Origin of the sequence: Akkermansia sp. KLE1798, from assembly GCF_001580195.1 — a bacterium.
Classification (GTDB): Bacteria; Verrucomicrobiota; Verrucomicrobiia; order Verrucomicrobiales; family Akkermansiaceae; genus Akkermansia; species Akkermansia biwaensis.
Window position 1 is genome coordinate 1 of the sequence record NZ_KQ971094.1, and the last position, 57,671, is coordinate 57,671.

Consider the following 57,671-nt stretch of genomic DNA (forward strand, 5'->3'; position numbering starts at 1 on the left):
ATTATCCTGATGCCGGGAATGACATGGTGACGGCGCACTGGTGCACACCTGCCATTATGAATGCCCTGTATACTTTCAGCCACAGGGTCCCCTCAGTTGTCTGCGATGTAGAACATCTCCATTGGAAAGGTGAGATGTTGTTTTATTCCAATGGGGTGTTCCGCCGCCGTGATACTTCCTGTTATGGCTGGTGGAGTATTGGGCAGAAAGAGGAGCTGACGCTGAAATGGCAGATGTGGCCGATGGAGCAGCTTCTTTTAGAAGAAGGTGTCTATGTCGGGTCGGAAATGGAAATTCATCAGCGCCGCGGCATGCCTTCTCTGTACCGATTATGGTCTGAAAGCAAGCTCTCTGCCAGGAGTGCCGAGATCATGGATCAATCTCCTCTGTTGTACATCCACCTGGGCTGTGGCAACCGGAGATTGAATGGCTGGCTGAATTTGGACGCTCCCAACTATGACATTACCCGCCCGCTTCCGTGGAAGGATGATTCCGTGGATGCGTTTTATCTGGAACAGGTGATCGACAAGGTAACTCCCATAGAGGCCTGCCGCTTTTTTGCGGAGGCGTTCCGCTGCCTGAAACCGGGAGGATTTTTACGTTTGAGTTTCCGCGATATTCGTTTGATGCACGGTGTAGTGACCCCAGCGTTCAGGCAATACATGAAAAAACGGCTCCGGGAAAAGCCGGCTTCGGAACATGACTTGTGTACGCTTATGGAAGCGTATCAGCATCAATCCCTGTGGAATACCGATTTTTTAAGCTACTTGCTGGAGGAATTCGGATTCCGGGTTTCACAGCATACTCCGGGGGCTTCCCGGCATCTGCATCTTCAGTGTCTTGAAAGACGCATTGACAGGGATGAACATCCCTTCGACCTGCTGGGTGTCGTTTGTCTGGATGCAGGGAAATCGAAGAAGAGAAGACCCCGTGGATTCCTGTCCCTGCCTTCTGATTCAGACCAGATTTCTCCCGAGTACGTGACGCTGCAATTCATGCCAGGTGCTCGAACAGGCAACTATTTGTTCCAAATAGCCGCCACTTACGCTCATGCGCTCAGAACGGATGTGGGATGCCGCATTCCCTGGCGGCACGATTTGAACACCTGGAAGCTGATGTCTTATTTGGGGGGTGCGTGTTCCCCGTGTCCGGATGGCGGTTATTCCGATCCCGTAACGTACAGGGAATCCAGATTTTCTTACAGGTCCATCCCGGATACGGTCCGTCGCGGCGCGTTGAGCGGCTACTTTCAAAGTGAACGATATTTTAAGGATTTTGCTGAAGAAATACGTTCACTGTTCCAGCCTCTCATCGCACCCGTGCGGGAAAGTACAGCCGGCGTTCATCTGAGAATGGGAGATTACCTTCAGAGAACAGATATGTACCATACACCGGATGCCGCCTTTCTTAATGAAGCGTTTAAAAATCTTTCCGACAATATCAAAACACTGGTTGTTTTTTCCGACTCTCCGGATCTGGCCCGGAAGCTGGTGGAGGGTGTTCCGGAAGCCAGGCGTTTTGAAATAGTCATGGATGAGCATGAAACACTGGACGCCCTGCGGGAATTGACGGCCATGCAGGAACTTGTTCTTTCCTGTTCCTCCTTTTCCTGGTGGGGGGCGTGGCTGGGCTCCCAGCAACGGGTTTTCATTCAAAAACAGTGGTTTACCGGAAATATTGAAGATGAACAGGATATTTTCTGCCCAACCTGGATTAAACTTTAACATTGAAATTTTATGAAATGCGTCTTGATTGTGTCTTCCGGCGAGATGGCGGAAGGAGCTTCCGAACTGCACCGGATGGGATATGAATTGGAACTCTATCCTTCCACCCGGGATCTTTCATCCTTGAAGGATACACGGGAGAAGGAAAGCGCCGCATTTATCGGACGGGATCCTTGTTCCGCGGAACGCTCCCATGTCCGTTCCCTGAGGGCATCCTTCATCCAGGTATTGGAAGACAGGAGATATGCCGGAAATGACTTGATTATCTTTGGAGAAAGCGATGCCGTTCCCATGGTGGCTTCATCACGTTTGGAGACGGCTTTGAGGAAAGAGATGGAGGAGCACCCGGAAACGGATATTTTCAGACTCTTTCACCATGCCGTCTGGTCGCCTCAGGGAAATCCGTTTGAGTCTGATGAACTTTTGTTTGAAGATTTCAAAACGGGAGGGACCGACTCCAACACGGCCTATGTATGGGGAACGCATGCCATGGTAATTCCCTCTTGCAAGCGGAAAAAAGTCATTCAGGTTTTTGCCGATTATCGGCTACCAACAGATGTTGCGTTGGAGGCGGCCAACAGCAGTGGCGAACTCAATATTCGGGTTGCCCGTCACAATTTGTTCTACCAGCATGAACGGACAAAAAAAAGACCGGCCTGCCGTATTGCGGCCTGCCTTGCTTCCTACAGGCGTTTGGCGGATTTACAGAGGCAAATCTGGTGCATGATGGACCAGAGCTATGAGAATTTCCATGTTTTTGCCGCTGTTAAAGGCATCCCGGAAACAACATACCGCAAGACCGTTCTTCCTCTTTTTGAGCATTTCATCCAGGAAGGACGGCTGACGATGAGACTGTTCCCGAACAAAAACCAGCTTTCCAACTTTTTAGATACAGTACGGGGTCTGGATATCTCCAACTACGACCTTTTTGCCAAAATTGACGACGATGATTTGTACGGAAGGGACTATTTTAAATCCGTCAATGACTTTCATCAGCATCTTCCTCCGGAATTCAGCAGTTATTACTGTGGCTTTGGCCAATATCTGAACAACCGTGGGGGATATCCACTTTGCGGGAATGGCTTTTTCAGCTGTTTCGGTCCCACCATGGTATTCAGCAAAGATGTCCTTGAAAAATTAATCACCTGTGAACAGGAGCCCGGAAGAATCTCCGAGATTTTTCCAAGGCTGGGACATTCCGGATACGGGTTTACGGAAGATAATCTCATGCATAAGCTCATGATTGACACCGGGAGTTGCAACCGTATCCGTTACGTACAGGAAATGTCTCTTCCGATGCATTTGGTTATTCAGACCAACAATGCTTCCGTGATACGTGGGGGCCTGGTGCCGGGAGACTTCCGGGGAAGAAATTGGCACATTTCTACCAGCCGGGCCAATGCCGAATCGCTCATAGAAATCAGTCATCCCCAATGGTACGACATTGTACGTATTTTTGGCGGCAGGGCATGCCGTTTTCAGAGGAATGACTGGGCTGACGTCCTTTCCTTAACCGATGAAGAAGTGACCCTTAAATGGGACCAATGGGGAACGGAGACATTCAGAAGGAAAGAAGACGGTTCGTTTTTCCTTTCAGAAAATGGAAATCAGCAGCATTCTCCTTCCTCACGGAAAAGGAAAGTGGCTGTACTATATATCTCTACAGGGCGCTATATAACCTTTTGGAAAGATTTTTATGCAGCCTCCAAGCAATATTTCCTGCCAGGCCACGATGTCCGCTATTTTCTGTTCACGGATCATGATGAAGTAAAAACTGCTGATGATGTAACGCTTGTCAGCAAGCCGTTCTATCCCTGGCCGATGGAAACCTTAAGGCGGTTTGAGACTTTCTTAAGTATTGAGAAAGAATTGCAGGAATATGACTACATTTATTTTATGAATGGTACGTTATTGCCGGTCTCTCCCATTGGAGAGGAAATCTTTCCGAATGATCGGCAGGGACTTGCCGTGACTCTTCATCCGGGATTTTACGAACTTCCCCTTTCCTGTTATCCCTATGAAAAAAATGGAATGTCCGAAGCGCGAATTTCTCCCGGACAGGGGGAATACTATGTCGCCGGAGGTTTCAATGGAGGAAAGGCCAAGGACTTTCTTTCCATGTGCCAGGAATTGGCCGGGGCCGTCAAACGGGACCTCGACAATGGAATTATAGCTGTCTGGCATGATGAAAGCCACATCAACAAATATGTGATTGGCAGGCATCCCCTTGTTCTGGGACCGGAATATTTGTTCCCTGAGACTCTGGTATTTAACCGCTATCATCTTATGGGGCTCAAGCATAGGGTTAAAATCCTGGTGAAGGATAAATCGCTTTCCAAATATGGGGGGCACGCGTGGTTGAGGAAGCAGTCATGAATGGCAAGAAACCGACGCGTGTGGCCTTTGCCGACTTTTGGCAGGGATTCAATCCGCATGATTCCATTTTATCAGCAGTCTTAAGGGAGAGACTGAATATGGTCATTGTGGATAGGCAGGATGAAGCCGATTTGCTGATTTACTCCGTCTTTGGAAATGCATACCGCCAGTTTAAAGGCGTCCGGGTTTTCTATACGGCTGAATCTGTAAAACCGTTGTGGGATGAATGCGACTATGCTATTTCATTCATGAGGGAGGATGTCCCCTATCCCGAATGCCATTTGCGTCTTCCCAACTGGATGGGAAGGGATTATATAAAAAGGACTGGGGTAGTGGAACAATATCCCAAGGATAAAAGATCTCTTTTGTCCAGGCACACGCGTTTTTGCAACTTTGTATATTCCAATGGGAATTCTCCGGAAAGAATTCACTTTATGCGTCTTCTTTCCCAATACAAGCCCGTAGATTGCGGAGGTACGGTGCTGAACAATATGGGAGAATGTGTGCGGGACAAGATCGCCTTTTGTTCATCCTATAAATTCACGATTGCCTTTGAAAACTATCCGGCTGCCGGTTACACTACTGAAAAACTGATTGACTCTCTGGCCGCCCTTTCCCTCCCCATTTACTGGGGTGCACCCGATGTCGGAAAGGAGGTCAATCCATCACGGTTTGTCAATGCCGGGGATTTTTCATCCCCGGAAGCCCTGGCTGAATACATTATCCGTCTTGACCAGGATGAAGAGCTCTATTTGAGTTACATGAATGGTCCCGTCTTTGCTCCCGGCAGCCCGGACATCAAGGAATACATGCGCCGCCTGGAGAATTTTTTTTCCATGGTTGCTTCCAACGGGAAAATACGCCGTGCCGGCAGGCCGTCCATCAAGGTCAAGTGCCTGCATTATGGTCATCCCATCATGCCCCGGTATGACGACGGCAAGCAATGGTCGGGAAAAATGGAACTCAAGCTGCTCCGGATGCTGAAAAAATCCGTTTCTACTGTCCTTGCGCCAGGTAAAGAAGGCTCAGCCTCGCATTTGATTCCTAAACTGGCCGTTATTCCGGCCAAAAAAGACTCGGAACGTTGTCCCGGCAAAAACTGTCGGTTATTTGCAGGGCGCCCCTTGTTTCTTTATTCCGTTTCGTATGCCATACAGGAAGGATTTACTCCGGTTGTCAGTACGGACAGTGAAGATGTCATGGAACGCTGCCGCCGGGAAGGCATCCGATATTTCCGGGAAACGGTGGATGACCGGAGAATGGAAAATTGCGTTCGCCAAGTTCTGTCCAGATTATCTTGTGAAATATTGGCCGTCCTTCAGCCGACTTCTCCTTTGCGCAGGGCAGGACTCTTGCGTCAGATGGCGGAAGACATGGAAAAAGGGGAAATTCACTCAGCCTATACGGCCCATAGAATTAAAATGATCGGCCATCTGGATGGGCAATTTCACGTGGCTCATCGCGAACAGGATGCCAGGAAATTTTTCTATTTCTTTGATGGCAATATTAATATTATCACACAGAAGCATTTTCAGGAATCCGGCACTCTGTTTGATAACGGTTCCCGCCCGTATTCAAACGATTTTCCCTGTTGTTTGCAAATTGATACGGAAGAGGAATGGAAGCTGTTGTCAAGATTGAGCGGAAATGAAGAATATCAGCGTTTTCTGGCTTCTGAAGGACACAAGAAACGAGTATGCATCATCTCCAATAAACGGAATTTGAAACGCAATTATTCAGCATTTGTTGATTCCTGTGACCAGGTCATGCGGGTTAGTAAAATGGATAACCTGAATTCCGGTTTAGCGGGAACAAGAACGGATATCCTTTTGATTTCATGCTTTCCCGGGTATCTGGCTTTTTCTCCTGCGGAAAGGCATATGGATATGCTTCCTGAAATCCCGGAAATCTATTTCAATAATGAAGAATTGGAGTATTCCAATGAATTTGCCTGCCGGGAAGGCTTGAAAAACTGGAAATTCATGCCGGGAGCAGTTCATCGGAGTACCCCTAACTTCACGACATTGAGCAAAGCTCTTTGCCTGGCGGATTATCTGTTTCCGGATGCCCAACTTTATTATTTGGGAGATACGGATATGAATTTGAGGGCTTGCGGGAGCCCCAAGCACCATGCATCTGTGGAAAATGCCTATATTCAGTCTCTCATCGCCCATGGAAGGGTAATTCCCATTCTGGAGGATGAGGCCGGGGAATTTCATTATTCCTCTCCTCTATTGCCGGGTTCCGCTTCTTTAGAGACTCCCTCAATGCCAGAGGAATCCGTGCAGGACATTGTCATCAGGCATCCCCAATGGACGGATCAATTTCGTATACAGGGGAAACGGGGACGCAGGCTCCACCGCAATGATACCGCAGCCATTCTTCACCATGATGAAGAAAAGCTCGTTCTTCAATGGGACAACTGGGGAAGGGAGGAATTTTATGAAACGGAAAAGGGAAAATACCAATACCTGAATTACCATTGTTCCTCTTCCATTAATGAAGTGAACAAATATGCGGATGAATTGCTCATTAATCTCTATGACGGCAATAATTCCGTATTCCGTAACTTGCGGAATCCCTTCATGGGCATTAAACATCATCAATGGGAAGGGCTTCTCCTGCTGGACCGCATGCAGCTTGATATCGCACATGAAATAAGGAAGATGCCCGGACTCAAATCCATTCTTCTGACAGGCATTTGCAAGGATGCCCTCATGGCCCTGATTTTGGCCTTCCGGTTGAAAAAAGATTTTCCTTATCTTCACCTGGGCGTTTGGGGATGTCCCTGGCCGCTTGATTTTAGCGGCGAATCACCTATGCATCAGGGAAAATACATCTCTCCGGCGCATGAACAGGTAAGGAAGAAAAAAACGTTTTTGTCTCTTTTCCAACGTTATGGAGATCCTCTGGCGATACTGCGGCAGGAAAAATTCTCCGGTCTGCACCTGTTTGGTTTTTACAGTTCAAATCCACATTGGGACTGTGATGCAGAAGCAACAAGAAGATTAGAGCCTTATCTGACAAAAACATATGTTCATCACGCTGAAAATGATGAGGACATTGCCCTCGTTCATGGAAAAATCACACAATTGGTAAAGCAAAAACCGGAATTGATTCATTCATGGATGAACGAAATGTTTCATAAAATAACGCAAAGCGGATGCGGAGAAAATTCAAGTGAATCTGCAACAAGCATGTCCGCCTGAAATTATAATATCATTCATATTTAAACACTGCCAGGATCAACATGAAATCTCTCATACAAACAGCAGGCTCTTCGGAAGAAAGGTTGGAACGGATAGGCTTTCTCCGTATTCTCAATGAAGAAAACACTATTATCCCCTGCCTTTTAAGTGTAGCTCCCGTTCTGGATCATGTCGTTATCCTGTGGTCGGATACGGAAGACCGCAGTATGGAACTCATGGAAAAATGGAAACAGCATATTGAAGATAAATATGAGTGTCGCCTGAGTTTTCTTTATTATCCGCATCATGTGGTTCCCCCTCATTCAGTAGATGATTTAAGGGCTCTTCCCAGGGAAAACAGAATTGACACCTACTTGAATTTCGGAATGGATTTCATTAGTGGTCTTTACGCTGGAAAATCATTCTGTGTCGGCAAAGTGGATGCTGATCAAATTTATTTTACACAGGAATTGGAAGCGGCTTATCAAATGGTAGGCAAACCGGAGGATTGCGTTTCTATCCGGGGGCATAATACTCTGGTTTTCCAGAAAAGATTCATGATTTATGGGCCACGTCCGGGAAACGGAGGAGGTGATTCATTCATTTGCGGCATGAACAATTTACCCCGTTATGGAATTGCGGCGCCTTACGAAGTGGATATTACCTGCCATCCCTGCATAAAATCCTATCCCAATACCTGCTGGATGCACTTTATGAAAAAAGCCAGATACGGAAACGTAATTCGGGACTTTCAGGAAAATGAAGTCATTCCTCTTTCTCAAAATCCTGGTTTGGTGAATCGTTTCCGGACTCATATTCTTCCGTTGCTGGAGGAAGCGGAAAGTCCGTACGTGGATCTATCCCTGGATTAAGTCCATAACGCAACATTTGGTGTCGGAATGTATCTCCCCGGAACAAGCTTCAGAGGGGAGACGTTGCCTCATACCGGGGGGACAACCTATTCTGCACATGGGAAAAACTGGCGGAGAGAGTGGGATTCGAACCCACGGTGGGTTTCCCCACGGCGGTTTTCAAGACCGCTGCATTAAACCGCTCTGCCATCTCTCCATGCAAAAAGCGTGGGCGTAAAGTATCTTGAAAATTTTTTGCTGTAAAGCCTGTTTTATGTTCCGCATGAGTTCAAAGCGGCAGGAGAAGAAGTGCCCCACTACTGTGAACGGGATGAGGACGGATTTGTGGTGGTTTCAGGGACAGGCGGCAGGTGCGGTTTTTCCGTGAAAGGTTCCAGAATCGCCGCAGGATTGAAAACGGATGATGGAAGAACGGATTCCATAAAAACGCATCATGGAGGCAAAAGGCGTCCGTTTACAGCTTGCAGGGCAGGCCGTGAATATGGGAGTATGGGACATGGCTTCGTCTCCGGATTTTGTAGAATATGTTTGTTTCCAGCTCCGGCATGCCGGGGAAATTTCCTTCAAGAAAATGTTCGGGGAGTACGGTTTGTACTGTGACCGGAAATATTTCGGGTTGATATGCGGCAACCAATTGTTTGTGAAGGTGACGGATCCCGGGCTGGAAATGCTTCCGGAACAGGAGCAGGGCAGTCCCTATCCCGGCGCCAAACCGCATTTCCTGATGACGGAACTGGACGATGACCGGGCTCTTTCCTCTTTTGTCCGGAAAACATGCTCCGTTCTTTCGGCTCCCGACGTTTTATCCGGCGGGAAAAAGAATAAAACTTCCGGAGCAAAAAGAAACAGGCGTCTGTGACGCCTGTTTGTGTCGGAAATGGGACTGTCCGGCGGAAAAGGTTATTTTTCGTCGGAGGAGGGAGCGGCCAGGGCTGAAAGGGATTTTTTCAGGTTGGCCGCCACGGTCTGTGTGGCTTCGTTGTCGGACTCCGCGAATTTGTCCACGGCCTGTGTCAGGGATTTGAGGTCCGCTTCCGTCACCTTGCGTCCTTTGGCCTTGCGTTGTTCCAGCGCGGATATCTTTTTATTGATGTCCGCCAGCCTGGGCAGGTCCTTGTTGGCTTTCAGGGTTGCCAGGGCTTCATCGAACTCCTTGACGGACGGCACGGCGGTTTTCAGGCGCGTGATGGCGGTGACCGCTTCCAGAGGGTTGGAATTGATCTGGCCCTGCACCATGTCTTTGGCGTCCCCCAGCCAGTCGTCAAAGGCGGCGCACACGGCCTGTGCTTCCTCGTCGTCCGTCTTTTTTCGCAGGGGTGTGATTTTGGACTCGATGTTGCTGCCGTTGGAGACGACCGTTTTTGCCAGTGATTTGTACTTGTTCAGCTCCACGTCTTCCAGAATGGGAAGGCCGCGTTCCGCCTTGAGCACTTCCTTTTTCACCAAGTTGTAAAGTTCGGGCGGGTAGCCCTTGGCAACGACTTTTCCATTGGCCCCGATCAGGACGGCATGGGGCAGGCCGCCCGGGCAGGAGGCCGCCGGAATATCCAGCCCCTGGTAAACGGGGAAGGAGATGTTCTTTTCTTCCAGGAACTGCTTCACCCTGGGGGAAAGCCCCTGCCTGTGGCTGCCCACGACGGTGAAGCCCTTGGACTGGTATTTATCCTGGAGTTCCTGAAGATGCGGCATGCTGGCGATGCACGGCGGGCAGTTGATGCCCCAGTATTCAAAAAAGACGACTTTCCCTTTCAGGCTGGAAGCCGTGATTTTCGGGCCGTGGATGTACTTGCTGTCGTCAAAGGCGGGGTAGGTGACCTTGGCTCCCTTGCCGGTTTCCGCCGCATGAATGCATGCCGGCGCCGTAACGGCGGCCAGGGTTCCGGCAAGAAAAAGAGTAGTCAGGGTTCTCATATGGAGGAATGATGGAACACTTTCCGTTGAGAGTCAAGCAGGGAACATGCGTCTCGCCGGAAGTGCGGGTTTCCTGGGCCGGAGCTCTCAGGCAATGTCCAGACCCATGATATAGTCCGTCATGTAGTAGCCGTGGCCGATGTGGAAGTCTCCGCGTTCCACTTCCTTCATTCCCATGCGGTTGTAAAATTCGACGGCCCTGGTGTTGTACCTGTTGACGTTCAGGCGCATCTGGCAGGGGGCTGGATGGATGCCCTTAATGTAGCTGACTGCCTGGCGGAACAGATAGCTGCCGATGTGCTTTCCCTGGAAGCCGGGCAGCACGTAAATCTTCTGCAGGTGGAAGACGCCCGGTCCCTCCAGCTGCACGGAAAGGTAGCCGCAGTATTCCCCTTCGTGGGTGGCGATGAAGTACACGTGTCCTTCCTCCATCTGCTTGAGCAGGTTGGCGGGGGAATACATCCAGTCCATCATGAATTCCATCTGGTCCCGGGAAAGGAGGTCCCGGTAGGTGGCGGGAAAAGCCTGCTGTGCCAGTTCGTGGATGAGCATGATGTCGTCTTTGGTGGCTTGGCGGAGTGTCGGCATGGCTACGGATGTTACATGGAAAGGCTTTTCATGAAAAGTGCGGCTTCCGTCCGCCGCCGGAATTTTCCGGCAATGGCTGACTTTTTTCTCCATGTTTCCGGACCGTGGCCTTACCATGAATGACACAGGCTTTTTTGACGGAAACCGTGGGGGAATCCTGTCTGTAATGTGAGCACCGTATGCACATCCGATCATGAGAGAACCCTATCCCATACAACAATGGCTCCCCGCGGGGCCGCTGAGGGACATGGGGGAAAAATATGTGAGCGGCCTTCCGGACGTGGCGCAGAACCCCATCGGGCCGGAATCCCTCATGCACCAGTCCGACCACTCCTGGACGGAATACCTGGTGGCCTACTCCCTGCTGTATCCGTGGGTGGTGATCGCGCTGGGCCTGCTGGGCGGCCTGGCCCTGGGGGCCTACTACCTCTTTTGCCGCCGCCGGGAATACGACCACCGCATTTTTTGCTCCAAATGCGGCACCATGATGTACCCGTGCGGCCTGCACTGCCCGAAATGCGGCACGCCCAACCCTTCTCCCCGCGCCCTGAACTGGATCGGTTATTCCAGGCTGCGCACCGTGATTCCGTCCACCGGATGGAAAAGGCATGAGGAAGTCCTCCGCAGCTACCGGCGGTGCTTCTACTGCGGCCAGCCGCTCCATGAGCCTACGCTGAACCAGTGCTGCCCCGCCTGCGGAAAGGCGGTGCTCCAGGGTGAACAATCCGTGGACCGGTATGATGCGTATGTGGGCCGCCGCAGGGGCTGGACCTTCGCGGCCGTGGTCGTGCTGGGGGTCATTCCCATCCTGGGGCCGCTGCTGGCCTCCTCCCTGTACAAGAGGACGCTCATCAACCCGTATTCCCTGTACATGACCGTATTCAGGGAAAGCTTCCTGATGGTGGTGCTCTTCCTGTGCCGCCACCTGTTCCGGCTCCTTCCCTTCATCGGAATTATCGGCATGCCCGTCCTCTGCGTGACGGAATACCACCTGTACCGGCGCATGTTCCTGTGGAAGACGGAGAAATATGACTTCGGGGAGAAATGAGGAAATCCTGTAAAGGCATTTTTTCCCGGTGCGGTATTTCCGGTGCATGCAGGGGGGATGATGGGCTGCGGGATTGACTTGGAATCCGGGCAACGTACCTTTCCTTCATGCAGATGCGTTACGTCCTGTTGCCCTTCCTGGGCATTTTTTGTTTGGCTCTGGCCTCCTGTTCCGTTACGTACGGCAACAAATCCGTGGCGTCTCCTGCGGTATACGGTACCCTGGTTCCGGGAAAATCCTCCAAGGCGGACGTTTACGACGCGCTGGGGCAGCCCTCCGACGTGGTAACCATGAGAAACGGCGTATTGTGGACCTTCCGCTACAGGAAGGCCAAGAATGATGTTCTGGGCAATATTCCCCTCTTTGGCGTCAACCTGATCGCCGGCGGTAAAAACGGAGACGTTTATACGGTGCTGGCCCTGTTTGACCGGCAGGGCATCCTGGCCTCCCGCTCGGAGGGGCGGCAGAAGCTGTACACCTCCAACCTGGCTTCCCTGAAACGCACTCTGGACGGCATGATTGAGGACGATTCGTCACACCGGCGCGTGGAAGCGGAGATGAAAAAAATAGGCCTCCCCTTTGATCCGGACGCCGCCAAGGAGGCAATGCTTCTGGAAAAGTCTCTTGATTAAAGCATTGCGTTCTTTTCATATCTTATTGTATTAGGTATGACAAGGAATTGTTTTTTTCTATTGGACTAAACTTACTGCTTACAGTAAGCAGGCGGCGTTCCCCACGGGGACGGAAGGGGTTCTTCCTGAACGCCCCCCGCTGCCGGAGGGAACAAACCCTAAACAAGATAGAATGAAAATGAAAAGAAAACTGGCATTGGTTCTGGCGAAGGCTTTCTCCGGAAAGTCCGTGCCGGGAAAGAAACGGGAAAAAGAGGCGAAGGCCTCCAAGAAACTGGAAGCATGGCTGAAGTCTTCCAGAATGCGGTCCTTCTAGGGAAGGCCTGCTGACGGAAATGGCGGATTCGGGCGCTGGACGCCCGGTTCGCCAAGAGGGACGGGGAGAAAAATATTAAGTCTCCCCTTTTTTCATCGTACGATGGAACGATGACGCGCTTGAATGGGACGATGGGGACGGCCGGGACATTTGGGGCGGATTGGGAAGGAAGGACGGATGGATGAAGGGCGTTTACTGCCGAAAGGAGGCGGATACAGGCGGCTTCTTTCATTCCGCAAGGCCTAAATCATTGACGATTCAACGGTAGCTTTTTGCAGGCTCTACCTGAACTGTGATGCACGTACCATTGACCAGATGGTGCAGGCGGCGCGTTCCGGCAAGCAGAATATGGCGGAGAGGAAGATGCCGTGTTTCCGGAAGTAGAAAGATTACTCCAATCTCGACGTTTTACGCAGGATGCTATTTCTGCCAAGTAGGCGGAAACTTTTAAGAAAGTGGCATTGCTCTTTGCCGTTTTGACCGACAAATGGAAATCGCTCCAAGTCCGGACAAGCCTATCATCTCACCATCAGAGAAAACGGAATATCTCCAGAATCAAGGATGAATTGATTTAAATGTGAAAGCAGTCAACGCCCGGGCTGGACGCAAGCTTTTGAGGACGAGACAGCGATGGAATTATTCAGCCACTTTACCACAAACAAAAAGCATAACCATGAATAAAATTAATACAATAAATGGAATCCTCATGACATCTCGGGATGAATTGAATGAGCACGTGGAGGACGGAATTGCGCATGTCACAACGGAAGAACGAGCGACGTGGGATGCAAAGATGAACAGCTATCACCGGGGACCGCTGACATTGTATTGGCAGGGCCAATTTGCCGATGAGCGAGCTAGTTTGACCATGTCTCCTGATAATGGCACTATTTCATGGGAAGACCCCACTACTCCGTACAAGAGCATCTATTTGCCGATGCTTATCGAACATCCCACCGATGCTTCGGCGCACGTGACTGCAGCTGAGAGAGTAACATGGAATTCAAAGGCGGACGCCTCCGCCATTTCTGACAAGGTCGATACGGTGACTTTCAATTCCCATACCGGAAATGGCATTGTGCATGTCACGGCGGAAGAACGTGCCGCCTGGAATGCAAAACAAGATGCAATCGTAGACAGTGCCGGAAACATGACGCTGTCCGGAGGCTTGACAACGGGAGCCGTTATCAACGCCAATGGCGGTGTTCGCATGCAAAACGCAACCGCATTCACATCCAATCAATCCGGCGTTAACAAATATGCCGCTATGGGGTTCGGAGCATTGCAGCAGTATGGCATGCAGACCCTCTATATTGATCCGGCACAGTCCAGGCTGGGCAATGGGTCTACTCTATTGCCGGTAGTTGTCCCTGGACAACTATACAAATTACAAACAAGTCTTAATAACCGGCAGTCAAGTCGTGCCCTTGTCAAGACTTGTGGCGGATGCATGCCCTTAGGAAGTGGTTCCGGTTATAATCAATACCGGGGAATATACCTCCCGTTCAATTGTGATAGAATTTACACCGAGAACACTGATAATCCCTACTGGATCAAGTATACTTTTGCAACCACCCGCTACGAAAGTGTTTTATCGTCAGGGTTTAGAGACGCCCTGGATGATTGGGATTGCTACATATCAGATTCTCTCCAGCCTAATTTAAACATGGCTGTTATTGAAATTGCTATGTTGGGAGGAGACAATCCTACCCAACAAAGTACTTTCCGCGTGCGGATACAATATTCAGATGGAACTAATTTTAAAGTAAAAACAACTATTTCCATATTGAATAATTTCCACATGAATGAAAAGGGCATTGCCGGATTTCTCATACAGGGTTCAAAAAATGGCAAATGGTTCGGAGAGACAGAAGAAAGCGGGAAGGTATATATGATCCGTAATGGTATCACTAGGACTGGAGCCGTGTCCTGTCTTGCAACATTCCCAATGCCGGAAGCGTTTGCAGCATATCATAATATATACGTCAACAGTTATTGCAATAATGTCATCTTCTTCCGTAACCCAATAATGAATTTCAAGATTGGGAAAGAAGAAATTTCTAATCCGTTATTTGACGCTCTGGAAAGTGAGGTAAGCATGAATTACGGAGACGGAATCATATCGGAAACAATAGAGGATTACGTAATGCCGGATTACAGCAATTAACCTGTAACCATGATAAACGATGTTAAAATATAGATACAGTTCCCCGTTCCCGGAATCTTGACGGGATCAACCTGGCCGCAGTGATGAGGTGTTCTTGATATTTCTAGAAATTTCCAGGCAGATGATGCAACTGCTATCGTCAACAAGACTGAAGTCCATGGAATGATGGTCGTTATCCGGCCCAACAGAAATCGAAAAAAACAGAAGGATTGCGAGCGCCATCTCAGCAAAGGCAGGCATTTGGCAAAGAATGCTTTCCTTAAACTTAAACGATGGAGGGCCGTGGCTAGGAGCTTTGCTGAGAACACTTCGTCCTGTTTGGTTATCGTGCAGATCAGATGTCTGATGCGGTAGCTTAATAACCCTTAACTACGCTAATAGAGGAAAAGGATGATCCGGCTGCGGAAACAAAGGAGGAAATCGGGAAGTTTGTAAAATCAATTATCTCGCCGGTCTCATTCTTCCCAGTGGGGCGCTCCGGCAATTTCCGGGCTGAATTGCGGGTCAAAAGGTATGTCTTCATGACAGTTGCGCCTTGACTACGGCGGTGGAATGTCCGTTCATCTGGGCAGACATGACCATACCCGGAATACTTGAAGAAAAGTTATCGGCCGCATTGAAGGCGGTATTGGGGGCGGACCTTCCCGCCGATTTTCGCGCCACCGTGGCTCCGTCCGCGGACTTGCGCTTCGGGGACTACCAGAGCAACGCCGCCATGGTTCTGGCCAAGCGGTGCCGAGCGAATCCCCGCGCGCTCGCCCAGCAGGTGGTCGACCAGGCGGGGGAGGACGATGTCTGCTCCCTGGAAATCGCCGGACCGGGCTTCATCAATTTCCGCATCAAGCCGGAATTTTACGCCTCGCGGCTGCTTGCCATGCTGGCGGACGAACGGCTGGGCGTGGAGCAGGTGCGGGACCCCAAAACGATCGTGATCGACTTTTCCGCGCCCAACGTCGCCAAGCCGATGCACGTGGGCCACATCCGTTCCACCATCATCGGCGACGCCCTTTCCCGCGTAGCCCGCTTTGTAGGCCACAAAGTCATTACGGACAACCACATCGGCGACTGGGGCACCCAGTTCGGCATGATCCTGTGGGGCTGGAAAAACATTCTGGATGAACAGGCCCTGGCCGCCAATCCTATTGACGAACTGCTGCGCGTGTACAAGGACGTGAACCTGATGTGCAAAGAAAAGCCGGAACTGCTGGAAACCTGCAAGGCGGAACTAGTAAAGCTCCAGGCCGGGGACGAAGAAAACCTCGCCATCTGGAAACGCTGCGTGGAAGTATCCAAATCCGGCCTTTCCAGGATTTACGACCAGCTTGACATCCACTTTGACTACTGGCTGGGGGAAAGCTTTTACAACGACGCACTGGCCCCTCTGGTGGACGGTATGATCGCCGCCGGGCTCGCCCGCGAAAGCGACGGAGCCATCTGCGTATTTTCCGACGGCTCCGTTCCGCCGAATGAAGACCCTTTCCTGGTTCAGGAAAAGGGCGAGTGGCGCGCCAATCCCTGCATTATCCGGAAGGCGGACGGCGGTTTCCTTTACGCCACGACGGACCTGGCCACGCTGGACCACCGGATCAGGACTTGGGGCGCGGACTCCATCTGGTACGTGGTAGGCGCTCCGCAGGCGCTTCATTTCCGCCAGATCTTCTCCGCCCAGCGCCGCCGCGGCATGGACGGGGATTACCGCCACATAGCGTTCGGCTCCATTCTCGGCGACGACCGCAAGCCCTTCAAGACGCGGTCCGGGGATACCGTTTCCCTTCAGGACGTGCTGGATGAAGCCATGGAACGGGCCGCCCGCGTGGTGGAGGAAAAAAGCCCGGACATGCCGGAAGAGGAAAAGAAGCGCGTTTCGGAAATCGTCGGCATCGGCGCCGTGAAATTTGCGGAACTCTCCCAGAACCGGATGACGGACTACGTATTCAACTGGGACAAAATGCTGGCCCTCCAGGGGGACACGGCCCCCTACCTTCAGAACTCCTACGTGCGCGTCCGCTCTATTTTCAGGAAGCTGGACGGCGCTCCGCTGGACTGGACCGCTCCCGTGGAGCTCTCCCGGGACGCGGAAATCCACCTGGCAAGACTTCTCGCCCGTTATGGGGAAGTCGTTCCGCAGGTGCTGGACGACTGCCGTCCGAACATCCTGGCCGCCTACCTGTTTGATCTGGCCCGCGCCTTCCATTCCTTCTATGAAGCCTGCCCGGTCCTGAAATCGGAAGGCGCCGTTCGCCATTCCCGGCTGGCTCTGTGCGAGCTGACCGCCAGAACGCTGGAACACGGGCTGGGGCTGCTTGGCATCCGCGTGCCGGACAGAATGTAACCAACACCGCCTTATCCCATGCAGTTCCCCTTCAACCGTGTTTTTCTGGCTGCCGCGTGCGGCTTGTGTGCGGCTCTTTCCGCAAATGCCGCTCCCTGGCTGGACCGTCCCGTCCTGAATACATGGAAGAAAGATGCTGCTGCCGTTCGTCCGGCTCAGGCCCCGCCGCTGCCTCCCGGCGTGGAAATGATGGCCGTCTGCACCTCTTCCCCCGCGGCCCAGCCGCTGGTGTTGGAAGGGATGACGCACCTGCTCACCTTCGGCGACATGAAGGCGTACCGGAAATTTTCCGCCGCCCTGAAGCTGGACCCCGACTGCCTGATGGCCCATTGGGGTGTATGCATGAGCCTCATGGCGGCAGGGCCGGAATTCCAGAAGGAGCGCGTGGAATCCATGAAAAGCATGAAGGAACTGGCGCTTCATCCCGCCTTCCCGGAACATGAACGGGCTTATGCGGACGCCCTGGCCGTGCTTCTCATGGATGGCCCGGAAGAAGCCCGCAAGGCGTGGAAAACTCTGTACGAAACATGGCCGCGTGACCCTTACGCCCCCCTGTTTTACGCCATGCTCCTGCGGGACGGCTTTGACGACCGGGGCAAACCCGGAGAGGGGCAGGAGGAAGCCGTCCGTATCGTGGACGAAGTGCTGAAAAAGCGTCCCGGCTCCCAGGCGGCCCTGTTCATGCGCGCTCTGCTGGATGAAGTGGCTTCCGTCATCCCTCCGGAAACGGTGGAAACCGCCCGCAGGGCCGTGGCCTCCAACCCGCAGTCTTCCTCCGCCCATCACCTGCTGGGCCATTTCCTGTTCCGCACGGGAGATTACCGGGGCGCCTGCGCCGCCTTTAAAAAATCGGAGGACCTGTGCATAGACTGGGAGAAATCGGAAAAAGCACCCCGCGCCCTCAACGATGCCTACTTTCGTTCCGCCATTTACCGCGCGGTTTCCGAATTCTGCGCGGGCCGTTACAAGGAGGCGGACAGGATAGCCTCCGCCGTCGCCTCCGTTCCTCTGGACACGAAATATCCCCTCGCCCCCGGAACGCTCCTGCAAATATGGGAGGCCAGGAACCTTCCCGTCCGCCTCATGCTGGCCAATCCGGACCTTCCCCGGCAGGAATACGTCCTCAAGGCCTCGCCGGCTCCCCTTCCCAAGGGCTTCCCGGACTTGAGCAACGGCATGATGGCCATGCTCACCCAGTACATGGGGGCCAAATACTCCTCGCAGCAGGGTGGGGCGGCCGCCGTATCCGCCCGCTTTGACAAGCTCTCCGGCATCATCCGCCTTCTGATGGACGGCGCGGCGACGGCCAGGCAGCAAATGAGCCTTTCCTACTGGGTCCGCAGCCTGCAGCTCGGCAACGCGTACGCCATGGAAATCCGCGCCATGATGTTCCCGGAATCCGCCAATATCTGGCTTTCCAACGCCATCCGGGACCAGCGCTTCGCTTCCCTTCTGCTGCCCCCCGTGCTGCCGTATCCGGAAGAATGGATTCTGGCCCGCGCCTGTCTGAAAGCCGGCAAACACAAGGAAAGCCTGGAAATGTGCGAGCAGGGGCTGAAACGCTTCCCCAACCACGCCGGAGTGCTGGAAACCATGAAAAAGGTCCGCGCCGCAGCCAAATAATCCTTTTCAATAAAACCCATTAATCGACATGAACCATCCTTATCTGGACCCCTCCTTCCTGGTCTCCTGGTCCCGGCTGACGCCGGAAGCCATCAAGCCGGACATTACGGAAGCCATCTCCCGCGCCAAGACGAACATCCAGGCCATTTGCGCCCTGCCTCTGGACTCCCTGACTTATGAAAACACATTCGGCGCCCTGGAAAAAGCCTCCGAGGACCTGAACCGCGGCTGGGGCCGCATCATGCATCTGGACTCCGTAAACGACGAACCCTCCCAGCGCGAAGCCATCGGGGAAATGCTGCCGGAGGTGGTGGCCTTCTCCTCCTCCGTTTCCCTCAACCCCATGCTGTGGAAGGTGCTCAAGGCCGCCGCGGCCTGCGACTGGGTGAAAGACCTCTCCCCCGTGAAGCAGCGCTTCATCCAGGAAACCCTGGCGGACTTCCGCGAAAGCGGAGCGGACCTGCCGGATGAAGTGAAACCGGAATATGCGGAAATAGAAGCGCAGCTCTCCCTGAAGACCAAGAAATTTGCGGAAAACGTCCTGGACTCCACCAATGCGTGGGAACTGGTGGTGACGGATGAGGCGGAGCTTTCCGGCCTGCCGGAATCCGCACGGGAAGCCGCCCGCCTGGACGCCCTGGCCAACGGCCACGGTACGGAAGAAAAACCCGAATGGCGCTTCACGCAAAAATTCACCTCCCTTCAGCCGGTTCTGCAATTTGCGGATTCCGACGACTTGCGCCGCAAGGTATGGGAAGGCTCCTGCACCATCGGCAGGGACGGGGAATACGACAACGAAACCCTCATCGCGGAAATCCTGGACCTTCGCGACCGGAAGGCCCGCCTGCTCGGCTTCGGTACCTTTGCGGACTACACCACCTCCCGCCGGATGGCGGCCAGCGGCGCGAACGCCCTGGACTTCGTCAATGACCTGCACGACAAAGTGAAGCCCTCCTTCCTGGCGGATATGGAAGCCGTGCGCCAATACAAGGAGGAAAAAACCGGAAAACCCGTGGAAAAACTCTCCCCCTGGGAAACCTCCTACTGGGCGGAAAAGCGCCGCCGGGAGCTGTACGCCTTTGATGAGGAAGACCTGCGGCCCTACTACTCCGTGGAGAAGGTCATGGACGGCCTGTTCTCCATTTACTCCGGACTGTACGGAATCACGGTAACGCCCAGAAAAACGGCGGTCGTCAAACCCGGGGAAGAAATGCCGGAAGGCGCGGTGGAAGTCTGGCATCCGGATGTGCTGTTCTATGACCTGCACGACTCGGAAACCGGGGAACACATGGGTTCCTTCTATGCAGACTGGCATCCCCGCGACTCCAAGCGCGGAGGAGCCTGGATGAACTGCCTGAGCGTCGGGGAGCCGCCATGCGGCGGCAATCCGCGGGTGCCCCACCTGGGCCTGATGGTCGGAAACATGACCAAGCCCGTAGGGAACAGGCCGGCCCTGCTGTCCCACATGGAAGTGGAAACCGTCTTCCACGAATTCGGCCACCTGCTGCACCAGCTCCTTTCCGATGTGGAAGTGAAATCCCTGGCGGGAACGAGCGTGGCCTGGGACTTCGTGGAACTGCCCTCCCAGATCAATGAAAACTGGTGCTGGGAACGGGAATCCGTGGACCTCTTTGCCGCCCATTATGAAACCGGTGAAAAAATCCCGGAAGAACTCTTCGCCAAAATGCGCGCCGCGCGCAACTACATGAGCGGCACGGCATTCATGCGCCAGCTCTGCTTCGGCAAGCTGGACTTGGAGCTGCATGCCCGCTGGCCCGAATACAAGGGGGGCGCCCTGGAGGAAACGGATGAACGCATTCTGGCGGACTACCGGGTTCCGATGACGCACCGCGGCCCGTCCGTTGCACGCCGCCTCACCCATATCTTTGCGGACCCCACGGGCTATGCCGCGGGCTACTATTCCTACAAATGGGCGGAAGTGCTGGAAGCGGACGCCTTCAGCCGCTTCCTGAAGGAAGGGGTGCTGAACCCGCGGACCGGCCGCGACTTCCGCCGCTGCATCCTGAGCAAGGGCAACAGCAAGCCCGCTGCGGAACTCTACCGGGACTTCATGGGGCGTGATCCCGATGCGGAGGCCCTCCTTGTCAAATCCGGCATTCTTTAAACCGTCCGCCCGTCTGTCACACTCATGCCTGAACAAAAAAGACTCTCCCTCGCCGGCATCGGCTGCGGTTCCCGCACCCGGACCTACATGGAGCTGGCCATGGAACGGAAGGACCGTTACCGCATTGCCGCGGCGGCGGACCCCGTGAAGGAACGCGCGGAAGCCGTGCGGGACTTTGCCCCGGAGGAGGAACGCGCCTCCGTCCGCCTGTTTCCGGATGCGGAATCCCTGCTGGCGCAACCGCGCCTGGCGGACGTCGCCATCATCGGCACGCAGGACGACTACCATTACGTCCCCTGTAAAAAGGCCCTGGAACTGGGTTACAACGTCCTGCTGGAAAAACCCATCGCCAAAACGCTGAAAGAAGCCCTGGAACTGCGCGACCTGGCGAAACGCCTGGACCGCCGCGTGGCCGTGTGCCACGTCCTGCGCTACACCCAGTTCTACCGCACGCTGAAAAAAATCATCGACAGCGGGGAAATCGGAGACATCGTCACCTTCAACGCCAATGAAGGCGTGGGGGCGTGGCACTTCGCCCACTCCTTCGTTCGCGGCCACTGGGGAAACAGCAAAACCTCCACGCCCATGATCGTAGCCAAATGCTGCCATGACATGGACATCCTCTACTGGCTCATGGGGCGGCGCAAATGCCTGTCCGTCGCCAGCTTCGGGGAACTCTCCTTCTTCACGAGGAAGACGCTCACATCCCCGCGCCCGGAACGCTGCACGGACTGGACCGCTCCGGTGGGGGAAGACCCCTGGGACGCGCGCAAATACGCCACGGACGACGAATGCAAACGCTGGCTGGGCATGGTGTACGACCGTGCCCGGGAAGCCACGGCTGAGGAAATCTATGAATGGCTCAAGACCTCTCCGTGGGGCAGGGACTACCTTCAGTGCGACAACGACCAGCCGGACCACCAGGTCTCCATCATGCGCTTTGAAGGCGGCCTGACCGGCACCTTCACCATGACGGCCTTTGAACAGGGGCGCCACATTGAAGTGTACGGCACCAAAGGCAGGATCCGCTCCGGAGCCTTCTACAAGGAAAACGGCCCGGGCGAAATCACCGTGACGCCCCACTTCGGAGGCCGCCCCCGCATCGTGGAATTGGAAGAACTGGAAGGCGGCTACCAGGGGCACGGCGGAGGCGACTGGGGACTGGTGCAGGCGCTGTACGACGACATGTTCACGGTACCCTCCCCGGCAGACATGACTACTTCCATTGAGGAATCCGCCCATTCCCACGTGATGGCCTTTGCCACGGAACACGCCCGCCTGAGCGGGAAGGTGGTGGACGTGGCCGAGTTTGAACGCCGCGTCATGAACGGTGAATTGACGTATTAAACCGTTAACCCGCCATTGTTTTCAAGGGAGCAGGATAGGAAATCCTGCTCCTTTTTTCTATTCTGAGTTGAAGTAAATATTTAATAAGCAAGAGGCAGGAATATGAAAAACATCTGCTGCGGATTTCTAATCCGTGATAAATCAACGCCGCAACGCAAGAATGCTTATGACAGGGAACATAAGGATCATAGGAATGATAGGGGATTTTGCTGCTCCCTGTTATTCCTATTATCCTTATATATTTATTATCCCTAATCAACTTTTCTCCAGATTTTTTCGTTGACTTCCGGATTAGAAATCCGTTATCTATAACCAATAAAATATTAACAGCCTCATATGAAGAAAACTCTATATCTCATAGGTTGCCTCGCATTGCTTCCCGCAGCGGAGGCTTCCACCGTGCTGATGGACCTGTCTCCGGTGGATTCCGGAACTACAGGTTTGAACGCCAACGGGATTACTCCCTCGGATGTATGGGGGTATGATCTCATGTCCTGGCATGGCGTTTGGGAGAAGTCGGCTTTGGCGAACCAGGTTGCGTTCAGCGCCGGAGCTGTCAGTTTGCAGGTTGGGGGCGCGGCCTCCCAGAACACTGGCGGCAACTTTGCCGGGCTCAAATTTTCTTTGGCCCCTGCCGCCGCTCCTTCTGCCTTGTCCTTTGATATTGCCAAAAGCAGTACGTGGGGTTCCGCTCAGTTTGAATGCACCTACACGTGTGACATTTACGGGTTTGCCGCCGACGGCTCTTCCACGGTTATCGGCACCTGGTCCCTGGCGGATGCGGTTGACAACCTGTCTTCCGATGGCATGCACGTTTCCATCGACCTGAATATGGGTGATGCCTCCTATGATTCCTACGGGCTTATTTTTAACGCCTATAAATCAGGGAGCCAGTCAGGGGGCATGGCCGCGTCGATCACCAATCTTCAGATTTCCGGAGAAATGGTTCCTGAACCGGCTACGGCGTCTCTGGGATTGATAGGCCTGGCCGCCATACTGATGCGCCGCCGCAGAGGTTGAGTAGAGCTTGAATGGCTTCTGTTTCCTGGGCTGCATGGAATGCCGGAACAAGGGGAGAAAAAATCTTTCCTGTCCGGTGTCCCGGCAGCTCTTTTTGCTTGTGAAGCGATCCATATGTTGGATGATCAATGATCATGATGAAGAACAACGTCTTGCTCAGTCTGATTGTGGCGTTTGCATGCGGGCTGGGTGCTCTGGTGCATGGGGAATCCGCCAGGGAATCCTTTGGTGTTGATTTCGGAAATGCCTCCTCCACCACTCAGGAGGGATGGACCAATGCGTCCTTTACGGCAACCAGGGCCGGAGCGGCCAATACCTTCGTGAATGTTCCGCTGAGCAGAAACGGAGCGGCTTCCTCCTCCTCCATCATGGCGGGCAGCTTGTTCGGTAACGCCGTATATCTGTCCGTTTCCGCCAAGGCCAGTGTTAGAAATTTTAATAATCTTCTTTCTTCCAACACACTGTGGACATGGCAGGAAAACTCGGCCAGCCGTGGAACTCACGCGGCGGCCACTCCGGATTCCCCTTCGGCATTTGATTTTCCCAATCATTGCGAGGCATTCAACGCCAGCGGACGGCTGAGTGCCAATGGTACGCCCGAAGCCACGGCCACGGCGCGCGTATCCCTGTCCGGACTGCTTCCGGGGAAGGAATATACGGTTTCTTTCTTCATGGGGTCCAATAAACCCCAGTACCAGTCCGTTTCCCTGGTTTCCGGGGAATTGAAGGAGGTGAATGCCCTCCAGACTTCTTCGGGAACCTTGAATGGCGCAACTTGGACAGGCGCGGCGAACACGGCGGAAGGAGACATTTACATGGCCGTGGAGTGGAAGGCCTGTGCGGACGCTTCCGGCGTTCTGGAATTTGACGTAACCAAGAAGGCGAATGCCTCCGCTTCCGGGAGAATGGAACTGAACGCCCTTACCGTCATGACGGATGACTCTCCGGCTCCTCCCGCACCGGAACCGAGGCCCGTCAGCGTGCTGCATAACAGGGCCCTGACTTCCCTTCCTGCCGCAGTCGCGCTGCCTGTTCCGGCGGACACATGGTCCTCTTCCCGTGCAATGACGTGCGAACTCTGGATCAAGCCGGAAGGAGACTCTTCTTCCGGCAGGATTCTGTCTCTGGGAAACATTAACCTTTCCCTGAACCGGGGAAAACTTCAATTATCCTTCCCGGGACAGGAAGGGGAAACGGTTCTGGAAGCTTCCGGAGACGCGTTTGCCGCCGGGTCCTGGCATCATGTGGCCGTTTCCCTGGATGCTGAAAACGCCCGCCTGTATGTGGACGGCGCTGCGGCGGGTTCTCTTCCCGGCGCTCCTTTCCTCGCCGCCGCGGAAAAAGCCTGGAACGGCGTGGTGCTGGAAGCGGAATTCAGGGGTGCCAGGGATGAAGTGCGGTTCTGGAATGCCGCACTGGGTAATGACAGTGATGATTTCTTTCTGACGGGGCCTCTGCCCATGGCGCATCCCAGGTATGACCGGCTGGTTGGACTCTGGAGGCTGGACGGTGATTTCCGGGATGCCAAATGGACGGAATTTGCGGAAAAAACAGGGAGTGTCCTGACCCGTTCCTACCAGGCGGTGACGCCTGCCGGAGCGGAATTCTCCATCGTGACGGACAATGCCGTATTCCGCTACATGCTGGTGACAGGATATGTTCGTGAAGGCCATATCATGCGGAACTGGCCAAACAGGTCCCACATGATCAATAATTCGGACCTGATTTATATCGGTGCCGCTTCCCCCGCCGCCAATGGAGAGATCAATTTTTCTTATCCGAACAACGATGTGACGGAAAGCACGGGCGTGCGGCTGCTTCCTTCCGACGGCACGCAGACGAACGTTCTGGAATTCTCCGGGGACGGGGCCTGCATGTACGTAGGCAACGGCCTGGTAACGGGAAACAATGCGAATGCGTTCACGATTGAAATCAACATGGCCCTTTCCGTGGGGGAACAGAACGTCACCCTGTTTGAGAACGACAGCGTGTCCATGACGCTGTCATGGGCGGACGACCATTACAAGGCCCGTTTGCAAGTGGGTTCCACCGCCGCCTGGGAGGCTGATTTGCCTGCCGTGGCCCTCCATGAATACTTCTGGCTGTCCTTCATACGGAATTTCGCGGAGGGAACGGCCGTTTTTTACGTGAACGGTTCCGCCGTCGCTACGGCGGAAGCTTCCCCGGGCGACATGAACGGCACGGCGAATGCCGTGGTGGGGCGGAATTTGAAAGGCAGGATTGATGAAATGCGCGTGTGGCATCTGGCGCGGCCGGAGAACCGGCTGGGTACGGAAGTGTTGCCTGATTGGAACGACCGTCTTATTGTCGCCCGCTGGGGGGACAGCGACATCTTCGGGCGTGACACCGCTTCCTGGACGGAACACCTGCGCAGCCTGCGCAAATGGACGGCGGGCGTTTCCGGCATGCGCATCCGGCTCGGCATTGCCAGCGGGTCGTGGTCTTCCATGATCTCCAATGCCGCCGCGCGTCAAAGATTTGCGGACAACATAGCGGAATTGATCAAAACATACCCGCTGGACGGTGTGGACCTGGACTTTGAATGGATGTATGAGAACACTGCCCAGTGGAACCAGTACGGCATGCTGGCCCAGGCCATCCGCACCGCCTGCCCGGACATGTTCTTCTCCATCTCCCTCCATACGGTTTCCTACAAATTTCCGGCGGCCTACATGCAGTATGTGGACTATTTCACTTTCCAGAACTACGGGCCGTCCATTGACGTGAACACGTACAACAGCATGGTCACGGCATGCGGCAATTTCCGGAAGCAGGGATTCCCGGACAACAAGATCATTCTGAGCGCGCCCTTCCAGGGAACGCCCGGAGGCTCCAATCCCGGCACCTATATCAAGGGATACAGGGACATAGCCGCCAATTGCCCGGAAGTGGACAACCCGGACAACGACACGGCGGTTTATACCTACTCCGACGGAACTCGAACCCTCCATTACAACGGCGTAACGACGATCAAGAAAAAGGCCAAGTACATCAGCGACCAGAAACTGGCCGGATTCATGTACTGGGACTTGGGTCTGGACTTGGCGGACTCCGCCGGTCAGAACAACTACTTTGACCGCCGTTCCCTGCTGCGCGCCGCCAATCGATATGTCTCTTCCACATCGTTTCCCGACACGCTCTCTCCTTTCTCCCTCTCCCGCGTGGGGGCCGTCCTGCCGGCGGAAGGCGGCACGACGGACGTGGAAGTGCAGATGGAAGAGGAAAATCTGGGATGGATGGTGACCGTCCGTCCGGAATGGTTATCCGTTTCCGCGGATTCCGGCATCGGCCGGACGACGGTGGTTCTGACGGCCGGAGAAAACAAATCCGGAAGGCCCCGTACCGGAACGGTTGTGTTCCGGGCGTCCGACGGCCAGGAATGCTCCGTCAGCGTCACGCAGGAAGTACCTGAAACGGCAGGATATGACAAATGGGTACAGGACAAATTCCCCTCCGGCACGGCGGGGGACCAGACGGCCCCGGAGGCCGCACCCTCCGGCGACGGTATCGTCAACCTGATGAAATACGCTACGGGGCTTGATCCTCTCCGGCCCTGCGGAAGCGTCACCAGCGTGACGGCAAGGGAAGGGGAGGATGGAAAAATGCACCTGGTCCTGTCGTGGCCCGTCAATCCGGATGCAACGGACGTGAAGCATGAGGTGGAGGCGTCCACGGATCTGAAAACCTGGACGCTGCTGGGTGAAGCGGAAACGGCGGGAAAGACCGCGGCGCAATTTGTGGACCCGGAAGCGGTCGGTGCTGCTGGGGAACGCCGCTTTCTGCGCCTGAAAGTGACCAGGGAATAATCCTCTGCCGGATTTCACCAAAATTTCTTCAAACTCCTTCCGGGGAACGGAAGCTCCGGGTTTTCGTGCCCGAAGGAATGCGGACCCTGCGAGGAAAGAAAAATGGGACGGCGCCATGCACTGCCGGACAGGGAGCCGTCGGCAGGCTTTCAGCATGAAAGGCGGAGTTTTCCGTTTCCGTGCGCGGACAGGAATGGAAAATAACCGTTCTCCACGTTGAGGGGCATTCCCGAAAGCGGAGATTACTTAATCGCCTTCTTCATCTTCTCCTTGACCCGTTCCATATTGGCCCGGGCGTCTTCATTGCCCAGGGCGGCCGCCTGTTCGTACCATTTTTTGGCTTCCTCCAGGTTCTTAGCCACTCCGTTTCCTCCTTCATACATGGAGCCGAGATTGTTCATGGCCTTGTCGTCTTCCTGTTCCGCTCCCTTCATGTAGAACTGGTACGCCAGGGCGGTATCCCTCTGCGTGCCCAGTCCTTCTTCATGCAGATAGCCCAGCAGGAAGTACAATCCGGGAACGGGACGCACCTGGTTCGGTTCCAGCTTGGTCAGAATCTCCAGGGCGGCTTTCGGGTCCGGTTCCATCCCTTCTCCCTTGATCAGCAGCCTGGCCTTTTCCACCAGGGCTTCCGGATCGTTCGTTTCCGCGGCTTTCAGCACATAATCCCTGTACAGCTCCTTGTTCGGTTGCACGCCGATTCCCTGCTCGTAATAACGGGCCATGCGCTTGAATCCGCGCACGTCGTTCTTCCTCACCAGTGCGGTGGAAGCGGTCATGGCGGAGGCCTGAAGCTGCTGGCGTTCGGCCGGGTCCTGCACGTTGCGGGCCACGGTTTCGTAATAGGCGGCCAATTCGTCCAGGGCGGTCAGGCTTCCCAGTTCCGCCGCCTGTTCCCAGAACTTCACGGCTTCTGGATTGACGGTAGCGGGCTCCGGAGCGCTGCGCTCCCTGCCGCTTTCGGTCATCCACGGGGGAACGGCGCCGGGATCGGTGTCCTCCCCTCCCGTGGCCGTCTTGTCCGTGCGGGAGGCATCCTTCCTTTCCTCTCCGGCTGTCTGTTCCGCCGCATTCTGGGGATAGGCCGCTTGGTTTGCCAGGAAAAGCAGGGAAGGGATGTGCCCGCGGGAAGCAAGACCATGCATCATGGCGCTGTAGGGCTGAAGGTTCTCGTTGTTGGAGCTCCATATGTCCGCCGCGTCCACATGGCCTTTCAGGGCCGCGCGGAACATCCAGGAATCTCCTTCCGCCATGCGTTTTTCCAGTCCGAACTCATAAATCAGCGCGCGGCCCAGAACGTACATGCCGCAGGGATCGCTCTGTCCGGCGGAAAGCCGAGCCCAGGCAAGGGCTTCCGGATAACCGGACTCCTCGCTCCTGTAGCTGAACAGCATCAGGTAGGCCAGGTTGGCCTGACTGAGGGAGTCTCCTTCCCGTGCCTTGCTGCGGAGGGGGGTTATCAGGGTTTCCCACTGTTCCGGCGTGACGTATTCCGCAATTCCTTTCAGCGTAATGAAATCTCCGGTGGCGGCTTTAGCCAGGCAGTCGTTCAGCAGGGTTGCCCCCGGCTCCGAAGCCGGTTTCTCCAGCAGGTCGGGGTCTTCCATCTGGGCCAGGCGCAATTTGGCAAGGGGGTGGCCTTCCTCCGCCGCCATCTTATACCACGTGCGCATATTCTCCTGCGCTTCATGGGCCTTTCCCACGGAATCCATCGTATTGGCCAATTCCTCCTTCCACAGCTCGCCGAGCTGGACGCAGGAATCCACGTCCCCCATCTGGGAGGCCAGTTCCAGTTCCTTGTGAGTTTTGGCGTAGGGGGGAAGATGGTTGAGTTTTTTCTGCGGAAGCGCGAGCGGTTCTTTCAGGAAGGGCATGGCCCGTTCGTCATGAAGCGCCAGCAGGGCCCGGGCCGCTTTCTGCACTTCCTGTTCCTGCGGAGGCTTGGCCTCGGACAGAAGCTGGGAATACCACGCGCAGGCATTGTTGCTGCCCAGTTTCCGGGCTTTGTCGAACATGTCCTGAAGCATCTTTCCGTCCACGGAACCGGGCTTTTCCTTCATGTAGCCGGAAAGTCCGGCCAGCAGGCATTCCAGGTCTCCCCGGGCACACAGGCTTTTCAGAAATCCCCTGTTTTTTTCCGCATCGGTTCCTTCCGGCATGGCCGCGAGGGTACGCATGGCCGTGGCATGGCCCTGTTCCGCAGCCCGGGAAAGTGTTTGAACGGCCAAATCCTGCCATTCCTTCCGGCGCGGATCGTTTTGGGGAACGGAATTGCTCAGGGAAAAGGCCAGCTGCCCCATCCGCGCCAGCAGGACCGGTTTGGCATTTCTGCCGTGCTTCTGCAGGGTGGCAAGAGTGGCGGCCGGGTCTTCCTTCAGCCAGTCCGTTTTGATGAAGGCAAGCTGGGCCAGGGCGTCCTGGTCCCCCTTGGCCGCCTTCTTTTCCAGCGGCGCGAGATAACGCTTCAAATCTTCCGCGGGAAGGTCCGTAACCGTGTACAGGGCCGTCACGGCATCCATGTCCCCCTGTTCCGCCAGCTTGCGGCAGTCGGCGAGCCATTCCGCATGCTCCGGCCGCATGGGGGCGGTTTTGAAAATCCCGAAAATCCCGTAGGGGTCCGTCATCATCAGCCGCGGAGCCGGATGCCCGGACTTCTCCGCCGCTTTCTGGAAAAAGCTCTGCATGTGCTCCAGGCAGGCCAGGGGCAGGTCGCCCCGGTTCAAGTAATAAAACCCCATCCAGTACTCCCCAGCCAGCATATTGGCGCGGAAATCGCCCATCAGGGCCTTGTCGAGAAGTTCTCCGTAAGTCCACCCTCCGTCCATGGGCAGTTGGTCCAGATGCGGGGACTGAACCTGTCCGGGTTTTCCGGACGCCGTCTCCATTGATGCCGCGGGAACGTCCTGGGCGTTGGTCAGGGCGGAAAAAATAAAAGGAATAAGCAAAAGACGGGCACGCATGGATTAGTTCTTTTCTAACAGGAAAAACCTATGCCCTACAAGCGTTTTTCACGTGCCCTGATGTTTAAATATTTATTATGTCACGTTCTTTTTCCGGGAGTGGCGGATATGCCTCTGCCGGCACTCCGGAGGGGGAAATGAAAAGCCGCGGAACGGATGCGTTCCTACCGGGGAAAATCCACCCGCTCCCGTTTCTCAGGATGTTCCCGCATCATGGCGCGCAGCGCGGCGCGGTCCAGTTTTCCCATGATTGTCAGGGGTATGGGCGTTTCCATGATGGAGCCTATGCGCTGCGGACCGGGCGCCGTTTCATTCCATTCGCGGGAAGCTTCTTTCAGACGTGCAGCGGAAGGACCGCAGGCTACCAGTTCCGCGCCTGCGCGCGGGTGGGCCGCGGCTTCCACCACGGCGCCGGGCGCGCGGCGCTGCAGGGCCTCCTGGACCGCATCCGGATCAACCAGTTCCCCCAGGATTTTGACGAGCCTGTCGGCCCGGCGCAGGAACGTCAGGAAGCGTCCTTCCAGGCGCACCAGGTCGCAGGTAGTCCACCAGTCGCGGGACGGCACGTGTTCCAGCAGGAATTCGCCGTTGTCCTGCGTCAGCAGGCGTCCGCACAGCTTGCCTTCCCCCTGGAAGCGCGCACGGCCCAGGGAATCCGCCGCCAACTCCCAGTGCGGGAGAATGGAAAGCCGGTCCGTATGGTAGGGTTCATCCGGAAGGGCGGTAGCCAGTTGGGAGCCGGACTCCGTCATGCCGTAGCTCTGAACCACGGGCCAGCCGAGCGCGCGGGCGCGCCTGCCCGTCTCCATATCCAGCGCGCCGCCGCCCACGATGATGCACCGGACGCCGGGGGGAGCCTGTATTTCCCCGTTCACCAGGTCAACGACCTGCGTGGGCACGAGTGAGGACCACCGCGCTCCGGAAGTTTTCATCAGGTCCGCGTAGGCACGCGGATTCCACTTGCCCTCCAGGGCATGCACGGCCGTGCCGGCAAGCCCGGCGCGCAGGTAAATCATGGCGCCCCCCACGTGCCAGACGGGCAGGGGACAGCACCAGTCTCCGCGTTCCGCATGCAGGTGCTCCAGAGCGCCGCGGGCACAGATGTCCAGCGCCTGCCGGGTAAACAAAACGGCCTTGGGCGGAGAGCCGGAGGAACCGGACGTGGCGAAGGCGATCAGGTCTTCCATGCCTTGCCGCTCCAGGAAAGCGGCGGCGCGGCGCGCCCATTCCGACAGGTGCGGAGGCGCCATCACGCACGGTCCGGCGTTTTGCTCCCAGGGCATGGGTGTTCCGGTAGCGGGCATGGCGGCGGGATTACCTGAGAGCTTTCCGGCGCAGGGTATGCCAGCGCTCCTCCATGCGGGGTCTCAAATTCTGTTCAATCCAGGCGTAGGCGGCTTCCAGCCCCTCCGCCTTGAACATGCGGCCTATTTCCGCTTCCACACCCGTGGCGTTGCCCGTGCGGCGCAAGAAATCATTGCTGGTGAATTCCACGAAGAGCTTGCCGTTGATGGCTCCTTCCTCCGCCAGAATCCACTCCCTTACGTAGAGCGCCAGAATGGCGTCGCCCACCCATGCTTCAATGCGGAGGCGTTCCTCGGTAGCCTTGTCGATATGTCGGTTCATGAAAATCTGGCGATGGCTGACTTGCCGCCCAGCGGGTCCTTGATGGGCGGCGGGGCGATACCGGGCGCCTTGTCTCCGGCCGGAGGCGCGGCAGGGGCCGGTTGTCCGCCGTCTTTGGGGAGCACGGGGAGCTTGTCCGCAGGAGATGCGGCGGGAACGGCCGGCGGCGGGGCTGCGGAATTGGGCTGAACCGGGGCGGTTGCGGGATTGGGGACCGGGACAGGTGCAAGCGGAACGTCCAGAACGGTGTCCCCGGCCTGGCGGCGGTTGGCGGCGTCCCTGGCCTCCAGCTTTTTGCGCAGGGCCGTTTCCGACTCCGAATTCCAGTAGCCGGAATCCAGTTCAATGTAAATGTTGGAATAGGGAAGTGCCGTTTTGGTCTTGATGACCAATACATTAAACTGCTTGGAAGCGTCCTCGATCAGGGAATTGATCGTGCGGCTCATCAGTTCAAAATGCTGGCGTCCGGGAAGCATCTTGTTGATATTGTTGCGGTAGCGCTTGATGCCGGGGGCGTAGTCCTCCGTGACGCTGCGCAGCTCGGAGCTGATCATGATGCGGGGCAGCACGTGGGCCTCCTCTTCCAGAATGTCCAGAACCTCAAGAAGAACTTCGTCGGACTTCTTGTCGGAAACCATGGTCTTGATGCCGGAGCCCGTATAAGCCGGGAAAGAGGCCTCCGCAATGACAATCCAGTTCCTGGCCCCGACGAGGGCCAGATTTTTATACAACTGATCCTTCCATTCCTGCTCTGCCGGATTGGCGTTCTGGCAGCTGCCGAGCAGGCTGATGAAGCATACTGACAGGATGGAGGCGAAACGGATCATGGGGCGGGCCCTGGCTCGCAGGGCGGAAAACGGGGCTAAAACTTGTGTGATCTGGGTTCGCGGCATGTACTGGGGCAGGCGCCCTGTTCCGTGGCGAACGGCGCTCCCTGGGTGGGGGCTGCTTCCGTAAACGCGACTCCCGGCACTTCCGTGGGCAGGCCCTGGACGGGGAAATCCTTCCGGAGCGGAAAATAGGGATAACCCTCCCACATCAGGATGCGGCGCATGTCCGGATGGCCGGAGAATTTAATGCCCATCAGGTCCCACACTTCGCGTTCGTGCCAGTTGGCGCCCTGGAAAATCCCGGCGACGCTGGGCACTTCCTCGCCGTCGTCCACCTTCGTCTTGAGGCTCAGGTTCACGCCCGTTTCCGCCTGGGTCAGCGTGTAGATAACTTCAAAGCGGGGGCTCTCGCCCATGTTGTCCACGGAGCAGAGGTTCACCAGCATGTCGAACCCGGCGGAATCCCGCAGCCAGCGGACGACTTCCGCCACGGAATTGCGGGCCACGGTCAGCGTGGTGTCTCCGCGGAATTCATAACGGTCCGTGATGACGTCCCTGCCGAAGCGGTTCAGGACGCTGTCTGCGGCGGTCTTGATCTGTGATTCTGAAGAAGGCATGGAGAAAAGGAGGTAAAAGGTGGAGGAGGGAAGGATTATTCGATGGGCATTTCCGTGGAAATCGGCATGGGGGAGTTGGCTTCCCTGGGTTCATCCTTCTTGAAGAAGGTGCGGGCGGGATGCTGGGTGTCCAGCTTCTTGCGGAGGGTGAGCAGGCTTTCTAGAATGGCTTCCGGCCGGGGAGGGCACCCGGAAATGTAAACGTCCACGGGTAGAATCTTGTCCACGCCCTGCAGCACGGAATAGGAGCGGAACATGCCGCCGGTGGAAGCGCAGGCGCCCATCGCAATGCACCATTTGGGCTCCGGCATCTGGTCCCAGATGCGGCGCACGGCCAGGGCCATCTTGTAGGTCACGGTGCCGGCCACGATCATCACGTCCGCCTGGCGCGGGGAGAAGCGCGTCACTTCGGAGCCGAAACGGGAAAGGTCGTACCGGGAGCAGGCCACGGCCATGAACTCGATGGCGCAGCAGGAAAGCCCCATCGGCATGGGCCAGAGGGAATTTTTACGAATCCAGTTGATGGCGGCATCCAGCGTGGTGTAGACGAAATTGCCTTCCGCATTGGGGTCCAATACTCCTGTTTCGTAAATATTCGGTTCGTTTGTGGTGACCATGATGATAGATAAATCTTGCTGAAGCCAGATTAGCGACCTGCCTTCAACTCTCAAGCCTTAATTTGGTTCAATCATGTTTTTCTACGGCCCCGTTCCGCCTGGTCTTTCAAACCATTCGGGGCGGGATGAATAAACCCGCACAGGGTTGCCCCCGTGCGGGTTTTTATCCAACTATATTACCTATGAAACTCAGAACTCCCCATTATGAACGGCGGTCTCTCTACCTCCCGCCGTCCGGTTTGTTGCTGATGGAGGTTAGAGTCCGCATGACGGTTTGACGTTCAAAAAAGTTGAAGAAATTATGACACGGGCAATTCGAGTATTGATACTCAATAATTCTTGTTGGATTGTCCTCTCTCGTAGTGGGAGGCAAGGCTGGAACGGATGGCCAGATGAACAATCAGCCAGAGCCCTGAGATAATGCTTGCCGCCACGCACGCCGTGTCCCCCAGCATGCCGCTGAAGAGCCATACGCCCGGCACGAAAGCCAGCAGGATGATGCCCCCAAGACGCCAGTAAAGAAACTCTCCCGGATAGCGGGCGCAGGGATTGAGGCTGGAAAGCAGGGACAGGGAATCAATAAGGTCCAGCAGCAAATTCAGAATGGTCATGAGAAATAGAGTTCATGGTTGCAAACGTTCGTGAATCAGCACCTGGAAATGACTGCCCGCGCCGTATTCGTCCGTCAGGAAGGCGTCCTGCGGCGTGTTTTCCGCGTAGGGAAGCAGGTAGTCCCGCTGGGCGGTCAGGGTGACCCGGTCCCCGATGCAGTTGCGGGAAAGTTCCAGAAGGTCCGTGAAATTGACGTCGCAGGTGATGTCCGTCATGCCGGGGTAGCGGTACAGCTCCTCCCCGCTCAGTACTTGGTGGCTCTTGTAGCCGCGCAGGGAACCCTTCGGGCGGCGATGGTACAGGTATTCCATCTCCGCGCCGTAATCGATGACCGTCATGGAGCCCGTACTCCACAGGGGAAGCCATGCGGTGAACCACTTGGCGTAGGAATCATGGATTTCAATACGCTGGCCCGGCTGGGAATCGTACTCCAGCATGTGGGAAAACAGCGGCTTCTGAAGAACGGGGCGCAGTTCCTCCCGGATGGCGCCGTCCTTCACGGTCAGGCCGACTTCCTGCCAGCCCTGTTCCGTGTATTCGAACACCCGCGCGGGAAAGGCGTCCACCAGTTCATTGGAAAAAATAAAGGCCTTTCCGCCGCAATGCTTCAGGGCTTTTTCCATGCCGGAATAGATTTTTGCCTGGCTGCCCAGCAAAAGGTGCTGGAACTCCCGGAGCCGGGGGGACGCCTCCACAATCACGTAATCCGTGTTCAGCCGGTTCCAGAAGCCCAGCTGGTCCATGATCTTGACGGCCAGGGCGCCGGAACCGGCTCCTATCTCCAGCAGGGGCAGGCGCGTGCCGCAGCGGGCGCACGCCTCCTTCCAGCGGGCGATGATAGCTTTGGCCAGAATGGGGGAAAGAGTGGGCGTGGTGGAAAAATCCCCGCGCATCCCGATGTTTTCAATGGTGGTGGAATAATAGCCTTCCTCCGGATGGTGCAGGGCCAGTTGCATGAAGGCTTCCAGGGAAAGCCAGCCTCCGGCTGCGGCAATGTGGTCGGAAAGGCGTATCATGTCCGGGAACGGCGGTCAGGATTTGGACTGTTCCAGCATGCGGAGCAGGGGGGCCTCCGCCCGTTTGCGCAGGTCTTCCGGCAATTCCACGGCGGGGGTGAGGTCACGCAGGGCATGGTACAGTTTTTCCAGCGTATTCATCTTCATGTACGGGCAGGTGCTGCAGGAGCACTGTTCCGTGGGTGCCGGGATGAACTCCTTGCCCGGCACCAGCTTGCGCAGGCGGTGCAGAATGCCGGATTCCGTCACGATGATGAAGGAGGAGGCGGGGCTCTCCGTGCAGAAGGGAATCATCTTTTCCGTGGAGCAGATATGGTCCGCCAGCAGGCGCACGGCCTCCGTGCACTCCGGATGGGCCACTACCAGGGCGCCGGGGTGCCGGTCCTTCAGGGCCTGGATCTGGTCCCGCGTGAATTCCATGTGAACGTGGCAGGAACCGTTCCACAGCTCCATGGGGCGGTCGAGCTGGCGGCCTACCCACGCGCCCAGATTCTGGTCGGGCACGAACAGGATGGGACGGTCCGCCGGAGCCTGGGAAACGATCTTCACGGCATTCCCGGAAGTGACGATGACGTCCGCCAGGGCCTTCACGCCTATGGAGCAGTTGACGTACGCCACGACATAATAATTCCTGTGGGCGTTCTCCTTCAGGAAGGCTGCCAGGTCCCCGGCGTCGCAGGAGGCCTCCAGGGAGCACCCGGCGTCGGCGTCCGGCAGGACGACCGTTTTGTCCGGATTGAGAATCTTGGCGGTTTCCGCCATGAAGTGGACGCCGCAGAAGGCGATCACGCGGCAGTCCGTGCTCTGCGCCTTGTAGGCCAGTCCCAGGGAATCCCCCACAAAATCCGCAATATCCTGGATATCCGCCGTCTGGTAGCTGTGGGCCAGGATGATGGCGTTGCGCTCTTTCTTCAGGCGCAGGATTTCCTCTTTCAGGTCAACGGGTGCCATGCGGGAAAAGATGGGACGGAAGCCCCGGCAAGTCAAGCATCATGTCCTGATGCAGGCCGCGCCTGTTGACGGAGGCGGGGAATTGTGGCACAGTCTGGCACACCGCACGATTATGTTTTCACTTTTAGCAGATAAACTGGACAACACGTTTCGGAGGCTGAGGGGCCTGGGAAAGATTTCTGAAAAGAACATTGCGGACGCCATGCGCGACATCCGGCTGGCCCTGCTGGAAGCCGACGTGGAGTTCGGCGTGGCCAGGGACTTCATTGTCCGCGTCAAGGAGCGCGCCATGGGGCAGGAAGTGCTCAAATCCATCAAGCCCGGGGAACAGATCGTCAAAATCTTCCGTGATGAAATCGCCTCCCTGCTGGGCGGCGATGCCGTGGGCCTGGATCTGACGGACCCTGCCAGAATCATGGTGGTGGGCCTGAACGGCGCCGGGAAGACCACCACCAGCGCGAAGCTGGCCCTGCGCCTGAAAAACGAAGGGCGCCGCCCGCTGCTGGTGGCCTGCGACCTGGTGCGCCCCGCCGCCGTTGACCAGCTGGCTACCCTGGCGGAACAGATCCAGGTGCCCGTGTACAAGCCCGCGCCCGGCAGCCGGGACGTAGTGGCCGTGGCCCGGGAAGCCCTGGAATGGGCCAAAACCCAGAACGGAACCGTCATGATCTTTGACACGGCGGGCCGCCAGGAAGTGGACGAGGCGCTGATCGACGAACTGCGCCATCTGCACTCCTTCCTCTCTCCCCGTGAAACCCTGCTGGTGGTGGATGCCGCCACGGGGCAGCAGGCCGTTGGCGTGGCCCAGACCTTTGACCGGGCCGTCAACGTGACGGGCATCGTCCTGACCAAGCTGGACGGCGACGCCCGCGGCGGCGCGGCCCTCTCCATGCGTTCCGTGACGGGCAAGCCCATCAAATTCTCCGGGGAAGGGGAAAAACTGGACCAGTTCGGCCCCTTCGTCCCCGGACGCATGGCGGACCGTATTCTGGGCATGGGGGACATCGTGGGCCTGGTGGAGCATGCCGCCGCCCGCATTGACGAGGAACAGGCGGCCAAATCCATGAGCCGCATGATGTCCGGCAAATTCGACTTCAACGACTTTCTGGACCAGATGAAAATGATGCAGAACCTGGGACCCCTGGAAGGGCTGCTGGGACTTCTGCCTGGCTTCGGAAAAATCAAAAAGCAGCTCCCGGACGGCGCGCTTGATCCCAAAAGGATGAAGCACATGGAAGCCATCGTCCTTTCCATGACGGCCAGGGAGCGCAGCAACCCCAACCTGCTGAACCCGTCCCGCCGCCGGCGCATCGCCGCCGGCTCCGGACGTTCCCTGATGGAGGTGAACAAGCTCATCAAGAACTTTTCGGAAATGCGCAAGATGATGTCCGGCAAGGGCAAAATGGGCGCCATGATGAAGCAGATGGGGGCCATGAAAGGCGGCAAGATGCCAAGCCTTCCCGGAATGGGAGGAGGCCTGGGCGCCTTGAAAGGCCTCGGAGGCCTCGGCGGAGGTCTGGGAGGCCTGTTCGGCGGCCGCAAATAACCGTTTTGAAAAAGGCGCGTGCATCATGCCGCGCCTTTTTTGTTTTCCCTGGGTGAAAGGGCTCTCCCTCTGGACACGTAAATCCGGAATGAGGCTGACCAGGGAACGTTTTCACCGGATGAGCGCCATTGTGGCTCTGGCTGCATGCCTGACGGCGGCGGGAGGGGCTCCCGTCCCTGCGGAAGACGTTTTGCTTCCCGCGCCGTCCGAATGCAGGTCCGACGCCTCCGTTCCCGTGCGCCTGCCTCTGCGCCTGGCCGTTTATGCCCCCGGCAGGGACGCCGGAAAGGTGGAAGCCCTGCTGAACGTTCTGAATGCCCAGGGCATTGTCACGGGACTCTCCATGACCGGGGACAGGGAATCCGCGGACGTGCTGTGTTCCCTGGAAGGCGAGTCCGCGGAAACGGGAGAGGGCTATGAAATGCGCCTGGAAAGCCGGAAGGGGGGAAGAGGCGTCCTGCATCTGCGCGCGGCGGCTCCGCAGGGGCTCTTCTACGCGTGGCAGAGTGCGGTGCAAATACTGAACGCCAACCGGACGGAAGGCGGATTTTTCGTACCCGCATTCTCCATCAGAGACGTTCCGCGGTTCGAATGGCGGGGCATCATGCTGGACGTCTCCCGCCATTTCTTCACGATGGCGGAAGTCAAGCGCATGATTGACACCATGTCCCTCTTCAAGCTCAACCGGCTGCACCTGCACCTCACGGACGGTCCCGGCTGGCGGCTGGAAATCAAAAAATACCCGCTCCTGACGGCCATGAGCGCCTGGCGCGTGCCGCTGGCCAGCGGGGAATGGAACTGGCAGGAAGTAAAGCTGGCCATTCAGGAAAACGATCCGGAAGCGACATACGGCGGATTCTACACGCAGGAGCAGATGAAGGAAATCATCGCGTATGCCCGGAGCCGTCGGGTGACCGTCGTTCCGGAAATAGAGCTGCCCGGCCATGCGTATGCCGCCATGCACGCTTACGGAGAACTGGTCTGCGACGGAGTCAACTTTCCCGTGGAAGGCAAGAAGGGTCGGGATACCGTTTGCATGGGGCGGCCGGAAACCCTCCGGTTCGTGAAAGACGTGGTGGATGAACTGAAGACCATCTTTCCGCCCGGTTCCCCCATCCATCTGGGGCATGATGAAGTGTCCACGGAATCATGGAGGAACTGCAAGTACTGCCAGAGCCGTTTGAAGGAATTGAATGAAAACAGCCTGAAAGCCCTCGGCAGGGACTTTCTCCAACAGGTCGCGTCCTATGTGCGGCAGGGAGGCTATGACGCCATCGTCTGGGACGAGGGCGGGGAACTGGAAGCCGACAAACACATCTTTGTAATGGCGTGGCGAGGCAATGACGTCGCTGCGGCAGCGGCCAGGAAGGGCCACTCCGTCATCCTCTCCCCTTCCTCCCATTTCTATTTTGACTACTACCAGTCCGCCTCCGCCGCGGAACCGAAGGCCATTGGCGGCCTCATACCCCTCAGGCAGGTTTACGGCTACGAACTGCCGGAACTGGCCCCGGAGGAAGCCCGGAAAGTCCGCGGACTCCAGGCCAATATCTGGACGGAATACCTTTACGACATGGGACTGGTGGAATACATGGCGTGGCCCCGTGCCCTGGCTCTGGCGGAACGGGCCTGGAGCGACTGCGACCCCAGGGATTACCAATCCTTCCGCAGCCGCGCAGCCCTGGCCCTGAAACTCCTGGAAAAGCTGGCCGTGAAATACCGCCCCATGGACGAGGAGGACGGGTAGCCTTTCTCCTAACGGACGGCGGGATCGGCGCAAACATGGCTGAGGAGCGCCGTTCCCGGTTTCTCCGGGAATGCTGCTTCCATTCCGGGAGGATGGGGGGAAAGGGGCGTTTCCGGATCGAATGCCCGGCATAAGCCGGGTTTTATTGACAGGAAAGAGTGTGTCGGGTATGAAAGGATCAAATTGACGACTGATGATGAAGATGCGCCGTTCCCTGTCCCTGCTTTCCGTGATGATGCTCATGCTGCTTGTCTGCATGACGGCGGTCTCCTGTTCCAGCAACTTCAAGAAGGTGCCTCAGACGGGATTTGTAACCCATCACGTCAAAAACGGGGATTCCCACATCCCCTTTGATGCGTACTGGAACGCCCCCGATGAAAAAGCCTGGAATGAACGGGTAAAGGGTGAGCATGGCAAGGAAAACCTGCTGGCCGTAGCTTCCGTCGACACGGGGCACATGGACGTGCGCCCGGACACCCCGGAAGGTCAGGCGGCCTTGCGTGACCTGGCGGAATACTTCCGGAAAAGCGTGAATTCCCAGCTTGAAAAAACGGCGGAAAAAACCCCTCATTTCCGTATGGTACCGCTGGGAACCAGAGGGGCATATACTCTGGAGCTGGCGATCACTTCCATCACGCCGACGAATGCCAAAGCCGGGATTTTCGTAACGGCGTTAAGCGGCATCAAGGGCGGCGGACTGGCAAAACGTTTCATCAAAAAAGGGCATATAGCCATGGCCGGCCGCCTGCGCGACGACCGGGGCCGGGTGGTCTCCGAATTCGCGGATTATGAGGAAGACCACAGTTCCTTGCTGGGCGTGGACACCAAAGACTTTAGAAAATACGCCCATCATCACCATACCATTGATGAATGGGCGCGGGAAATTGCGGATGTGTACTCCACCGCCTACGGGCACAGGACGAACAAGCACATGATGACGCTGAATCCGTTTTAACAGAGGAACGGTCATTCTGCCGGGGCCGGAATGCCTTGTTCTTTCCCTATTCTCCGTATTCCGCCCAGGAACTGCTGGTTTCCCAGACGCGCACGCGTTCCAGCGTGACGCAATCCCTGACGGGGTATTCCGTGAAAGTTTTCTTGGCCTTTTCCAGGGCTTCCCGGGCGTAGGCGAAAATGGTGCGGGCCATCACCTCGCTGGTGGGGTCTTCCCGGTCAAACGGAATAATGCGGTCTCCGTACGCAGCTAGAAAGGTCCCGTAATTCGGATCTTCCGTATTCATGCACAGGGAATGGTCGAACTGCTGGAGGAAATCCCCCATCATCTGCTTGACGGCCTTGAAATCCAGCACCATGTCGCTGGCGTCCAGGGAATCCGCGCGGAACACCATCTCCACGGAACGGGTATGGCCGTGGGGGAATTTGCAGTTGCCCGGATGCTTGGATAAAAGGTGCCCGCTCTCCAGCTCGATCGATTTGCAAATTCGGTATGCCATGCAAGAAGGATAGCGTGCCGGGGCATGGGGAGCAATATCAAACAGGGGCGTTATTTGTCTTGCGGAACTGCCGTTTCCAGATGGCTTCCTCCTTCTGCGGGAGGTTGGACCGGAGTATTCATGTTCCGTCCTGTGCGGCACCATGCCATGACTCCTTTGGCGCTTTCCCCTTCCCGGAAATAAAACAGCAACTGTTCCAACGGGGTCGGCTTTTTCACGATCGACCAGTAGGCAATGTGTTCAGGATGGTAAAGGGAGCCTTTCCATTCATTGCGGATATTCTTCTGAATGCCTGCCGGGGTGACTGAAAATGTCTTGGCATGATCCATGAAGAGCCTGATCGGAAAAATGCTGCAGAGGGCGATATAGGCAACAAGGAGGAATTTCCGAACTTTCCCCAGCATGGGAAAAGCCTGTGTACACAGAATGGCAAGGAAGAAAAAGAAAACGCCTGATGTTTTGAAAACAAGCTCATTGTAGCGAACTCCCACGTAAATGAGTGTACAGGCTGCAAAACCGCAGATCGTTATCCAGAACATGGAGGATTTCCGGAAAACGGGGTAAAGAAGAATTGCGGGAATGACCAGGTTGGCAGCAAGGAAAATGATGGTTCTGCCCAGAAGGATCATGGACTCATCCGTTTCTTTCCGGAAAAGCAGCAGGACGTTCATGGAACTGGCTCCAGACATGAATAAAGCCGTCACCAGAACGATTCCGCAAGCAGTCGCCGTAAGGAAAAAGGACCGTGCGTTCCAGGAACGGAACATGTCGGAAAAGAAACTTTTGTCCGGATAAATGGCGGCCGCCAGGTAGGGCAGGAAGGCGATCCCTCCGAATGGGGAGCACAACAGGAGAAGGCTGCTGAAGAAAAGCAGGCTGCCTTTATCCAGCATCCTGTTGATAAAAACCCCTCCAAACACAAGGCAGGGAATAAAGTGGTTGAATGTGCAAACCAGTTGAGCCATGCAGCAGTTCCAGTGCAGGTCTTGTCCAAATCCTTTCACTCCCAGCAAAAAATAGACGATTCCCGTCTTGTTGATCACTACGTTGAGAGGTGCCAGGGAAAAAAGTACGAGGATGAAAATCCATATCCTGCTTTTAAAGTAAAAGGACATGGTTCCTGTAAACAGCACCATCCCGGTCAGGCTCCACAGCCATAAAAGGTACGGACTCCATCCCAGGGGAAAGAATTTGGACGCCAGGGCGGGAGGAAGCCAGAACCCGAAGTAATAGACAAGCAGGTTTCCGTCCGGAAAAACAAGTGGCCAGTCATAGCGCACCAAATTACTGTAAATGGGATTTCTAAGGAAAAAATCCGCATTCTGTTCAAAATGTCCTGTAAATCCGATGATGGCCGTTGCGCAAAAAATAATTGCCAGAGATGCAATGAAAGGAAGACGCGGAAGAGAAGCCTGTTCTGAAGGAAGCTTGCGGTAAACAAGAAAAATACCTGTTGTCAAAGCCGCCAGAAGAGGTAGCGAGAAAGAAGGCTGAACCCATCCACAAAGCCAAATCATGACGGGCAGCGCAAGATAAAGAATAGATAAGAAAATCCAAGATTTGCTGTTCAAGACAACCATTTGGGAAGAGAAGATATTATTTTGGCTGGAAAAAGCGGTAACAGTACAAGCCTGAAATCCTTAGCGGAGAGTAAGGATTGGGAATCCGGAAGTCAACATGCAATTTTGATAGAAAAGCAGTTGGAATAAAATTCCTTTTTATTTATCTGAAGGAGTTCACTGGGAACGGAAGACTTTCGGCTTTCGGAACCGAATGGTTTTCGAAGCGCTGCGGTAGGGTAATTCTCCTCCATTTTTCGACCTTTCCTGGTTTGGTGAAGGGCAGAAACAATTTATTTGCAGTATATTTCTTCCTTGTTGAAAAAACGAATCGGATTTGATGGTTCAACGAAACATGCCGTTGGAGCCAACCAGAAAAAGAGCGGCAGCTTCTTTCAGAATATATTCCGGATTCCCAATCCGTGAAGTCTGCAAATCTCTTGCCATCCATGCTTGGAGCCTGTATCGTAATAAGGTCGGAAGGAGAACATCCTGACTGGTGCTTATGGCTTATATCTCATGGACATTTCTGAAAATGGGGGACAGGGCCGATCGCAAGACGGGCCTTGTTTTCCTGTTGATCGCGCTGGCACCGGTGGTTTTTGTTTCGGTCCTTGCCTTCATCATCGGCCTGGAGGCAATTGTGTATGGCTGGCCCGCCCTTCTGCCCATGCTGGTGCCGTTTTATTTGCCCTTTGCGTTGCGCGGGGAGACCGTGACCGCGATCAAGGCCGGCAACGTTCTTTTTGACAGGGACCCGCTGGTAGTTACCTCCAGGCCGGCAGTCCGGAATTGGGTGTATGCCGTTTATGCGGTCATGCCCGCTCTTCCCCTGATTCTGTCCGGCTCGCGCGTGACCCTGGACGGCGGAGGCAACGGCAGGGTCCTGGCGGCGTTTGCCCTGCTGTGGATTGCCTTGTATTCCACCTTTCTGCTGTTGGCTCTCGTGCTGGGAAAAATCGGCTATTTGAAAATTGGCCGTTTCCTCATCGCCGCCGCGGTCAATGTTGTGCTTGTTCTGTGCTATTCTCTCTGGGTGGCGTGAATCCGCGGCCGTTCTGCAGGAAAATCGCTTTTCGTGATTCCATGCCTTGCGGAAAAGAATCCTGTACGGGCGCGGGCCTCACTTCTTGAGGAAAGGCTGCATCCGGCACATGGTGGCCGTACGCCACAGCCATTCCAGCGGCCCGTACAGAAAGTGCTTCAGCCACTGGCGGCATACCCATGCCTGAAGGCAGAAGACCGCCACGGCGGAACACAGGCATATCCACGGCCCCATGCTCTGCGCCAGCCCCAGCCCCCAGCCGAAGAACAGGAACGTGAATATCAGCGTTTGCGTCACATAGCAGGTCAGCGTGCATTTTCCGGTGCTGCTGAGCAGGGCGGAGGGCAGGGGAAGCCCGGGGCGGGAAAACAGCAGGACGGCTCCGGAAACGAAAGCCGTCACATAGGAAAGGTTTTCCCATTGAAGGACAAGGTGCCGGAGGTCGGAACCCGCGGGGGAGGACGTCAGCGGAACAAGGAGCGTCCGCACGGCCAGCAGGGACAGGAACAACAAGAGGGAAACTCCCAGCAGCCGGAGGAACAGGACACGCTTGCCGGCGGCGTCTGCAAACAGCCGCCATCTGCCTGCCAGCATGCCCAGGATAAACAGCCCCAGCGTCTGCCAGATACGGCCGCTGAGCAGGAAAAACTGCCATTTCCCGAGCTGCCCCCGGGTGAGGTTCCACCAGGCCGCCTCCCCCCAGGAGCCGCCGGCGTACAGGAATTCCCGGGAAGGCCCCGCCGCCGGGGAATCCGGGAGGAACCAGCCGGAGGAATGGGGCCAGCCCTCCGCCATTCCGGCCCGGGCCAGCGCATCCATGACGTTGACGGGCTGCATCAGGCACAGCAGGCACAGAATGACCAGAAAAGGAGTGCTGCGCCTGTACAGCAGAACCAGCGCGAACCCAAGGACTCCAAAGATGGTGAGAATGTCCCCGTCATAAAACAGGGTGTGGACCAGGCCCAGCAGGAACAGCAGAACGAGCCTCCACATGAATCTTTTCCGGAAATCCACGCCTCTTTGCTCCTGCCTGTCCAGCTGGATGAAGAAGCTGAGGCCGAACAGGAAGGAAAAGAGAAGGAACGACTTGCTGACGAAAAGGTGTTCGTAGAGCCAGTCCGCGGCTCCATTGGCCGCCGCCTGCCATCCCGTAGCGGGGAGAACGGGAAGGTACAGGTTGAAATGGTCATGCGCGTGGACGATGACGATGCCCAGCAGGGCCAGCGCCCTGAGAATGTCAAGAATGGTGATCCGGGGCGCGGGAGCTGGGGCCCCGGAGGAACTCCGGGCTGTCATTGAGAGAAGGAAAAAATTAGTGGATGGAAGGTATTAGTGCGGCGGCGTGGCTCCTGGCCCAGGCGTCCGCCTCCAGAATGGAGTCCAGGTTCCCGCGGGGGTCCGTGTTCACATGGTCGTTCATGACGGCTTCCACCAGCTTCCAGATGCCGGTGAAGCGGAGATCGCCGCGGATGAAGGCGTCCACCGCCACTTCATTGGCGGCATTGTACACGGCGGGCATCGTGCCGCAGCATTCTCCGGCCCTGCGCGCCAGGTTCAGGGCGGGGAAGGCGTCCGGCCGCGGGGCCTCGAAAACCAGTTGGCCGATCTCCGCGAAATTGAGCTGTTTCAGGGAATTGGGAACGCGGTCGGGCCAGGTGACGGCGTACTGGATGGGGAAGCACATGTCCGAACTGCTCATCTGGGCCAGCACGGTGCCGTCCATGTATTCCACCATGGAATGCACGATGCTTTGCGGGTGCACGATCACGTCCACCTTGTTCATGGGGACGTCGAACAGCCAGCGGGCTTCGATCATTTCCAGTCCCTTGTTGAACAGGGTGGCGGAATCGATGGTGATCTTCCGGCCCATGGTCCAGGTGGGGTGTTTGAGCGCCTGTTCCAGAGTGACGTGTTCCAGGTCTTCCTTCTTCCAGGTGCGGAAGGGGCCTCCGGAGGCCGTCAGGATCAGACGGGAAACGGCTTCCGGTCCTCCATGGTTGCCGTTCAGGCATTGGAAAATGGCGTTGTGTTCGCTGTCCACGGGCAGTACGCGCACTCCGGCTTCCCTCGCTTTTTCCATCACGATCTGTCCGGCCATGACCAGAATCTCCTTGCTGGCGATGGCCAGGTCCTTCCCCGCCTCAATGGCGGCCAGCGCCGGGCGCAGCCCCGCCGTGCCCACGATGGAAATCAGCACCATGTCCGCCTCCGGAAGCCGTGCCAGGCGGCACAGGCCTTCCTCCCCCGTTTCAACCTGCACATCGGGAAGGGCGCGGGAGAGTTCCTCCGCCCTGGACGGATCGTAAATGCAGACGTTGTGAACGCCGAATTCCCGTGCCTGGAGGGCGAGGGCCTCCGCATTGCTGCCGGCGGCCAGGCCCACCACTTCCATTCTGTCCGGAATGTCCCGGGCTACTTTCAGGGCGCTGGTTCCGATGGAACCGGTGGAGCCCAGGATAACGACGCGTCGTTTCTGCATAACGGAAAAGAATGATGCAAAAAATACGGCCTCTTGACAAGCCGGGGGATGAAAATCTTGCCGGGGCGCAACGGGGAGGTTTTCCGTCAGGCTTCCGGCCTCATTCCCGTGGGACGCCTGGAGGGGGTCCAGGCCTTGGTTCCGTAAGTGGCCTCCGCCGTGGGAACGGGAAGGCGGCTGAATGCCTCATCCTGGCATTTCTGGCGCCATCCCTGCAAATTGAGGGACCTCCAGTTGGAAATGTGATGGCAGGAGATAGCTTCGTCAATCATCCGGTAGGAATTCGCCCCGGCTGCGGTATCCCCTCCCAGCCTTTGGTAAACGGCTGCGGCAAAGGGGAAATTGTCCCGGATGCCGAAGCGCAGCAGGTCGCCGTCGCTGAAATACCAATTCGGATGGCTGTCCATGGTCATCAGGTTGAGGTCTCCGCTCAACTGGGAGGGGCTGCGGAATCCCGCCAGGCACAGGAAGACGAGGGACAATGCCCCGCAGCGCATCCCGTAGCGTTCCCAGTTGCCGCTGCCGGCCATGTAAACGAACAGGAGGCCCAGGAAGCAGGCCCCCAGAAGCAGGTAAATTCCGGCGGTAACGCGCGTGGGGGAAAAGCCGAAGTCTTCTATCTGGTTGTACAGCCTCACCGCGACGCTGGCGGCGATCAGCCCTGTCTGGACAGCCAGGAGGAAGCCCAGGACGGTCCCCGTTTTTGAAGCCCGCACGGACCCGGAAGACCGGAACATGACCAGCAGGATGAGGGCGGAGAGAATGGCCGCCAGGGTGAGGGAATCCGCTCCTTCATGCAGGTAGCCTGTCTGGGAAATACCTTCCGGCACTGTCCCGCTCCACAGGAAGGCCATGTCCGTCCCGTTGTTGACCAGGAATGCCAGGTTGATGAACAGCAGGGAAATGGCCGGAAGGGAGGGCAGCCACGGCTTCTCCGGCCGGAGGGGCCGGTCCCCGCCAAAGGGGGTGCATTTGCGGTGCATGGTCAGAATGCCGAAGGACAGGGAACCCAGTACCCACAGGAGCATGTGGACAAACGTCTCCCTGCTGGGAAGCAGCCAGGACAGGTAGCGCACGGCCAGTTCATTCATGGCGGTCCTGACGGAAGCGACGACCGGATTCCCGTCCGCAAAAATGGAGAGAAAGAACAGAAACAGGAAGATGCCGACGGCGATGCTGGCGGCAAGAGGAAGTTTTCCCCTGAGACCCTGTGCCGCCTTCCGCGCCTGGTTCATGCGGAAAAATTTGTATTCCAGCCAGGAAGTGTACCTTGTGCCGGGAACATAGCCGTTTCCCTCCTTCTGCGGCAGGAAAATGACGGCCAGGGGGAGGAACATGGCGACAAGCAGGTTGTAATCGGAATCCGGAGAAAGGTTGAGGCCGGCGGCGGTGGCATTCAGCACGGCCATGACGCCCAGGAACCACTGTTCCTTGCGGCTGATATCCGTCCGTAGCATGAGGAAGGCCGCGGTGTACAGCAGGATGCCCAGCGCCGTGCCGATTCCCAGGCCTTGCAGGGTGCCGAACATGAAATCCGCGGCAAAACCGCTGCATACCAGGGCAAGGAGCGGTATGTTCCCGTGCCTCCACCAGGAAGGGGGAAGTGGCGGGGCTGGAGGGCGGACGGGCGTGTCTGCGGACATTGGCGGAAACGCCGGGCGTTCCGGAAAGGGAGGGGGCTGGTCTGTCATGGGAGTTGCCGGGAGAGGGGGAATGGTTCCTCTTTAAAGCTTTCCGTGAAACTGTCAAGACGGATTCCGATGAAAGGCGGAGGTTTGACCGTGCCGTTCCCTGTGGTAGTCACAAGGTATGATGAAAAAGGATTGTATTTTCCAAAAGAGGGCGTATAGCATGCACGGATGAAGCGCATCGCCGTGTACGCCGGTAGTTTCGACCCCCTGACCAATGGCCACTTGTGGATGATCAGGCAGGGGGCGCGGATGTTTGATGAGCTGATTGTGGCCATTGGCGACAATCCGGAAAAGAATTACACGTTTTCCCATGAAGAGCGCATGGACATGCTCCGGACGGCGCTTTCCGACATGCCGGAGGTCCGCATCGCCGAATTCCACAACCGCTTTCTGGTGGACTTTGCCAAGGAGCATGAAGCCTCCTTCATGCTGCGCGGCATCCGTTCCACGCAGGATTATGAATATGAACGCGTGATGCGCCATATCAATGCGGACATGGCCCCCAAGGTCTGCACCGTGTTCCTGATGCCTCCGCGCGATACGGCGGAATTGTCCTCCAGCATGATCAAGGGCCTGATCGGGCCGGAAGGCTGGGAAAGCCAGGTGAGCCGCTACGTTCCCCCGAACGTGTTCGCCCTGCTCAAGAAGAAATATAAAACTCTGACGGAGGAAATGCGCCGGCAGGGCGGCCAATAGGGATATTCCCGGCGTCTGCCACATTTCCCTCAACGCATTTCCGGGAAGCCGTCCTGCGCCTCTTCCTCCGTCCCGGCTGGGGAAAATTCCTCAGAACCTTGACGGCTCAAAATCTCCGCCCTAATGCGTCGTGCCGGAGACATTCAGAAGCACGGTGCCCGTTACAATGAGGACGATGGCAAAAACACCTGCGGCATTCAGATGTTCCTTGAACAGGAAGACGGACAGGCAGGTGGCGGCCGCCATCCCGATGCCGGACCAGGAAGCGTACGCGACGCTCAGCTCAATGCCCCTGAGGGATTTGGACAGGAAAAGGAAGCAGATGACATACGCGGCAATGGCCCCTGCCGTCGGCCACGGGCGGGTGAACCCTTCCGCGTATTTCAGACAGAGCGTTCCTATCAGTTCTCCCGCTATGGACAGCAGCAAATACAAATACGGCATGGCGGTCTCCTATTGATGAGCGGCTTTCCGGAAATGGCGGAGGTACGCGCCGCTGTGGCTGATCAATCCGTTGATCTCTTCGGGGCTCATGGCGTTGAACGCTTCCGATTCGGCCTCGTAAAGTTCGGCCAGGACGTGTTCTGCGTAATCCCTGCCTTCAGGGGAAAAAATGATGATCTTGCTGCGCCTGTCGGCGCTGTCCGTCTGCTGTGAAACGTAACCACGGCTTTCAAGGTTTTTGAGGATGCTGTTCACCGTCTGCTTGGGAAGCATGAGCATCCTGCATAGGTCCGTCTGGGTGCAGCGTTCGGTATTCCGCACCATGTACAGCACCAGAAGCGTGTTGATCGTGATTCCGTGCTGTTCGGCCCATTGGGAATAAAGCTTGTTGGTTTCAAGCCAGATTTGGTAGTAACGCCTGATCGTGGATTTGAGGTCGAGGTGCATGCAATAAATAGTCTGATTTCGGACTAAAAATATCAGGACATACCGGAAAGTCAATACAGAAACCAGTTCCGTCCGGCTGAACGGGGGACTACCGGAAATTGCCCATGGAGCAGGGATGCATGCAGTGGCGCGTCCACGGGGATTGCTTACATGTCTTCCGCTGGCGGCCGGAAATGCGCCGAAGAACGCCTTCTGCGCCTGTCCTTCTGTTTGCGCATGCGCTGGATAACGCGGGCTTTTGCGGCGCACCGGCCTGTCTGCTGCCGTTCCACGGTGTCGCACAGTTCCCGGCGCGCCAGAAAGCGGTTGAGCTCCCGGGAACGGTCCACGTGGCACTTGACGGCGATACCCGTCGGGACATGTTTCAGATAAACGCAATTGTTGGTTTTGTTCACCTTCTGGCCGCCGCGCCCGGCGCCTCTAACAAAACTTTCCTCCAGGTCCTGCTCCCGGATTCCCAGGGATTCCATGCGCTCCTTGAGGGCGGCGAGTTTTTCAGGCCTTACCATAACCGGAGTGATGCAGGGAGTTGAGGCGCGCCTGAACGGCATGGACCAGCATGTCCCGGCTGGACGCCGTCAGGGGAGCCATTCCGATGACGGCGTTTGTTCCGTCCGCCAGGCGGAGCGTCAGCCGCGTTCCGTCCCGCTCTGCGGAGCATATCTGCTGCCAGAGGTGCCACCGCATGGTGTGGCGCGGACGCACAAAGGGGAGAATTTCCACGCCCAGAGGCGTGACGATGACGGCCGCATGCTTCAGGCAGCGGAGCCCCAGATACAGGAAGAGGACGGCCGGGACCAGGGCCGTGGCCTGCATGGCCCACAAGGGGGCGGGAAGATAGGGCGTGATGATGCCGTGCCCCGCAAGCTGGAGAAAGCCTGCTATGGCAATCAGCAGGAAAGCCGATCCGGTCAGCAGGGCTCCCGCCCGGTTGCGCGTAAAGCGCAATTCCCGCTCCTGCACGGGAATGTGGCGGATATCGTCCACCCCCAGGCCGGTTTTCACCGGACTGGGAAGTGTTTCGGATGATGTATGTTCAGGCTCCGGCATAAACGCCAGGAAGGATTTCCTTTGTTTCCTCCGTGTTATTCTCCATCAGCAGGGTGCCTTGAAGGACGGCCCCGTCCTGGAAATGGAAGCGGCCGCGCAGGGTCAGCTTGTCCAGCCCCACCAGGGAAGGCAGGCCGAGGCTGTCCAGGGAATCCACCAGCTTGTACAGGCTGGGGTCCAGATCCACGATGGGGGCGGTTCCGTTCCGTTCCGGAGCCAGGGCCACCTTGCCGTCTGCATCTACGGAAACCGCGTCGGAACGCAGCAAAAGCAGGTCGGAGGTGGTTTTAACGGGGAAAAAGCGGGAGCGCGGCACATTGACGGCGCGCGCGCCGGGGAAGCATTCGATGCCCGCGCCCATGGCCGTTTCCAGCTGGAACACCTTGGCGGACTCCGGGTCCCTGGGGTTCACCGTCTTGCTGTTCCGGATCATGGGGAGGGGGAGCACGCCTCCGTTGGCGTCCAGAATCTGCTTGAGGGAATCCAGGCGGATCCAGAGCGTATTGGTATTGAAATAACGGTGCTTGGAAATGTTCTGGAATTCGGGGATGTCCGCGTCCGGGCACTGGGCTACCTCCCGCAGGATCAGGTGACCGTCGGACTTCCTGACGGCCAGGTGGCCTCCTTTCTTGTCCGCCTCCGTGCGGCGCGTGACTTCCATGACGAAGGGGGCTCCGCTTTCCGCAAACCAGCGCAGGAAATTCATGTCAAGCTGGGCTCCCAGATTGTCGGAATTGGAGATAAAGGCATACTTGACGCCGTCTTCCAGAAGCCGGTCCAGCCAGCCGGAACCCAGCAGGGCCGGGTACAGGTCCCCGTGGCCGGGAGGGCACCATTCAAGTTCGGGCTGCTGCGGATAGGAGGCTGGTTCCAGCGTATCCGCCAAAATCTTTGGCACGCGGTTCTGCATCAGTTCCACCTGATGGGCGTCGGCAAAACCGTCCGCCGCATACTTTTCCAGATAGGCCAGCGTGTCCGCGCTGGTGGAGAAGGAATTCATCAGCAGCAGGCGCACCGGGGTTCCGGATACGGTGCGCAGGTGTTTCACCTGCCTGACGATGAGATCGAGAAAAGTGTCCTCCCCCTTCACCTTGAGTAGGCTCTTGGCCTTCTGGAGTCCCATGCTCGTTCCCAGGCCGCCGTTGAGCTTGATGCAGACGCACTGGGAAATCAGGTCTTTCCCGGCCGGTGCCGTGGAATCCGTGATGTTCGTCCAGTCCGCCACCTGGGCCGCCGGACTGATGTCCGTTTCGGGGATCATGCCGGAATGGTTGGAAACGAGAGCTTCGTAACAGCGGGAAAATGCCTTGATGGCTGCGGTGGAGATGCCCGCGGACTCCATCTTTTCTTCAAAAGGAGTGAACGTACTCATTGCCGGGGGTTGTACAAAATGACCGGAGAACTCTCAAGCATTATGCGCGTACCCCGCATGCAGTTCCGGAAGTTCCCCTTTTTACGCGGAATGACCGGATGCGGGAAGGAAAAGAAGGAAAAGAAGGAAAAGAAGGAAAAGCCCGGGCGTGGCTCCGCGAAAACCTCCTTTAACCGGATATCCGGTGCTTCCGTGGCAGCTCTGCACGGAAAAGAAACCTTCCTTTCGTGGAAAAGCGGTGCGGAAAATGTCATTTCACGGCTATGACCCGGATGCGCCGGTAGTCGGCCACCCATTGGGCGCCGTCCCACAGCTCGTTACGGAGGGCGGACTCTATCTCTTCAATAATCCGGATGCGGCCGGCTTCCGGCAGAGGGGACAGGTCGGAGGCAAAAAACTGCCGCACCCAGTTGCGCAAGCCGTTCTCCCCGTCCTTCAGCGGCGTGGGGCGGTCGTAATCCATGACCAGTTCCGGGTGCAGTCCGGCCTGTTCCACCAGTTTCCGGTATTCCTCCACGGTGGGGAAGTAAAAGGGATTTTCATGATGCCTTTTCTGCCGGGAAAGGCTGAATTGAAAGGCTTGCTGGATGCGGTGTATGTTGCGGACGGCGCCGAATTCGCAGACCAGCCTTCCTTGCGGCTTCAGCACGCGGAAAATGTTTTCCAGCAGGGCCTTTTGATCGGAAATCCAGTGAAAAACGGCATTGGAGAAAACGACGTCGAATCGGTTGGACCACGGCATCCGGCAGGCGTCCACCACCCGGAAGTCGATGTCCGGGTGAAGCATCCGCGCCTTGCGCACCATGTCCGGGGAAGCGTCCGCCCCGACGACATGGGCGGATTTGGCCAGCAGTTCCTGCGTGAGTGCGCCCGTGCCGCAGCCCAGGTCCAGAATGGCCTGTCCCGGATTGTCCGGAACGTGGGAGAGCAGGTCTTTCCCGTAGTCCGCGACAAAGCCGTGCTTGTCTTCATAAAAATCCGCATTCCATTCCATGACGGCGCCAGCATACAGGTCACGGGCTTGTTCTCCAAGGCTAACCCCTGCATTATTTCACCATGCTCCGGCGGTGGAAACGGCCCCTGGCGCATTTTCCGCGTGCGTCCGGGATTCTGCTTGCTTTGGACGGCGTGGAATGGTTAAGATAAGTTTACTATGAAAGCAACAGCCCTGTTCATGACGGCCGGAGCCCTGGCCGCGGTTTCCGCCGGCGCCTATGACGGATACGGATATGATCCCCGGCCGGCAAGTGCCTACAACGATACGATCAGCGGCGCGGCCAGAATTGGCTACGACTCCCGCTATGCCTACAAGGACCTGGTAGCCTCCTCCCTGCTGAACCGCAGCGGCGTGTTCACCTTCGGCGGGGAAGTGGACTTGAACCTCGTCAAGGACTGGAAGCAGGAAATCGGCGCGGAATACCTGGCCTTCTGCGACGGTCTGCTGAGCGACAAGAACGCTTTTGACGCGGACTGGAAGGCCGTGAAGGAATTGTTCCCGAACCTGACTTTCCGGAGCGGTTATGAATTCAATTACGGCGGTCTTCCCGGCTATCTGAGCAAATACACGGGCAAGGCCCCCCATTCCGTGGCCCAATCCTTTACCGCCGGGCTGGCGTACGACGATCCGGGGCACGGCTATTTCGGCGCTCTGGATGTCCAGTACGGTTTTTACGGCATGACGGGCTGGCGCATCGATTTGAACGCGGGCAAGCGCTGGAGCGGCCTGATTCATGAAAAGGTGGATTTGGAACTGAGCGCGGGCACCAGCTATTCCTCCAGCTACTGGGGCGCCGGCGTGGCCGGATTCGACCAGTTCAACATCAAGCTGGCGGCTCCCGTGCGCATTTCCGGCGTGGATTCGCGGAACGGCTTCCGCGTCATTCCCTTCATCCAGTTTGACTGGGCGGGGAACACGCGTTCCGATATCCGCCGCTATACCGGCATGAGCACCATTGAAGACTTCCGCATCCGCGTGGGCGTGGAAGCCGTGTACAGATTCTGACAACGGCCTCCGGGGGCGTCTTTCCTCCCCGTCCGGGGAGGAAAAAAACCTTCGGCGGCATGTGCCGTTTCCGGCTCCGTCCGGGGAATAACGTATGATTCATGAAAGATGCCGCCATGTGGAAAACGATTCTTATTCTTGCCCGCCATACCTTCATACGCCTGTTGTGGCTGCTGCTCCCTCTCGGGATCTTCGCCTTTCTGGTGCGGGCCATTCCCCTGAGTCCGCTCCAGGCCCTGTGCGGACTGATTCCGGTCATTGTCTTTGAAATATGGCTGGTGGTCAAATACCTGCTTCCGGGCATGAGCGACCTGGTCACGAAAACCCTGTATGCGTCCAATATCACCACGGACGAGGAAGTGCTGGTGGACGCGGCCCGGCGCATGCTGGGAGCCGGAGACGCGGCGGGCGCCCTGGAGCTTTTGGAACGCAACCGCAGGGAGAATCCCGGAATGGTGCGTCCCTGGCTGATGGAATCCGGTCTGCTGAATGATATGCGCAGATATGCGGAATCCGTTGAATTATTACAGGAAGGCTTGGCATCCCGAAGATGGAGGAAGGAGGACCGCGCCCTTTTCCTGTATAAAATAGGGGGAATTTATTCCTCCCTGCTTAATAATCCGGAGCAGGCCGTGAAATATTGGCAGGAGGCTGTCAAGAGATACCCGAACACGGCTTACGGCCGTGCCGCCAAGGACAAGCTGCACGAGCTGCGCTGAGTGGAAGGCAAGGCGCATTTTTCAAACAAAAGCGGGGGGAGTGAGAAAAGAATGCACAGCCTTGAATGCGCTCTTGGGAAAAGTGGAAGGATTTGATCATGATGCGCGTGTTGATGAAACAAGGGGGACGTTCCATTTTCTCTGTTGCACGGAGTTTTCTGGATGCAGCCGTGCATCCGCAGGTCCCTTCTGGAATTGTAGCTGGACTCCGGATTCATTATCCGGTATGTGCATGCAGAGACGCCGTTGTTTGATGGTTTTTGTTTCAAGGAGGAATGTAGATATGAAAAAAGAATGCTGTGTTTATGCAAAATACATTCCATGAATTGCCTGCCTTGACTGTTGTTGTAACAGGATTTAATCAGGAAAGTAGCATCCGGGGGGCGATTGAGAGTGTTTTGAATCAGGATTACGCGGGAAAGCTGGAATATATTTTTTCAGATGATGCATCTTCCGACGGAACTTTCCAAATCATGAGGGAAATGGAGCAGGCGTACCGGGGCTCCCATTCCATCAAATTAAACCGCAATGAGCAAAACATGGGTATCACTGACCATTTGGAAAAGGTGTATTCCCTGGCGTCTCATGAATGGGTTATGCGAATGGACGGTGACGACCGCTCTTTCCCGCACCGCTGCCGCATTCTTGCCGAAGCCATCATAAAGTACCCTCAGGCAAGATATATTGCCTCTGATGTGGAACTGGTTGTCTGCGAATCCGCCGGGCAGGCTGTATGGCCTGCCCATTTGGAAGAGGATAAAGGACTGCGTGCCTTCCTTCCGCAGGATGGAACTGCTCACAGGGCGTTTCTCGGAACGGCATCCGCCATCAGACGCTCCTTGCGTGCCCCCTATTCGGAAATCCGGAATCTGTCCATGTGCGAGGACTTGTATGAAGCTCATAGGGCGTGGCTGCATGAAGGACTCGTGGTTTTGCAGAACAAACTCGTTTTATATGTTGAACACAGTTCCAATATTTCCAGGATCAATCCCCGGTTAAAGAACCGGAATATGGAGACTTTCCTTAAGGGAATCAGCCGTTTGAAAGGCATCAACCAATCCTTTATCCAGGCACAGGAGGCTATTGTGCGCATGACGGAAATGTTTTTGGAATCATGCCCGGATGAAAATTCTCCCCATATCGAGTCTGTCTGCAGGGATTTGGAAAATAGAAAAGAGTTCATTCGGGAACTCCGCATGGAGGTTGAATGGCCGGAAATGACGTTGGGCCGGAAAATGCGGCATTGGCCATACTTCAAAAGAAATCCTCTCAAGCTTCTGCCTTTGCCGGTCTATGGCCGGTTGCTGTGTCTGATGTACCGCCTGAAGCGATGATTTGCCCATGCGGCGCCGGGAGGCCGGGGAATATGTATTCCGTTGGAAATTTACTGAAATTCCCTGCCGGAATGCAGGCTCTTTCCGGCAGGAAAAAGTCTCATGATCTCGGAATCAATTTTCCCATGATGGGGAAAATCTTTTTCTGGAGCTTCTCATTCAGGCAGCATCTTGCCAGTTTGCTGATGCGGCGCCTCAAACGCAGCTTCCAGGAGGGTCTCCAGCAGGAAAGTTCTTGTCGGCACCTGATGCCCTTTTCCTTGGTTTCCTCGGAAACGGGATTGGAAAGATTGGTCTGGAGCCAGTCCAGAGCATGCTGTTTCAGGGAATGCTTCTTTAGGGAAACGGCGTCTTCATCCATGAACCTCAGAAGATGAATTTTACCGGGCAATTCTTCATGGGAATGAATGAGACGGTCTTCCAGGCCGAATTGCTTTAGCAGGGACGTGAAGCGGATTGCCCCTCTTTGCGCGTTTTTGATGCACAAAAAGGGCTTGTTGAAGATAATGGCGAAGCATGTCCCGTGAAATGAGTCGGTAATCACACATTTGCAATCCTGAAATGCGCGCACCCATTCGTAGATAGTGGCTGCCGCATGCACGCGGCCTTCCGGAAAATACTGTTTTTTGAGTTCCATATCGCCGGAGGGGTCCAGCAAATGTGCTGAGGGAAGGGCGAGTTCGCGTGAGATGGCTGCACAGGCCTGTCCGTAGGATTCAGTGATATCCAGAAAATAGGTCAACATTCCATCAGGCATGGGAGAGGCTTTCTGCGTTAGACGTTTCCAGTCCTCCATGCTTGTCAGGAAAACGGGATCAACAAGATGCGTGGCGGATATGTGGTATCTTTCCCGCAGTGTCCGTACGGAATCGCCTTCCCGTACGGAAATGGCGTGAAAACAGTCCAAATAACGCGGTATGCGGTCCAGGTAATCCTGTGGAGGCTGAACCGGCAAATCACCCAAAGAAGTGGCATACGCGATTTTACGTTTTTCTCCATCCACAAAATCAAGGTAATACTGCATATCCTGATTATGCGTATATTTGTAATTCCATAACTGGTCGGAACCTGCGATGAACGTATCCGCCAGCCTGTTCGTCCTTTCCGCATCCCTGCGGGAAGAGATGGGAATGGACTCTATTCCTTCCTCCCTGAAGAACGTGCGGAATACGGAACCGGGATCATTAACATGGGAGGCCATGGTCATGGGGGCATGGTCCAGCAGAAGAACCCTGTAGCCCTGCCGGGATAATACGCAGTGCAGGGAGAAGGACGTTAGAACAGCCCCATAGTTGCAGCTCCACCACAGTCCCAGCAGCGCGATGTCCCAGTGCGGAGGGGTGTTCCTGTTATTGCCTGATACGCCAGTCATAATTCTTTTTCAGGGAAACGCCCTTCAGAGCGGCACGGTAATAGGGATAAAACTCGTTCCTGCGGAGAGCCAGGGCCGTATTGATCTTGCGCTTGAGCCATTTGACCTGGTGGCAGAATGCCTGGTTCAGGATGAAGGAATGGCTTTTTCCCGGCATCCAGGAGCCGCAGCAGTGGTGGATGGAAAAACCGCGGGAACGGATGAAGGCGGGCTGCTCGAAAAACTCCTTGGGATACAAGGTTGCCAGATCGCTTTGCCATTTTTTTCCGTTCAGCAGGAATTTGGGTACTTCATTGATGAAGTAATCCGTATAAATCGTGTTGGAAACGGGCCAGCATTCTTTCCTTATTTCATTATGCAGGCTCAGAAGGCTGATGCAGAGGGGATGCTGC

The 57,671-nt window shown here is 56.2% G+C and carries 47 protein-coding genes and 1 tRNA gene (1 of these 48 running past the window's edge); 23 read left to right on the forward strand and 25 right to left on the reverse strand.

Features of this window, described 5'->3' with window-relative positions; translation table 11 throughout:
- Positions 1 to 134 precede the first annotated feature (134 nt).
- Genes HMPREF3039_RS10505 through HMPREF3039_RS13880 form a run of 4 tightly spaced genes read left to right on the forward strand, consistent with a single transcriptional unit; the run spans position 135 to position 8,160 of the window.
- Positions 135 to 1,724, forward strand: coding sequence for an alpha-1,2-fucosyltransferase (locus HMPREF3039_RS10505; protein WP_067982745.1), 1,590 nt, complete (start codon positions 135 to 137; stop codon positions 1,722 to 1,724).
- A gap of 12 nt (positions 1,725 to 1,736) precedes the next feature.
- Complete coding sequence (locus HMPREF3039_RS13380; RefSeq protein WP_082770261.1) at positions 1,737 to 4,100, forward strand: glycosyltransferase family protein; 2,364 nt, start codon at positions 1,737 to 1,739, stop codon at positions 4,098 to 4,100.
- Positions 4,097 to 7,309 (forward strand): glycosyltransferase family 10 domain-containing protein, encoded by a 3,213-nt coding sequence (locus tag HMPREF3039_RS10515; protein WP_082770260.1) that lies wholly within the window; start codon positions 4,097 to 4,099, stop codon positions 7,307 to 7,309. The genes HMPREF3039_RS13380 and HMPREF3039_RS10515 overlap by 4 nt, the downstream gene beginning before the upstream one ends.
- A gap of 41 nt (positions 7,310 to 7,350) precedes the next feature.
- Positions 7,351 to 8,160 carry a hypothetical protein gene (locus HMPREF3039_RS13880; RefSeq protein ID WP_147550169.1) on the forward strand — a complete coding sequence of 270 codons (810 nt, stop codon included), beginning with the start codon at positions 7,351 to 7,353 and terminating at the stop codon, positions 8,158 to 8,160.
- Between the two features lie 108 nt (positions 8,161 to 8,268).
- Here HMPREF3039_RS13880 and HMPREF3039_RS10525 read toward each other — a convergent pair.
- Positions 8,269 to 8,356, reverse strand: a tRNA-Ser gene (locus HMPREF3039_RS10525).
- A gap of 237 nt (positions 8,357 to 8,593) precedes the next feature.
- Here HMPREF3039_RS10525 and HMPREF3039_RS10530 point away from each other — a divergent pair.
- Entirely contained in the window at positions 8,594 to 9,019 is a 426-nt protein-coding gene (locus tag HMPREF3039_RS10530; RefSeq protein ID WP_231863915.1) for a TfoX/Sxy family protein, read from the forward strand.
- 41 nt (positions 9,020 to 9,060) lie between these two features.
- Here HMPREF3039_RS10530 and HMPREF3039_RS10535 read toward each other — a convergent pair whose 3' ends face one another.
- Together HMPREF3039_RS10535 and HMPREF3039_RS10540 are read right to left on the reverse strand one after the other, a co-directional pair.
- Complete coding sequence (locus HMPREF3039_RS10535) at positions 9,061 to 10,071, reverse strand: TlpA disulfide reductase family protein (protein ID WP_067572887.1); 1,011 nt, start codon at positions 10,069 to 10,071, stop codon at positions 9,061 to 9,063.
- 87 nt (positions 10,072 to 10,158) lie between these two features.
- Positions 10,159 to 10,659 (reverse strand): GNAT family N-acetyltransferase, encoded by a 501-nt coding sequence (locus HMPREF3039_RS10540; protein ID WP_067573184.1) that lies wholly within the window; start codon positions 10,657 to 10,659, stop codon positions 10,159 to 10,161.
- Between the two features lie 193 nt (positions 10,660 to 10,852).
- On the opposite strand from HMPREF3039_RS10540, the gene HMPREF3039_RS10545 reads away from it, so the two are divergent.
- The 10 genes from HMPREF3039_RS10545 (at position 10,853) to HMPREF3039_RS10585 (ending at position 27,096) form a co-directional block, all read left to right on the forward strand.
- Entirely contained in the window at positions 10,853 to 11,707 is an 855-nt protein-coding gene (locus HMPREF3039_RS10545; protein ID WP_067572889.1) for a hypothetical protein, read from the forward strand.
- Between the two features lie 113 nt (positions 11,708 to 11,820).
- Positions 11,821 to 12,339: a hypothetical protein gene (locus HMPREF3039_RS10550; RefSeq protein WP_147550166.1), complete on the forward strand. Its 519-nt coding sequence runs from the start codon at positions 11,821 to 11,823 to the stop codon at positions 12,337 to 12,339.
- Between the two features lie 178 nt (positions 12,340 to 12,517).
- Positions 12,518 to 12,655 carry a hypothetical protein gene (locus HMPREF3039_RS13885; protein WP_156473617.1) on the forward strand — a complete coding sequence of 46 codons (138 nt, stop codon included), beginning with the start codon at positions 12,518 to 12,520 and terminating at the stop codon, positions 12,653 to 12,655.
- A gap of 673 nt (positions 12,656 to 13,328) precedes the next feature.
- Positions 13,329 to 14,822, forward strand: a complete 1,494-nt coding sequence (locus HMPREF3039_RS10555; protein WP_067572893.1) for a hypothetical protein — start codon at positions 13,329 to 13,331, stop codon at positions 14,820 to 14,822.
- A gap of 574 nt (positions 14,823 to 15,396) precedes the next feature.
- Positions 15,397 to 17,154, forward strand: coding sequence for an arginine--tRNA ligase (gene argS / locus HMPREF3039_RS10560; RefSeq protein WP_067573186.1), 1,758 nt, complete (start codon positions 15,397 to 15,399; stop codon positions 17,152 to 17,154).
- A gap of 18 nt (positions 17,155 to 17,172) precedes the next feature.
- Positions 17,173 to 18,777 carry a tetratricopeptide repeat protein gene (locus tag HMPREF3039_RS10565; RefSeq protein ID WP_067572895.1) on the forward strand — a complete coding sequence of 535 codons (1,605 nt, stop codon included), beginning with the start codon at positions 17,173 to 17,175 and terminating at the stop codon, positions 18,775 to 18,777.
- Positions 18,778 to 18,805: 28 nt separating this feature from the next.
- Complete coding sequence (locus HMPREF3039_RS10570; RefSeq protein WP_067572897.1) at positions 18,806 to 20,902, forward strand: M3 family metallopeptidase; 2,097 nt, start codon at positions 18,806 to 18,808, stop codon at positions 20,900 to 20,902.
- Positions 20,903 to 20,926: 24 nt separating this feature from the next.
- Complete coding sequence (locus HMPREF3039_RS10575; RefSeq protein WP_067572899.1) at positions 20,927 to 22,249, forward strand: Gfo/Idh/MocA family protein; 1,323 nt, start codon at positions 20,927 to 20,929, stop codon at positions 22,247 to 22,249.
- A gap of 336 nt (positions 22,250 to 22,585) precedes the next feature.
- Complete coding sequence (locus HMPREF3039_RS10580; RefSeq protein WP_147550163.1) at positions 22,586 to 23,269, forward strand: PEP-CTERM sorting domain-containing protein; 684 nt, start codon at positions 22,586 to 22,588, stop codon at positions 23,267 to 23,269.
- A 134-nt stretch (positions 23,270 to 23,403) separates the two neighbouring features.
- Positions 23,404 to 27,096 (forward strand): LamG-like jellyroll fold domain-containing protein, encoded by a 3,693-nt coding sequence (locus HMPREF3039_RS10585; RefSeq protein ID WP_167506809.1) that lies wholly within the window; start codon positions 23,404 to 23,406, stop codon positions 27,094 to 27,096.
- 242 nt (positions 27,097 to 27,338) lie between these two features.
- On the opposite strand, the gene HMPREF3039_RS10590 is transcribed toward HMPREF3039_RS10585, so the two are convergent.
- The 9 genes from HMPREF3039_RS10590 to nadA form a co-directional block, all read right to left on the reverse strand.
- Entirely contained in the window at positions 27,339 to 30,056 is a 2,718-nt protein-coding gene (locus tag HMPREF3039_RS10590) for a tetratricopeptide repeat protein (protein WP_067572905.1), read from the reverse strand.
- A gap of 164 nt (positions 30,057 to 30,220) precedes the next feature.
- Positions 30,221 to 31,360 (reverse strand): AMP-binding protein, encoded by a 1,140-nt coding sequence (locus tag HMPREF3039_RS10595; protein ID WP_067982736.1) that lies wholly within the window; start codon positions 31,358 to 31,360, stop codon positions 30,221 to 30,223.
- Between the two features lie 10 nt (positions 31,361 to 31,370).
- Positions 31,371 to 31,682 carry a ribonuclease III domain-containing protein gene (locus HMPREF3039_RS10600; protein ID WP_067572909.1) on the reverse strand — a complete coding sequence of 104 codons (312 nt, stop codon included), beginning with the start codon at positions 31,680 to 31,682 and terminating at the stop codon, positions 31,371 to 31,373.
- Positions 31,679 to 32,509 carry an RbsD/FucU domain-containing protein gene (locus tag HMPREF3039_RS10605; protein ID WP_067572911.1) on the reverse strand — a complete coding sequence of 277 codons (831 nt, stop codon included), beginning with the start codon at positions 32,507 to 32,509 and terminating at the stop codon, positions 31,679 to 31,681. The genes HMPREF3039_RS10600 and HMPREF3039_RS10605 overlap by 4 nt, the downstream gene beginning before the upstream one ends.
- A gap of 35 nt (positions 32,510 to 32,544) precedes the next feature.
- Positions 32,545 to 33,129 carry an NADH-quinone oxidoreductase subunit C gene (locus HMPREF3039_RS10610; protein WP_067572913.1) on the reverse strand — a complete coding sequence of 195 codons (585 nt, stop codon included), beginning with the start codon at positions 33,127 to 33,129 and terminating at the stop codon, positions 32,545 to 32,547.
- Between the two features lie 35 nt (positions 33,130 to 33,164).
- Complete coding sequence (gene nuoB, locus HMPREF3039_RS10615) at positions 33,165 to 33,746, reverse strand: NADH-quinone oxidoreductase subunit NuoB (RefSeq protein WP_067572915.1); 582 nt, start codon at positions 33,744 to 33,746, stop codon at positions 33,165 to 33,167.
- A 329-nt stretch (positions 33,747 to 34,075) separates the two neighbouring features.
- Positions 34,076 to 34,357, reverse strand: a complete 282-nt coding sequence (locus tag HMPREF3039_RS10620; RefSeq protein WP_067572917.1) for a hypothetical protein — start codon at positions 34,355 to 34,357, stop codon at positions 34,076 to 34,078.
- Between the two features lie 12 nt (positions 34,358 to 34,369).
- Positions 34,370 to 35,374, reverse strand: a complete 1,005-nt coding sequence (locus HMPREF3039_RS10625) for an SAM-dependent methyltransferase (RefSeq protein ID WP_067572918.1) — start codon at positions 35,372 to 35,374, stop codon at positions 34,370 to 34,372.
- Positions 35,375 to 35,389: 15 nt separating this feature from the next.
- Positions 35,390 to 36,325, reverse strand: coding sequence for a quinolinate synthase NadA (nadA, locus tag HMPREF3039_RS10630; protein ID WP_067572920.1), 936 nt, complete (start codon positions 36,323 to 36,325; stop codon positions 35,390 to 35,392).
- 112 nt (positions 36,326 to 36,437) lie between these two features.
- On the opposite strand from nadA, the gene ffh reads away from it, so the two are divergent.
- From ffh to HMPREF3039_RS10645, 3 genes are all read left to right on the forward strand, one after another.
- Positions 36,438 to 37,871, forward strand: a complete 1,434-nt coding sequence (gene ffh / locus HMPREF3039_RS10635) for a signal recognition particle protein (RefSeq protein ID WP_067573188.1) — start codon at positions 36,438 to 36,440, stop codon at positions 37,869 to 37,871.
- Positions 37,872 to 37,959: 88 nt separating this feature from the next.
- Entirely contained in the window at positions 37,960 to 39,615 is a 1,656-nt protein-coding gene (locus HMPREF3039_RS10640) for a beta-N-acetylhexosaminidase (protein ID WP_231863917.1), read from the forward strand.
- Between the two features lie 193 nt (positions 39,616 to 39,808).
- On the forward strand, positions 39,809 to 40,570 hold the full coding sequence (locus HMPREF3039_RS10645; RefSeq protein WP_067572924.1) for a DUF3313 domain-containing protein: 762 nt from the start codon (positions 39,809 to 39,811) through the stop codon (positions 40,568 to 40,570).
- A 46-nt stretch (positions 40,571 to 40,616) separates the two neighbouring features.
- Here HMPREF3039_RS10645 and HMPREF3039_RS10650 read toward each other — a convergent pair whose 3' ends face one another.
- Positions 40,617 to 41,069: a 6-pyruvoyl trahydropterin synthase family protein gene (locus HMPREF3039_RS10650; protein ID WP_067572926.1), complete on the reverse strand. Its 453-nt coding sequence runs from the start codon at positions 41,067 to 41,069 to the stop codon at positions 40,617 to 40,619.
- A 50-nt stretch (positions 41,070 to 41,119) separates the two neighbouring features.
- On the reverse strand, positions 41,120 to 42,349 hold the full coding sequence (locus tag HMPREF3039_RS10655; RefSeq protein ID WP_197483341.1) for a hypothetical protein: 1,230 nt from the start codon (positions 42,347 to 42,349) through the stop codon (positions 41,120 to 41,122).
- A gap of 784 nt (positions 42,350 to 43,133) precedes the next feature.
- On the opposite strand from HMPREF3039_RS10655, the gene HMPREF3039_RS10660 reads away from it, so the two are divergent.
- Complete coding sequence (locus HMPREF3039_RS10660) at positions 43,134 to 43,673, forward strand: hypothetical protein (protein ID WP_067982728.1); 540 nt, start codon at positions 43,134 to 43,136, stop codon at positions 43,671 to 43,673.
- Positions 43,674 to 43,751: 78 nt separating this feature from the next.
- Here the strand turns inward: HMPREF3039_RS10660 and HMPREF3039_RS10665 are convergent, their stop codons facing one another.
- From HMPREF3039_RS10665 to HMPREF3039_RS10675, 3 genes are all read right to left on the reverse strand, one after another.
- Positions 43,752 to 44,969, reverse strand: coding sequence for a DUF418 domain-containing protein (locus HMPREF3039_RS10665; RefSeq protein WP_067572932.1), 1,218 nt, complete (start codon positions 44,967 to 44,969; stop codon positions 43,752 to 43,754).
- Positions 44,970 to 44,985: 16 nt separating this feature from the next.
- Complete coding sequence (locus HMPREF3039_RS10670; RefSeq protein WP_067572934.1) at positions 44,986 to 46,152, reverse strand: 1-deoxy-D-xylulose-5-phosphate reductoisomerase; 1,167 nt, start codon at positions 46,150 to 46,152, stop codon at positions 44,986 to 44,988.
- A gap of 86 nt (positions 46,153 to 46,238) precedes the next feature.
- Positions 46,239 to 47,843, reverse strand: a complete 1,605-nt coding sequence (locus HMPREF3039_RS10675; RefSeq protein WP_067952115.1) for a DUF4153 domain-containing protein — start codon at positions 47,841 to 47,843, stop codon at positions 46,239 to 46,241.
- 168 nt (positions 47,844 to 48,011) lie between these two features.
- Here HMPREF3039_RS10675 and coaD point away from each other — a divergent pair, with 168 nt between their 5' ends.
- Complete coding sequence (gene coaD / locus HMPREF3039_RS10680; protein WP_067572938.1) at positions 48,012 to 48,539, forward strand: pantetheine-phosphate adenylyltransferase; 528 nt, start codon at positions 48,012 to 48,014, stop codon at positions 48,537 to 48,539.
- A 120-nt stretch (positions 48,540 to 48,659) separates the two neighbouring features.
- Here coaD and HMPREF3039_RS10685 read toward each other — a convergent pair whose 3' ends face one another.
- The 6 genes from HMPREF3039_RS10685 to HMPREF3039_RS10715 all read right to left on the reverse strand — a co-directional run bounded on the left by HMPREF3039_RS10685 (position 48,660) and on the right by HMPREF3039_RS10715 (position 52,846).
- The gene (locus HMPREF3039_RS10685) at positions 48,660 to 48,983 is read right to left on the reverse strand and encodes a DMT family transporter (RefSeq protein ID WP_067572940.1); all 324 of its coding nucleotides are present in this window, start codon (positions 48,981 to 48,983) and stop codon (positions 48,660 to 48,662) included.
- 9 nt (positions 48,984 to 48,992) lie between these two features.
- The gene (locus HMPREF3039_RS10690; RefSeq protein WP_067572941.1) at positions 48,993 to 49,430 is read right to left on the reverse strand and encodes a MarR family winged helix-turn-helix transcriptional regulator; all 438 of its coding nucleotides are present in this window, start codon (positions 49,428 to 49,430) and stop codon (positions 48,993 to 48,995) included.
- A 146-nt stretch (positions 49,431 to 49,576) separates the two neighbouring features.
- A complete protein-coding gene (locus HMPREF3039_RS10695; RefSeq protein ID WP_067572943.1) occupies positions 49,577 to 49,939 on the reverse strand; it encodes a peptide chain release factor family protein in 363 nt (120 codons plus the stop codon).
- Positions 49,926 to 50,480 carry a hypothetical protein gene (locus HMPREF3039_RS10700; RefSeq protein WP_067572945.1) on the reverse strand — a complete coding sequence of 185 codons (555 nt, stop codon included), beginning with the start codon at positions 50,478 to 50,480 and terminating at the stop codon, positions 49,926 to 49,928. The genes HMPREF3039_RS10695 and HMPREF3039_RS10700 overlap by 14 nt, the downstream gene beginning before the upstream one ends.
- Positions 50,467 to 51,852 (reverse strand): UTP--glucose-1-phosphate uridylyltransferase, encoded by a 1,386-nt coding sequence (locus HMPREF3039_RS10705; protein WP_067572947.1) that lies wholly within the window; start codon positions 51,850 to 51,852, stop codon positions 50,467 to 50,469. Before HMPREF3039_RS10705 ends, HMPREF3039_RS10700 begins: the two co-directional genes overlap by 14 nt.
- A gap of 250 nt (positions 51,853 to 52,102) precedes the next feature.
- A complete protein-coding gene (locus HMPREF3039_RS10715; RefSeq protein WP_067572951.1) occupies positions 52,103 to 52,846 on the reverse strand; it encodes a class I SAM-dependent methyltransferase in 744 nt (247 codons plus the stop codon).
- Between the two features lie 159 nt (positions 52,847 to 53,005).
- Here HMPREF3039_RS10715 and HMPREF3039_RS10720 point away from each other — a divergent pair, with 159 nt between their 5' ends.
- The 3 genes from HMPREF3039_RS10720 to HMPREF3039_RS10730 all read left to right on the forward strand — a co-directional run bounded on the left by HMPREF3039_RS10720 (position 53,006) and on the right by HMPREF3039_RS10730 (position 55,907).
- Positions 53,006 to 53,854, forward strand: a complete 849-nt coding sequence (locus tag HMPREF3039_RS10720; RefSeq protein ID WP_067572953.1) for a hypothetical protein — start codon at positions 53,006 to 53,008, stop codon at positions 53,852 to 53,854.
- 116 nt (positions 53,855 to 53,970) lie between these two features.
- Positions 53,971 to 54,573 (forward strand): tetratricopeptide repeat protein, encoded by a 603-nt coding sequence (locus tag HMPREF3039_RS10725; RefSeq protein ID WP_167506808.1) that lies wholly within the window; start codon positions 53,971 to 53,973, stop codon positions 54,571 to 54,573.
- A 305-nt stretch (positions 54,574 to 54,878) separates the two neighbouring features.
- A complete protein-coding gene (locus HMPREF3039_RS10730; RefSeq protein WP_082770259.1) occupies positions 54,879 to 55,907 on the forward strand; it encodes a glycosyltransferase family 2 protein in 1,029 nt (342 codons plus the stop codon).
- Positions 55,908 to 56,007: 100 nt separating this feature from the next.
- Here HMPREF3039_RS10730 and HMPREF3039_RS10735 read toward each other — a convergent pair whose 3' ends face one another.
- Entirely contained in the window at positions 56,008 to 57,279 is a 1,272-nt protein-coding gene (locus HMPREF3039_RS10735; protein ID WP_067982722.1) for a polysaccharide pyruvyl transferase family protein, read from the reverse strand.
- A protein-coding gene (locus HMPREF3039_RS10740) for a glycosyltransferase family 32 protein (protein WP_067572961.1) crosses the window boundary here: on the reverse strand, positions 57,257 to 57,671 show its 3' portion. Its footprint extends 350 nt past the window's final position; 415 of the gene's 765 nt are visible here — the last part of the coding sequence; its start codon lies beyond the right edge, outside the window; its stop codon occupies positions 57,257 to 57,259. The genes HMPREF3039_RS10735 and HMPREF3039_RS10740 overlap by 23 nt, the downstream gene beginning before the upstream one ends.

Coding starts and splice junctions, on each gene's coding strand:
- nadA (WP_067572920.1), bottom strand. CDS start 36,325: ATGGCACCCGTTGACCTGAAAGAGGAAATCCTGCGCCTGAAGAAAGAG.
- HMPREF3039_RS10690 (WP_067572941.1), bottom strand. CDS start 49,430: ATGCACCTCGACCTCAAATCCACGATCAGGCGTTACTACCAAATCTGG.
- HMPREF3039_RS10590 (WP_067572905.1), bottom strand. CDS start 30,056: ATGCGTGCCCGTCTTTTGCTTATTCCTTTTATTTTTTCCGCCCTGACC.
- HMPREF3039_RS10670 (WP_067572934.1), bottom strand. CDS start 46,152: ATGCAGAAACGACGCGTCGTTATCCTGGGCTCCACCGGTTCCATCGGA.
- HMPREF3039_RS10580 (WP_147550163.1), top strand. CDS start 22,586: ATGAAGAAAACTCTATATCTCATAGGTTGCCTCGCATTGCTTCCCGCA.
- HMPREF3039_RS10665 (WP_067572932.1), bottom strand. CDS start 44,969: ATGACAGCCCGGAGTTCCTCCGGGGCCCCAGCTCCCGCGCCCCGGATC.
- HMPREF3039_RS10685 (WP_067572940.1), bottom strand. CDS start 48,983: ATGCCGTATTTGTATTTGCTGCTGTCCATAGCGGGAGAACTGATAGGA.
- HMPREF3039_RS10605 (WP_067572911.1), bottom strand. CDS start 32,509: ATGATCCGTTTCGCCTCCATCCTGTCAGTATGCTTCATCAGCCTGCTC.
- HMPREF3039_RS10645 (WP_067572924.1), top strand. CDS start 39,809: ATGATGAAGATGCGCCGTTCCCTGTCCCTGCTTTCCGTGATGATGCTC.
- HMPREF3039_RS10555 (WP_067572893.1), top strand. CDS start 13,329: ATGAATAAAATTAATACAATAAATGGAATCCTCATGACATCTCGGGAT.
- HMPREF3039_RS10675 (WP_067952115.1), bottom strand. CDS start 47,843: ATGACAGACCAGCCCCCTCCCTTTCCGGAACGCCCGGCGTTTCCGCCA.
- HMPREF3039_RS10575 (WP_067572899.1), top strand. CDS start 20,927: ATGCCTGAACAAAAAAGACTCTCCCTCGCCGGCATCGGCTGCGGTTCC.
- HMPREF3039_RS10505 (WP_067982745.1), top strand. CDS start 135: ATGTTGTTTTATTCCAATGGGGTGTTCCGCCGCCGTGATACTTCCTGT.
- HMPREF3039_RS10595 (WP_067982736.1), bottom strand. CDS start 31,360: ATGCCCGCTACCGGAACACCCATGCCCTGGGAGCAAAACGCCGGACCG.
- nuoB (WP_067572915.1), bottom strand. CDS start 33,746: ATGGTCACCACAAACGAACCGAATATTTACGAAACAGGAGTATTGGAC.
- HMPREF3039_RS10705 (WP_067572947.1), bottom strand. CDS start 51,852: ATGAGTACGTTCACTCCTTTTGAAGAAAAGATGGAGTCCGCGGGCATC.
- HMPREF3039_RS10695 (WP_067572943.1), bottom strand. CDS start 49,939: ATGGTAAGGCCTGAAAAACTCGCCGCCCTCAAGGAGCGCATGGAATCC.
- HMPREF3039_RS10620 (WP_067572917.1), bottom strand. CDS start 34,357: ATGACCATTCTGAATTTGCTGCTGGACCTTATTGATTCCCTGTCCCTG.
- HMPREF3039_RS10535 (WP_067572887.1), bottom strand. CDS start 10,071: ATGAGAACCCTGACTACTCTTTTTCTTGCCGGAACCCTGGCCGCCGTT.
- argS (WP_067573186.1), top strand. CDS start 15,397: ATGACCATACCCGGAATACTTGAAGAAAAGTTATCGGCCGCATTGAAG.
- HMPREF3039_RS10660 (WP_067982728.1), top strand. CDS start 43,134: ATGGCTTATATCTCATGGACATTTCTGAAAATGGGGGACAGGGCCGAT.
- HMPREF3039_RS10730 (WP_082770259.1), top strand. CDS start 54,879: ATGCAAAATACATTCCATGAATTGCCTGCCTTGACTGTTGTTGTAACA.
- HMPREF3039_RS10700 (WP_067572945.1), bottom strand. CDS start 50,480: ATGCCGGAGCCTGAACATACATCATCCGAAACACTTCCCAGTCCGGTG.
- HMPREF3039_RS10610 (WP_067572913.1), bottom strand. CDS start 33,129: ATGCCTTCTTCAGAATCACAGATCAAGACCGCCGCAGACAGCGTCCTG.
- HMPREF3039_RS10720 (WP_067572953.1), top strand. CDS start 53,006: ATGAAAGCAACAGCCCTGTTCATGACGGCCGGAGCCCTGGCCGCGGTT.
- coaD (WP_067572938.1), top strand. CDS start 48,012: ATGAAGCGCATCGCCGTGTACGCCGGTAGTTTCGACCCCCTGACCAAT.
- HMPREF3039_RS10585 (WP_167506809.1), top strand. CDS start 23,404: ATGATGAAGAACAACGTCTTGCTCAGTCTGATTGTGGCGTTTGCATGC.
- HMPREF3039_RS10715 (WP_067572951.1), bottom strand. CDS start 52,846: ATGGAATGGAATGCGGATTTTTATGAAGACAAGCACGGCTTTGTCGCG.
- HMPREF3039_RS10550 (WP_147550166.1), top strand. CDS start 11,821: ATGCGTTACGTCCTGTTGCCCTTCCTGGGCATTTTTTGTTTGGCTCTG.
- HMPREF3039_RS10540 (WP_067573184.1), bottom strand. CDS start 10,659: ATGCCGACACTCCGCCAAGCCACCAAAGACGACATCATGCTCATCCAC.
- HMPREF3039_RS10570 (WP_067572897.1), top strand. CDS start 18,806: ATGAACCATCCTTATCTGGACCCCTCCTTCCTGGTCTCCTGGTCCCGG.
- HMPREF3039_RS13880 (WP_147550169.1), top strand. CDS start 7,351: ATGAAATCTCTCATACAAACAGCAGGCTCTTCGGAAGAAAGGTTGGAA.
- HMPREF3039_RS10515 (WP_082770260.1), top strand. CDS start 4,097: ATGAATGGCAAGAAACCGACGCGTGTGGCCTTTGCCGACTTTTGGCAG.
- HMPREF3039_RS13885 (WP_156473617.1), top strand. CDS start 12,518: ATGAAAAGAAAACTGGCATTGGTTCTGGCGAAGGCTTTCTCCGGAAAG.
- HMPREF3039_RS10600 (WP_067572909.1), bottom strand. CDS start 31,682: ATGAACCGACATATCGACAAGGCTACCGAGGAACGCCTCCGCATTGAA.
- HMPREF3039_RS10735 (WP_067982722.1), bottom strand. CDS start 57,279: ATGACTGGCGTATCAGGCAATAACAGGAACACCCCTCCGCACTGGGAC.
- ffh (WP_067573188.1), top strand. CDS start 36,438: ATGTTTTCACTTTTAGCAGATAAACTGGACAACACGTTTCGGAGGCTG.
- HMPREF3039_RS10640 (WP_231863917.1), top strand. CDS start 37,960: ATGAGGCTGACCAGGGAACGTTTTCACCGGATGAGCGCCATTGTGGCT.
- HMPREF3039_RS10545 (WP_067572889.1), top strand. CDS start 10,853: ATGAGAGAACCCTATCCCATACAACAATGGCTCCCCGCGGGGCCGCTG.
- HMPREF3039_RS10565 (WP_067572895.1), top strand. CDS start 17,173: ATGCAGTTCCCCTTCAACCGTGTTTTTCTGGCTGCCGCGTGCGGCTTG.
- HMPREF3039_RS10650 (WP_067572926.1), bottom strand. CDS start 41,069: ATGGCATACCGAATTTGCAAATCGATCGAGCTGGAGAGCGGGCACCTT.
- HMPREF3039_RS10530 (WP_231863915.1), top strand. CDS start 8,594: ATGGAGGCAAAAGGCGTCCGTTTACAGCTTGCAGGGCAGGCCGTGAAT.
- HMPREF3039_RS10725 (WP_167506808.1), top strand. CDS start 53,971: ATGTGGAAAACGATTCTTATTCTTGCCCGCCATACCTTCATACGCCTG.
- HMPREF3039_RS13380 (WP_082770261.1), top strand. CDS start 1,737: ATGAAATGCGTCTTGATTGTGTCTTCCGGCGAGATGGCGGAAGGAGCT.
- HMPREF3039_RS10625 (WP_067572918.1), bottom strand. CDS start 35,374: ATGATACGCCTTTCCGACCACATTGCCGCAGCCGGAGGCTGGCTTTCC.